This window comes from Nocardioides salsibiostraticola (genome assembly GCF_054783655.1).
This window is the reverse complement of record NZ_BAAGQD010000001.1, coordinates 459,193-501,465: the sequence shown is the minus strand read 5'-3', so window position 1 is coordinate 501,465 and position 42,273 is coordinate 459,193. Positions and strand designations below refer to the sequence as shown.

The 42,273-nt window shown below is 68.3% G+C and carries 41 protein-coding genes (1 of these 41 only partly in view); 29 read left to right on the top strand and 12 right to left on the bottom strand.

Annotated features, from left to right (window positions below; genetic code table 11):
• On the bottom strand, positions 1 to 971 hold a 971-nt coding region (locus ACYVLV_RS02350), incomplete at its 3' end, for a hypothetical protein (RefSeq protein ID WP_460807383.1).
• Between the two features lie 138 nt (positions 972 to 1,109).
• On the opposite strand from ACYVLV_RS02350, the gene ACYVLV_RS02345 reads away from it, so the two are divergent.
• On the top strand, positions 1,110 to 1,544 hold the full coding sequence (locus tag ACYVLV_RS02345; protein ID WP_460807381.1) for a sunset domain-containing protein: 435 nt from the start codon (positions 1,110 to 1,112) through the stop codon (positions 1,542 to 1,544).
• A gap of 47 nt (positions 1,545 to 1,591) precedes the next feature.
• Positions 1,592 to 3,253: a nuclease-related domain-containing DEAD/DEAH box helicase gene (locus ACYVLV_RS02340; protein WP_460807380.1), complete on the top strand. Its 1,662-nt coding sequence runs from the start codon at positions 1,592 to 1,594 to the stop codon at positions 3,251 to 3,253.
• Positions 3,254 to 3,258: 5 nt separating this feature from the next.
• Here ACYVLV_RS02340 and ACYVLV_RS02335 read toward each other — a convergent pair whose 3' ends face one another.
• Genes ACYVLV_RS02335 through ACYVLV_RS02325 form a run of 3 tightly spaced genes read right to left on the bottom strand, consistent with a single transcriptional unit; the run spans position 3,259 to position 7,432 of the window.
• Positions 3,259 to 3,612: a response regulator gene (locus ACYVLV_RS02335; RefSeq protein WP_460807377.1), complete on the bottom strand. Its 354-nt coding sequence runs from the start codon at positions 3,610 to 3,612 to the stop codon at positions 3,259 to 3,261.
• A gap of 4 nt (positions 3,613 to 3,616) precedes the next feature.
• A complete protein-coding gene (locus tag ACYVLV_RS02330) occupies positions 3,617 to 6,379 on the bottom strand; it encodes an ATP-binding protein (protein ID WP_460807376.1) in 2,763 nt (920 codons plus the stop codon).
• A gap of 51 nt (positions 6,380 to 6,430) precedes the next feature.
• Entirely contained in the window at positions 6,431 to 7,432 is a 1,002-nt protein-coding gene (locus tag ACYVLV_RS02325; RefSeq protein ID WP_460807375.1) for an endonuclease/exonuclease/phosphatase family protein, read from the bottom strand.
• 76 nt (positions 7,433 to 7,508) lie between these two features.
• Here ACYVLV_RS02325 and ACYVLV_RS02320 point away from each other — a divergent pair, with 76 nt between their 5' ends.
• The 4 genes from ACYVLV_RS02320 to ACYVLV_RS02305 all read left to right on the top strand — a co-directional run bounded on the left by ACYVLV_RS02320 (position 7,509) and on the right by ACYVLV_RS02305 (position 13,456).
• Complete coding sequence (locus ACYVLV_RS02320) at positions 7,509 to 7,925, top strand: HIT family protein (protein ID WP_460807396.1); 417 nt, start codon at positions 7,509 to 7,511, stop codon at positions 7,923 to 7,925.
• 50 nt (positions 7,926 to 7,975) lie between these two features.
• Positions 7,976 to 11,461: an ATP-binding cassette domain-containing protein gene (locus ACYVLV_RS02315; protein ID WP_460807373.1), complete on the top strand. Its 3,486-nt coding sequence runs from the start codon at positions 7,976 to 7,978 to the stop codon at positions 11,459 to 11,461.
• Positions 11,462 to 11,541: 80 nt separating this feature from the next.
• Positions 11,542 to 12,312, top strand: a complete 771-nt coding sequence (locus tag ACYVLV_RS02310) for an SDR family NAD(P)-dependent oxidoreductase (RefSeq protein ID WP_460807372.1) — start codon at positions 11,542 to 11,544, stop codon at positions 12,310 to 12,312.
• Positions 12,313 to 12,430: 118 nt separating this feature from the next.
• Complete coding sequence (locus ACYVLV_RS02305) at positions 12,431 to 13,456, top strand: DUF3048 domain-containing protein (RefSeq protein WP_460807370.1); 1,026 nt, start codon at positions 12,431 to 12,433, stop codon at positions 13,454 to 13,456.
• 21 nt (positions 13,457 to 13,477) lie between these two features.
• Here the strand turns inward: ACYVLV_RS02305 and ACYVLV_RS02300 are convergent, their stop codons facing one another.
• Positions 13,478 to 14,227 carry a TetR/AcrR family transcriptional regulator gene (locus tag ACYVLV_RS02300; protein WP_460807369.1) on the bottom strand — a complete coding sequence of 250 codons (750 nt, stop codon included), beginning with the start codon at positions 14,225 to 14,227 and terminating at the stop codon, positions 13,478 to 13,480.
• 176 nt (positions 14,228 to 14,403) lie between these two features.
• On the opposite strand from ACYVLV_RS02300, the gene ACYVLV_RS02295 reads away from it, so the two are divergent.
• The 7 genes from ACYVLV_RS02295 to ACYVLV_RS02265 all read left to right on the top strand — a co-directional run bounded on the left by ACYVLV_RS02295 (position 14,404) and on the right by ACYVLV_RS02265 (position 22,185).
• Positions 14,404 to 14,964: a hypothetical protein gene (locus ACYVLV_RS02295; RefSeq protein WP_460807367.1), complete on the top strand. Its 561-nt coding sequence runs from the start codon at positions 14,404 to 14,406 to the stop codon at positions 14,962 to 14,964.
• A gap of 18 nt (positions 14,965 to 14,982) precedes the next feature.
• Positions 14,983 to 15,570 (top strand): YqgE/AlgH family protein, encoded by a 588-nt coding sequence (locus tag ACYVLV_RS02290; RefSeq protein WP_460807365.1) that lies wholly within the window; start codon positions 14,983 to 14,985, stop codon positions 15,568 to 15,570.
• A gap of 67 nt (positions 15,571 to 15,637) precedes the next feature.
• Entirely contained in the window at positions 15,638 to 15,910 is a 273-nt protein-coding gene (locus ACYVLV_RS02285) for a DUF3039 domain-containing protein (protein ID WP_460807364.1), read from the top strand.
• The gene (locus tag ACYVLV_RS02280; protein ID WP_460807363.1) at positions 15,907 to 17,742 is read left to right on the top strand and encodes a DEAD/DEAH box helicase; all 1,836 of its coding nucleotides are present in this window, start codon (positions 15,907 to 15,909) and stop codon (positions 17,740 to 17,742) included. The genes ACYVLV_RS02285 and ACYVLV_RS02280 overlap by 4 nt, the downstream gene beginning before the upstream one ends.
• A 50-nt stretch (positions 17,743 to 17,792) precedes the next feature.
• Positions 17,793 to 18,431 (top strand): IclR family transcriptional regulator, encoded by a 639-nt coding sequence (locus ACYVLV_RS02275; RefSeq protein WP_460807362.1) that lies wholly within the window; start codon positions 17,793 to 17,795, stop codon positions 18,429 to 18,431.
• A gap of 314 nt (positions 18,432 to 18,745) precedes the next feature.
• A complete protein-coding gene (locus ACYVLV_RS02270) occupies positions 18,746 to 20,410 on the top strand; it encodes a putative glycoside hydrolase (RefSeq protein ID WP_460807361.1) in 1,665 nt (554 codons plus the stop codon).
• Between the two features lie 170 nt (positions 20,411 to 20,580).
• Positions 20,581 to 22,185 (top strand): putative glycoside hydrolase, encoded by a 1,605-nt coding sequence (locus ACYVLV_RS02265; protein ID WP_460807360.1) that lies wholly within the window; start codon positions 20,581 to 20,583, stop codon positions 22,183 to 22,185.
• Here the strand turns inward: ACYVLV_RS02265 and ACYVLV_RS02260 are convergent.
• Positions 22,166 to 22,651 carry an Lrp/AsnC family transcriptional regulator gene (locus ACYVLV_RS02260; protein ID WP_460807358.1) on the bottom strand — a complete coding sequence of 162 codons (486 nt, stop codon included), beginning with the start codon at positions 22,649 to 22,651 and terminating at the stop codon, positions 22,166 to 22,168. The genes ACYVLV_RS02265 and ACYVLV_RS02260 overlap by 20 nt on opposite strands.
• An 81-nt stretch (positions 22,652 to 22,732) precedes the next feature.
• Between ACYVLV_RS02260 and hppD the strand changes: the two genes are divergently transcribed.
• A complete protein-coding gene (gene hppD / locus ACYVLV_RS02255) occupies positions 22,733 to 23,929 on the top strand; it encodes a 4-hydroxyphenylpyruvate dioxygenase (protein WP_460807356.1) in 1,197 nt (398 codons plus the stop codon).
• A 125-nt stretch (positions 23,930 to 24,054) separates the two neighbouring features.
• On the top strand, positions 24,055 to 24,720 hold the full coding sequence (locus tag ACYVLV_RS02250; RefSeq protein ID WP_460807354.1) for a hypothetical protein: 666 nt from the start codon (positions 24,055 to 24,057) through the stop codon (positions 24,718 to 24,720).
• Positions 24,721 to 24,845: 125 nt separating this feature from the next.
• Here ACYVLV_RS02250 and ACYVLV_RS02245 read toward each other — a convergent pair whose 3' ends face one another.
• Positions 24,846 to 25,481, bottom strand: coding sequence for a TetR/AcrR family transcriptional regulator (locus tag ACYVLV_RS02245; RefSeq protein ID WP_460807353.1), 636 nt, complete (start codon positions 25,479 to 25,481; stop codon positions 24,846 to 24,848).
• Positions 25,482 to 25,570: 89 nt separating this feature from the next.
• Here ACYVLV_RS02245 and ACYVLV_RS02240 point away from each other — a divergent pair, with 89 nt between their 5' ends.
• Positions 25,571 to 26,887 (top strand): cytochrome P450, encoded by a 1,317-nt coding sequence (locus ACYVLV_RS02240; protein WP_460807352.1) that lies wholly within the window; start codon positions 25,571 to 25,573, stop codon positions 26,885 to 26,887.
• Positions 26,884 to 27,738 (top strand): SDR family oxidoreductase, encoded by an 855-nt coding sequence (locus ACYVLV_RS02235; protein WP_460807351.1) that lies wholly within the window; start codon positions 26,884 to 26,886, stop codon positions 27,736 to 27,738. The genes ACYVLV_RS02240 and ACYVLV_RS02235 overlap by 4 nt, the downstream gene beginning before the upstream one ends.
• On the opposite strand, the gene ACYVLV_RS02230 is transcribed toward ACYVLV_RS02235, so the two are convergent.
• A complete protein-coding gene (locus ACYVLV_RS02230) occupies positions 27,721 to 28,359 on the bottom strand; it encodes a TetR/AcrR family transcriptional regulator (protein WP_460807349.1) in 639 nt (212 codons plus the stop codon). The genes ACYVLV_RS02235 and ACYVLV_RS02230 overlap by 18 nt on opposite strands.
• 50 nt (positions 28,360 to 28,409) lie before the next feature.
• On the opposite strand from ACYVLV_RS02230, the gene ACYVLV_RS02225 reads away from it, so the two are divergent.
• Positions 28,410 to 28,946 (top strand): DUF1697 domain-containing protein, encoded by a 537-nt coding sequence (locus tag ACYVLV_RS02225; protein WP_460807347.1) that lies wholly within the window; start codon positions 28,410 to 28,412, stop codon positions 28,944 to 28,946.
• 79 nt (positions 28,947 to 29,025) lie between these two features.
• Here ACYVLV_RS02225 and ACYVLV_RS02220 read toward each other — a convergent pair whose 3' ends face one another.
• Complete coding sequence (locus ACYVLV_RS02220) at positions 29,026 to 29,835, bottom strand: enoyl-CoA hydratase (protein ID WP_460807345.1); 810 nt, start codon at positions 29,833 to 29,835, stop codon at positions 29,026 to 29,028.
• Between the two features lie 18 nt (positions 29,836 to 29,853).
• Here ACYVLV_RS02220 and clpS point away from each other — a divergent pair, with 18 nt between their 5' ends.
• From clpS to ACYVLV_RS02190, 6 genes are read left to right on the top strand one after another with little or no spacing between them, the layout of a single operon-like run.
• Positions 29,854 to 30,171, top strand: a complete 318-nt coding sequence (gene clpS, locus ACYVLV_RS02215; protein WP_460807344.1) for an ATP-dependent Clp protease adapter ClpS — start codon at positions 29,854 to 29,856, stop codon at positions 30,169 to 30,171.
• 7 nt (positions 30,172 to 30,178) lie between these two features.
• Complete coding sequence (locus ACYVLV_RS02210) at positions 30,179 to 30,763, top strand: DUF2017 domain-containing protein (protein WP_460807342.1); 585 nt, start codon at positions 30,179 to 30,181, stop codon at positions 30,761 to 30,763.
• A gap of 28 nt (positions 30,764 to 30,791) precedes the next feature.
• Positions 30,792 to 31,247, top strand: coding sequence for a M67 family metallopeptidase (locus tag ACYVLV_RS02205; protein WP_460807340.1), 456 nt, complete (start codon positions 30,792 to 30,794; stop codon positions 31,245 to 31,247).
• A gap of 14 nt (positions 31,248 to 31,261) precedes the next feature.
• The gene (locus tag ACYVLV_RS02200; RefSeq protein ID WP_460807338.1) at positions 31,262 to 31,546 is read left to right on the top strand and encodes a MoaD/ThiS family protein; all 285 of its coding nucleotides are present in this window, start codon (positions 31,262 to 31,264) and stop codon (positions 31,544 to 31,546) included.
• Positions 31,543 to 32,493 (top strand): PLP-dependent cysteine synthase family protein, encoded by a 951-nt coding sequence (locus ACYVLV_RS02195; protein ID WP_460807335.1) that lies wholly within the window; start codon positions 31,543 to 31,545, stop codon positions 32,491 to 32,493. The genes ACYVLV_RS02200 and ACYVLV_RS02195 overlap by 4 nt, the downstream gene beginning before the upstream one ends.
• Positions 32,494 to 32,523: 30 nt before the next feature.
• A complete protein-coding gene (locus tag ACYVLV_RS02190; protein ID WP_460807334.1) occupies positions 32,524 to 33,648 on the top strand; it encodes a DUF3152 domain-containing protein in 1,125 nt (374 codons plus the stop codon).
• Between the two features lie 15 nt (positions 33,649 to 33,663).
• Here the strand turns inward: ACYVLV_RS02190 and ACYVLV_RS02185 are convergent, their stop codons facing one another.
• The gene (locus tag ACYVLV_RS02185) at positions 33,664 to 34,572 is read right to left on the bottom strand and encodes an endonuclease/exonuclease/phosphatase family protein (protein WP_460807333.1); all 909 of its coding nucleotides are present in this window, start codon (positions 34,570 to 34,572) and stop codon (positions 33,664 to 33,666) included.
• Between the two features lie 83 nt (positions 34,573 to 34,655).
• Entirely contained in the window at positions 34,656 to 36,575 is a 1,920-nt protein-coding gene (locus tag ACYVLV_RS02180) for a SigE family RNA polymerase sigma factor (protein ID WP_460807332.1), read from the bottom strand.
• 130 nt (positions 36,576 to 36,705) lie between these two features.
• Here ACYVLV_RS02180 and ACYVLV_RS02175 point away from each other — a divergent pair, with 130 nt between their 5' ends.
• The 5 genes from ACYVLV_RS02175 to ACYVLV_RS02155 all read left to right on the top strand — a co-directional run bounded on the left by ACYVLV_RS02175 (position 36,706) and on the right by ACYVLV_RS02155 (position 41,621).
• A complete protein-coding gene (locus ACYVLV_RS02175; RefSeq protein ID WP_460807331.1) occupies positions 36,706 to 37,992 on the top strand; it encodes a cell division protein PerM in 1,287 nt (428 codons plus the stop codon).
• 9 nt (positions 37,993 to 38,001) lie between these two features.
• Positions 38,002 to 38,616 (top strand): phosphoribosylglycinamide formyltransferase, encoded by a 615-nt coding sequence (purN, locus tag ACYVLV_RS02170; RefSeq protein ID WP_460807330.1) that lies wholly within the window; start codon positions 38,002 to 38,004, stop codon positions 38,614 to 38,616.
• Positions 38,617 to 38,789: 173 nt separating this feature from the next.
• On the top strand, positions 38,790 to 40,361 hold the full coding sequence (purH, locus tag ACYVLV_RS02165; protein WP_460807329.1) for a bifunctional phosphoribosylaminoimidazolecarboxamide formyltransferase/IMP cyclohydrolase: 1,572 nt from the start codon (positions 38,790 to 38,792) through the stop codon (positions 40,359 to 40,361).
• Positions 40,362 to 40,374: 13 nt separating this feature from the next.
• Positions 40,375 to 41,232, top strand: a complete 858-nt coding sequence (locus ACYVLV_RS02160) for a bifunctional methylenetetrahydrofolate dehydrogenase/methenyltetrahydrofolate cyclohydrolase (protein WP_460807328.1) — start codon at positions 40,375 to 40,377, stop codon at positions 41,230 to 41,232.
• A complete protein-coding gene (locus ACYVLV_RS02155; RefSeq protein WP_460807327.1) occupies positions 41,229 to 41,621 on the top strand; it encodes a DUF3017 domain-containing protein in 393 nt (130 codons plus the stop codon). The genes ACYVLV_RS02160 and ACYVLV_RS02155 overlap by 4 nt, the downstream gene beginning before the upstream one ends.
• A 118-nt stretch (positions 41,622 to 41,739) precedes the next feature.
• Here ACYVLV_RS02155 and ACYVLV_RS02150 read toward each other — a convergent pair whose 3' ends face one another.
• Positions 41,740 to 42,273: the 3' portion of a malate dehydrogenase gene (locus ACYVLV_RS02150; RefSeq protein ID WP_460807325.1), read on the bottom strand. Its footprint extends 453 nt past the window's final position; only the last 534 of its 987 coding nucleotides appear in the window; its start codon lies beyond the right edge, outside the window; it ends in the stop codon at positions 41,740 to 41,742.

The window sequence follows — 42,273 nt, the reverse complement described above, 5'->3', positions numbered from 1 at the left end:
GTGATGGCGACGTCGCGGTGGCCGAGGAGTCGTCGGAGTTGGGCCAGGGTGTGGGGTCCGAGTTCTTCGACGCGGGCGATGCCGTGGTCGCCGCCTTCGAGGGCGGCTTGGTGGAGGTGGACGTAGACGATCGCGGGCTTCCGTTTCCGGCCCGGGGCGCGGCCTCCGGAGGTATCCGGTTCCTCTTCCGGTGGGGTGGGGTTGAGGAGTTGGAGGACGTCTTCGGGGCGGGCGAGCCAGGTGAGGGCCTCAGCGCGGAGTTCGTCGCGGCTGCAGCCCTCGTATTCGATGCGGGGGGCGAGGGCGTCGGCGACGTCGTTGATGATGGTGATGAGGTCGTCGGTGTCGCCGGTGGGGTTGCGGGCGATGAGGGATTGCATGCCGTAGCAGTTGGGTCGGGTGAGGCCGACGAACCGTTTTTTGAGTTGTTCTTCGATGCGGGCGGCGTGGGCTGCTTGGTCGGCTTCGATGATTTTCGCTTCGCAGACTTCGAAGACGCGGGCGGGGGAGTGTCCGATGAGGGCTTCGGCGACGGCGTGGTCGACGAGGCTGACGAGGTCTTGGTCGAGGTGGCGGGTCATCTTGGCGATCTTGCGGCCGACCCAGACTTCGGCGCGGAGGTCCTTCAATACGGAGAAGACGTGGGGGAGTCGGTGGCGCAGGTCCAGGGCGTCGGCGGTGATGGATCTGGCGGCGTGGGTGTGGCAGCTGCGGGCGATGCCGAGTTCACTCATGGCGAGGTCGGAGACGCCGGGGGCGCCGTCGCCGGCGCATTCGATCAGGCGTGCTTGGCCGCGTTGGCGGGGGCGGTGGAAGTCGGGTTCACCTGCGGAGTGGAGGTCGGCCCAGTGCAGGACGAGGTGGAGGTCGTCGACCTCGCACTGTCGGCGGGTGGTGACATTCTGCTCCAACGCGGCCAGGGTGGCGCAGGCGTCGCGCTCACTGGGTGGGACGTTGTTGGGTTGCAGCATGGTTCTATGGTATGCGAACTGGTGTTCGACCGTCAAGAGTCTTTTCACCGACTTCGCGCCGCACCGCGGACGATGATCGGGGGCGGCCGCTCTCGCCTCTACTGTCTCTTCCATGACCGACGGCCTGGCCCTCTGATGATGACCGAACGTCGGGTGGTGACCGTCCTGGCTCTCGCGACCATGGTCGTGGTCGGGTTCTTGTTGTTCTCCGGCGGCGAGGACACTGCGCCGGTCGACCAGTCTTCGCCCCGCGCTGACACCACGCCTGCGGCACCGCCTGCCTCGCCGACAGTCGAACCCACAGCGACGCTCACGCCGACCCCGACGCTCAGCCCGACCCCGACCCCGACCCCGGCGCCCACCCCCACGACAGCCGCCGAGCCTGCGGTGGCGCCCGTCGGTGCGGGTCGGTGTCCGAAGGGTGCGCGGGTGAAGGGCGAGACCGCCGACAGCGGGGATCGGATCTACTACCGTCCGGGGTTTGCGGAGTACGGAGACACCAGGGCACAGGAGTGCTTCGCCTCCGCAGCGGACGCGGAGGCGGCCGGTTACAGCCCCTCCGACTCGCAGTGAGGCGCTGAGCCACCGCACCGTCGGCGCCGGCCACTAGGGTCCCGGCCATGCCCGCCCGTTGCGTACCCGAAGAGCCCACCTTCGCCACGTCCTCAGAACGCGAGGTGTGGGAGCGACTCCGCGACTCTCTGCCGTCTGACTGCGTGTTGATGGCCAACCTCCGGCTCACCGACCAGACCAAGGACCACGAGGCCGACCTGGTCGTCCTGATCCCCGAGGCGGGGATCCTGATTCTCGAGGTGAAGGGCGGGGCGGTCTGGCACAACGAGTCGGGGTGGTGGATCCGGCGGGCCGAGGACCAGCGGTGCTACCCGGTGGATCAGGCCCGTGACGCCAAGTACGCCCTGCGCACCTACGTCGAGCACGACCCGAGATGGGGCGGGCGTGGTCACGTCGCCTGGTCCCACGGCGTCGTCCTGCCGCACTCCGTGCTGGGCAACGACTTCTCGGTCCCTGACCTTCCACGTTGGGCCCTCCACGATCGGCACGACCAGGAGAACCTCGCCGAGCGCGTCCGGGACAACGGGTGGGGGTTGGCTCACGACCATCCCACCCCCAACCACGCCGACATCGACCTCATCGTCGAGATTCTGGGTGGACGGCACCACACGTCCTACGACATCAACGCCGACGCCGAGGAGCGCGCCTCGTCGGCGGATCGGCTCACCCAGGAGCAGATGTTCATCCTCCAGGTGACCCGGTTGTTGCGCCGGGTGGAGGTGCGCGGTGGGGCCGGCAGCGGCAAGACCGTGCTGGCTCTGCAGAAGGCGAAGGACCTCACCTGTGGGCGGGGGGAGGGGCAGCGCTCGGAGCGGGTGGCGTTGCTGTGCTATTCGATCGGACTGGCGGAATTCCTCAAACGGGAGACCTCCAGCTGGCCCCGCAAGCAACGCCCCGCCTTCGTCGGCACCTACGAGGAGCTCGGCCGACAGTGGGGGATCGAGATGGGGACCCGTGATGACAGCGACTTCTGGGAGCGCCAGCTGCCGCGACTGATGGCGGAGAAGGCGCAGGAGCTGACGCCGGGTCATCGCTTCGACTCGGTGGTGGTCGATGAGGCGCAGGACTTCGCCGACTCCTGGTGGGAGTCGGTGCTCGGGGCCTTGCGCGATGAGGAGGAGGGCGGTGTGTTCGTCTTCTCTGACGAGAACCAGCGGCTCTTCGCGCGATTCGGGCGACCTCCGGTCGAGCTTTTACCGCTGGTGCTGGACCACAACCTGCGCAACACCAAGCAGATCTATGACTGCTTCGGGCCGCTGGCTCCCACCCGGATGCAGCCCCGCGGGGGCGAAGGAGCCGATGTCGGCTTCGTGGCGGCATCCAGCGATGAGGCCCTCGATGTCGCGGACGACCAGGTCGAACAGCTCCTCGACCAGGGTTGGGACCCCGCGAAGATCTGCCTGCTCACCACCGGTCACCGGCACCCCGAGCAGAAGGCCCAGGTCGACCGGCACGGACCGGTGGGGTACTGGCGTTCCTTCTGGGAGGGCGACGACGTCTTCTACGGCCACGTTCTGGGGTCCAAGGGCCTCGAACGAGCCGCTGTGGTGTTGTGCGTCAACGAGGCAGGGGTGCGGGACCGGGCCCGGGAGCGTCTCTACGTCGGCATGTCCCGGGCGACCGACGTGCTGATCGTGGTCGGAGATCCCCAGGTCGTACGCCGCGTCGGGGGCGACGTTGTCGCGAACCGCTTGCGCCTGCCCGCGTAGTTGGCTCAGCGAGCGGCCAGGCACTGGGCGACGACCTCGCCCAACTTCATGATGTCTGTCTTCTCGAGGACCGTCGCGTCTAGCCGCTCGGCGTCGAGGCGGGTCTCGGCGGTGACGAAACCACTGAAGAGGATCACCGGAGTCGTGTCGCCCATGGATCTGCGCGACTCGAGCACTTCGAGGCCGGAGCCCGGGGGCATATTGAGGTCCAAGATGAGCGCATCGAAGGTCGAGGTCGCCAGCAGTTCATTGGTCTCTCGGCCGCTGCATGTGGAGCTGACCTGCCAGCCTTCTTCGCGCAGGAGCATGGACACCATGAAGCGGACGTCCTCGTCGTCGTCGGCGATCAGGAGCTGCACGGCTTCACGCCTCGGATCTCAGGTGGAGGACGAACACGGAACCCGTGGTCTGGCTCAAGCCTAGGACCAGGTCCCCACCCTGGGCCCGAGCGGCCTCTCGGGAGACATGGAGACCCAGACCGTTTCCGCCTCCGTTGGCCGACGGGCCGAACGCCGAGAAGAGACGCGGAAGCACGGCGGGATCGACGCCGTGTCCGTCGTCATGCACCTCGATGTCGTAGCCCGCGTCCTGTGGCACCAGCCGCACCTCCACCCGGCTACGGGCAGCGCGCTGGGCGTTGATGATGAGGTTGTGCAGAATCTGCTCGGTCCGCCTCAGGTCGCACATCGTTGATGCGGCCTCGGGTGACGTGACTTCCACCGAGTCGTAGTGATCGGTCACTCGACCGACGAGTTGCACCAGATCGTGCTCGGCCACGTGGGGTAGCAGCGGACTCCCCGCCGAGAGCCGGGACCAGTCGAGGAACTGGCGAACCAGCCGATCGAGTTGGTCGGCCCGCAACCGGGCGCGGTACCCGATCTTCTCGCGCATCGGACCGGGGAGCTTGTCGGAGGAGAGCATCTCCAGCGACGAGGTGACAACCGATAGTGGCGTCTGCATGTCGTGGCTGACTCCGGCCAGCATGGTGTTGCGTGCCAGTGCCGCGGCCTGTGCTTGGCGAAGTGTCGAGAGTTCGAGGTTGGCGCGGGCCCGCGCGAGTAGTTCCGTCCGCGTGAAGGGCTTGACCACGTAGTCGTCGGCTCCGGCCTCGAGAGCCTCCGTTGCGGCCTCTGCGCCGGCTCGGGCCGACAGCAGCAGCACCGGTGTCGAGGCCAGGTCCTCGGAGGCCCGGATTGCCTTCAGCAGGCCCAGACCGTCCAGTCGGGGCATCATCACGTCGGTGATCACGAGGTCGACCGTCTCGCGACCCATGGTCTCCAACGCATCCTGCCCGTCGACGCACGTGATGACGCGTCCCATCGGGCTCAACACGCCGACCAGCCTGGCTCGCATGCCGACGTTGTCGTCCACGACCAGGATGCAGGGACCAGACCCCTCCGGATCGGAAGCGGGCGCCAGATCCGCGGGATCGGTCTCGGGCACGATCTCGCGGGCCAGGGCGTTTGCGACCGAGACGGAGCGGACGTGTGCCTCGGATGGAGAGGTGATCGGGGACGGGGCGATCTCGCTCTCACGGACCGGCAGCCGCACCTCGAAGGTGGTGCCCTCGCCCGGGCTCGACGACACCGACACCTCTCCGCCGAGTGAACCGACCGCGTCCTGGACCAGGGCCAACCCCAGACCTGTGCCCTCGATACTGCGGGCCTCGCGCCCCTGAACCCGGTGGAAGCGGTCGAAGACTTTGGGGAGATCCTCGGCGGGAATGCCGATCCCGGTGTCGACCACCCGGATCACCGTCGTCCGGTCCACACGAGCGACCGTCACCTGGACCGATCCGACCATCGTGTACTTCACCGCATTGGCGGTGAGGTTGAGCAGGATCGTCTCCCACAGCCGAGGATCGGTCTCGACGGAGCCGAGCTCCGGGTCGAGGTGCACCTCCAGCGTCAGGCCACTGCGGACCGCGGCCGCCTCGAAGGGCCTGAGTAGATCCTTACTCAGCTCCGCGACATCGACATGTTCGCGGTCGACCGCGCGGGTGCCGGCTTCCATCCGGGCCACATCGAGCAGGCCGTTCACCATGCGGAGCAACCGGTGGGCGCTCTGATGCATGGAGTCCAACTCGTCGGGTGCCACCACCCCGCGCTGCTCGTTGATGGCGTCTTCGAGGGGACCCAGGATGAGGGTTAGCGGCGTACGGAACTCGTGGCTGACATTCGACAGGAAGGCGGTTTTCGCGGCGTCGATCTCGGCCAGCGCCTTGAGCCGGGCCCGTTCTTTGGCGCGAGCGTCGGACAGGACCAGTGCCTGACGAACCTGCTCTCCGACGAGGTCGAGGAACCGCCGATGGCCTTCGTCCAGCGGCCGCAGCGGATGCGGGCCGAGCAACAGCAGGGCTGCGGTGTCGTCCCCGGTCATCAGGCGGATGGGAACCCGTGGGGTCGCGCCCTCCTCGACCACGGGGTCATCCGGATCCAACGTCGTGGGCCAGTCCGAGGGGATCTCGCCGAAGTCAGCGACCGACACCAGCGCCGAGTCCTCCAGCACGAACAGCGAACCATGGGTCAGATCCGCGGTCGCCTCGCCCAACTCGGCCATCGTCAACGTCACCGCCTGCTCGACGTCGTTCACGGAGGCGGCGTGGGCGGACAGGGCGTTGAGAAGGGAGAGCCGGCGTGCCGCCACCACCTTCCCGGTCGTCATAGCCAGCACGGCCAGTACGCCGCCCGATCCCTCCTCGCTCGGCACATGGGAGTAGGAGAAGGTGAAGAAGTTCTCCTCGGGCCCCGAGCCGCGCTCGATCACCAGGCCCAGATCCTCGTGGAACGTCGCGCCCTCGCCGTTGAGGACCGAGCGTTGCATGGGCCCGATCTCGTCCCAGATCTCGGCGAACTCGATCGCCAGCGTGCTCCCGAGGGCATCGGGATGCTTGGTGCCCAACACGGGGATGTAGGCATCGTTGTAAAGCATCACGAACTCCTCGCCCCACGACAGGATCATCGGGAAGCGGCTGCGCAGGAGGATGGCCACCGTGGTGCGCAGACTCTGCGGCCACTGATCGATCGGACCCAGCGGCGTGCCGGACCAATCCAGGGATGAGAGCCGTTCGCTCATCTCCCCCGGACAGTCGAACATGGGGTCCCGAGAGGGTCCATCAACAGCCATCGCTCGATCCAATCAGCGATCGGCGATCGCGATCGCGAAATAGGCGCAGGTCTAGCCCGGAATCATCAGTTCCATACGGCTTTTAATCGGACGCCCTTGTTGGCGTCGGGCACTGGTCTGCCGCACGTGATGGCGTCGAGACGGCGGGTCGACGAACTTGAGCCGCACGACCAGCGCACGGTGATCGGACCGCAGGCCCTCCACCACCCGTTGGCGCCCGAAGCGGATCTGGCCGCGGCGCCGGTCGGCGAGGAATACGTAGTCGATGAACCGGTCGGTGCCCACATGGGTGGGCTTCAGCCCCCGGGTCCCCAGGGCTTGGTACGACGACGTCGCCACCCCACGGAACTGACGGCGCATGAACCCCGTCGGTCGCTTCTGACGATCCCCGATATAGCTGAAGTTGAAGTCGCCCGTGCCCGCGACGAAGTACCCCGGAGAGTTCAGGAACATCCGGCGGAGCCCGGTGATGTAGCGGCGAGCGTGGCGAGCGTTGATGTTCGGCCGAGGGCGTCCGGGCCGGTTCAGCCTCTCGGCGTAGGGAGCCAGATGGGCGTTGATGATCGTGAACGTGCGGAAGGGGGTGCGTTTCATCTGCAGCACCACCCGGGTCGCCGCCTTCGCCCCGTAGGGCTGCGAGGTGTGTCTAGCGCTGGCGCCGGGATGCATGAAGACCGAGTCGGAGGAGATGAGCCGGAATCGGTCGGTGCGCCACGAGATGGGTTGCCCGCCGGCTCCGCGGCCCGGGAAGTACGCGGTATCCCACTTCCGACCGGAGAGCCGACGCAGCATCCGGGGCCAGTGGCGGGCGTCGGCCTCCTGCCAGCCGATGACGGAGATCTGCTTGTCACCCAGCAGTCGCCGGACGTCCTTGCGGGCCTGGTTCGGCTCCAGGGTGCGCAACACGTTGAAGGTGGCGATGCCGACCTTCGGTGGTTCCCGGTGGCCGGAGGAGCCGGGATATGACGCGGTGGCCGGAGTGGCTGGGAGAAGGAGCCCGAGCACAAGCAGCACGGGAACGAGCACCCGGGCGAGGGGTGGGGGGAACGTCAACGGGTGGTCCTCGAGAGCTGATCGTGTGACGGGGGAGCAGGTAGAACAGTACCTACGCTCTGTCAGCATGACGGCCATGACCGACTGCGTGTTCTGCTCCATCATCGCCGGCGAGACCGAGACTGAGTTGGTCCTCGACGAGCCGCAGGTGCTGGCCTTCCTCGACCAGCGCCCGGTGTTCAAGGGGCACGTGTTGCTGGTGCCCCGCGAACACCACGTGACCCTGCCCGACCTCCCAGCCGATGAGCGCGACGGATTTCTCGAAGCCGCCCAGCGACTGGCCGCGGCCGTGGTCGACCTCGGCGCCCAGGGGAGCTTCGTGGCGATCAACAACACCGTGAGCCAGTCGGTCCCGCACCTGCACCTGCACGTGGTGCCCCGGACCAAGGGCGACGGCCTGCGGGGCTTCTTCTGGCCCCGCACGAAGTACGCCGACGGCGAGCGGGCGCAGTACGCCGCCCGGTTGCGGGACGTGGTGCAGGCGCCCGGATAAGCAGGTGCAACCTGTCGGCGGCTCGTCGTACCTTTCTCCGTGTGGTGACGATGACGAAGACTCGGGTCGACGTGGCGGAACCCCAGCGAAGCGTGGACTGGCGCCGGCTGAGGGGTCGGGGCGCCTGCTGGGCCCTGGTGGCCTCGGCCCTGGCCGGAGTGGGCCAGGCGCTGGGAGCGGTGGCGGCCGGGCGGCTGGCCGCCGACCCCACCGGGATGCTGGTGCTGTTCCTGGCCGTGGCGCTGATCGGTGCCGCAGTCCTCGACGTCCTCGGCCGGACCCTGTGGACCGTCGGAGTGGACCGCGCCGAGGGTCGGCTGCGCGCCGACCTGCTCGACTCCGTGCTGCATCAGCCGCTGACCGGGCTCAGCGAACAAGCAGTGGGGGAGATCCTCGACCGGGTCGACGACGACACCCACGAGATCGGCACCCTGCTGCGCCAGAACGCCTGGATGGTCATTCGACTGGTCCTCGCTTCGGGGCCGCTGCTGATCGTCGCCGGTCTGACCTGGTGGCCGGCGTGGTTGCTCTTCCCGGTCGCGGTGGGTGCGGTAGTGGTGGCCATCCGCCCGCTGCTCGGTGTCCTGGCCGAACGGAAGGTGATCGAAGAGATGGCCTGGACCGATCACGCGGCAGCCATGGAGGAGGGTGTGGCCGCGCGGGACGACCTGCGCACGAGCCTGGGCCAGTCCTACCTCGTACGCCGCTGCGCCGAGTTGTCGGCCACGGTGCACGCCCGCTTCGCCGAGGTCGTCTCCCTCGAAGCACGCATCACCCGCCGGACCGGGCTGGTGCTCCACGGGGTCCTGGCCGTCGTGGCGATCGTCGGTGTCCTCCTGGTCAGCGAGGGGCGGCAGTCGGTCGCCTCGCTGGTCACCCTCTTCCTGGTCACCACGACCTTCGTGGGTCAGATCGACCGCGTCGCTCAACACATCCCCGATCTGCAGGCCGGTGTGGGTGCGCTCATCCGCCTTCGTGGGCTGTTCGCCGTCGACCCCGAACCCCTCGGTGGGGAGGACCTCCCTGGGCGAGCGCTCGACCTCGAGCTGCGTGATCTCCGCTTCGCCTACGACGAGGGGACCTTCGCGCTCCAGGACGTCAGCCTGTCGGTGCCCGCGGGGACGACCTGCGCCCTGGTGGGCCGCAGTGGGTCCGGCAAGTCGACCCTCGCCTCCCTGGTCTCCCGTGCGGTCGACCCCGAGGCGGGGACCGTGTTCCTCGGCGGGCGCGACGTCCTGGACCTGGACCTGCATGCACTCCGCTCGGCCGTGGGGGTGGTCACCCAACGCACCGAGATCCTGGCCGGCACCCTCGCCGAGAACATCGCGCTCTTCGCCGACCTGCCCCGACAACGCCTGCAGCACGCGATCGACGAGCTCGGTATCACCGACTGGGTGGCTGGGTTGCCCGACGGGCTCGACACCCTGCTGGGTCCCAGCGGCACCAGCCTGTCGGCGGGGGAGGAGCAACTGGTCGCCTTCGCCCGCCTGCTCGTGCGAGAGGTGCGCGTGGTGGTGCTCGACGAGGCCACCGCGCGGATGGACCCGGTCACCGAGAGTCGCGTGGTCGCCGCCTCCCAGCGGCTGCTGGCCGGGCGGACCGGACTCCTGATCGCGCACCGGCTCACCACGACCGCTCGCGCCGATCAGGTCGCCGTCCTGGAGGCGGGTCGCATCGTGCAGCAGGGCCCCCGCCTGGAGTTGGCCACGACGCCCGGTCCGTTCCTGGATCTGCTGCGCGCCTCCGATCACGTCGATCCCGAGGTGTCCGCCTGGCAGGGGGACTCTGCGGTCGAGACCAGGGTCGGTGCGGTGCGCCGCGTCAGCACCCCACCACCTCCGATCGAGGTGGGCTCCGGTCCCCGGTTGTCGCGGGGGATCTGGCACGCGCTGCGGATCCACCCCGCCTGGGGACTGGGGAGCGTGGCTCTCTTCCTCGGGGTCTCGCTCGCCGGGTCGTACGGCGCCATCACCGGCTGGATGTGGGGACACCTCATCGTCGACCTTCAGCAGGGGGGTCGACCGCTGCTGCTGCTCGCCGGAGTCATCGCCTCGCTCATGGCCGCACCGCTCCTGTTGGCCTGGGCCATCGCGCTCTACCCGCGATGGTGGATCGCGGTGATGCTGCGGGTCCGGGCCAGCGTGTTGCTCGGCCAGACCGCCCAACACCGGCTGCCGCCGACGCCGCCCGGCGAGGTGGTGGCCCGGGCCATGGACGCCGACCGCTACGCCCGCTACGCCGACCGCTGGGTCGATGTCGTGAACGGACTCGCCGTCGTGGTCATCACCACGTTGATCAGCGGCAGTGCCATCGCTGGGTTGCTCCTCTTCTCGGTCATGGCCGTCACGGCCCTGGCCTCGGCCTTCGGCTCACCGGTGGCGGGTCGCTCCGCGGCCGCCGCCTCCACAGCCCGCGCAACCTTCGGACGGTCCCTGGTCTCCGCCCTGGACTCGGTGCGCACGGTGAAGTTGGCGGCCGCGACCGATGACGTGCACGCCCACCTACGCCGGGTCGACGACGGCCGCGTCGACGCCGCGGTCCGCGAACACCGGGTGCAGGCCCTGCTCGACGGGGTCCCGGTCGTCCTGGTGCAGACCGCGGTGGTGCTGGCCTGGACGGTCTACCTCGTCGACGGGTGGGGGCTGGCCACCGCCCTGCTGGTCTCTGGAGCGGTGGCCGGGTTCGACTGGTTCGGCCGGGTGGCCGGGTCGGTCATCACTGAGGCCCCCGGCACCCGGGCCTGGGCGCAGGCGACCAGCCAGTTCGCAGGGGGAGCGGACCTGATGGAGTTGCCCGAGGGGCTCGACCTCGTCACCGGGCAGGCGCCCCCCTCGATCGTTCCCGCCCACGATCCGCTGCGGGCGGTGGAGTTGACGGGCTTCAGCGCCGTGCACGACGACGGGACCATCGGGGTCAGCAACATCGACCTCGTCGTCCATCGGGGCGAGCTGGTGCTGCTGCTGGGTCAGATCGGATCGGGCAAGTCCAGCCTGCTCCGGGCTCTGTCGGGACTGGTGACCTACACCGGCCACCTGCGCTGGAACGCCCACGAGGTCGAGGACCCGCAGAGCTTCCTGCGTCCCGGACGGGTCGCCTACGTCGCCCAGGTCCCCCGGGTGCTCTCCGGACGATTCGTGGACAACATCCGGCTCGACCACGACCGGGACGTCGAGCAGGCTGTGGCCCATGCCCGACTGGGCCGCGACGTCGCCGACGCCGGTGGGGTCGACTCCCTGGTGGGTCACCGCGGCGTACGACTCTCGGGTGGTCAGGTCCAGCGACTGGCCCTGGCTCGTGCGCTGGCCGCGAACGCCGAACTCCTGGTGGCCGACGACGTCTCCTCCGCGCTCGACGCGACCACCGAGGTCGAGCTGTGGGAGTCCCTGCGGGCCCGCGGCTCGACGGTCATCGGGTCCACCACGAAGCGTTCTGCGTTGGCCCGGGCCGACCGGGTGGTGGTCCTGATCGAAGGCAGGGTCGCGGCCACCGGGCCCTGGGCCGAGCTCGAGTCCGAGTGGGCTCATCTGGCCGGATGACCCCTCGATAGGCTCTCCCTCGGACCATCGAGACAGCAACACAGACAGACACACGAGCAGACACACGACAGGGAGACACCATGGGTCGGTACGACGGACGGGTTGCGGTCATCACCGGAGCCGCACAGGGCATCGGTTTCGGAACGGCGACGAGGTTCGCCGAGGAGGGCGCCTCCGTCGCCATCCTCGACCTCGACGAGGCCAAGGCCGCCGAGGCCGCAGCGAAGCTTCCGGTCGCCGGTGACGGTGCGAAGCACGTCGGCATCGCCTGCGACGTGTCCGACTCCGAAGCCGCCAACGCCGCCGTCGAGCGCGTCGTCAGCGAGCTCGGTGGGATCCACGTGCTGATCAACAACGCGGGCATCACCCGCGACAACCTGTTGTTCAAGATGACCGTGGAGGACTGGGACCTGGTCATGAACGTGCACCTGCGGGGCGCCTTCAACATGACCAAGGCCGCTCAGAAGCACTTCGTGGACCAGAAGTACGGCAAGATCCTGAACCTCTCCAGCGTCTCCTCGCTGGGCAACCGCGGCCAGGCCAACTACTCCGCGGCCAAGATGGGCGTGCAGGGCCTGACCCGCACCCTGGGCATCGAGCTCGGCCCGTTCGGGATCAACGCCAACGCCATCGCGCCCGGCTTCATCGCCACCGAGATGACCGACGCGACGGCCGCGCGCCTGAAGATGGACGTGGACGAGTTCCGGGCTCTCAACGCCGAGGCCAACCCCGTCAAGCGGGTGGGCTTTCCCGAGGACATCGCAGCCGCGGCTGCGTTCCTGTGCAGCGACGAGGCGTCCTACATCACCGGACAGACGCTGTACGTCGACGGTGGCGCCAAGCTCGGCTGATCACCTGACCGACCCAGCATCACCACGGGCCGACACGCGGAACCGTCCGAACTGACGGCTCCGCGTGTCGGCTCGCGTCACACTGGAGACTCCCGCCCGTCCGATCGGAGCCCACCCGGTGTCGCAGTCACGCAGGTTCCCGGTCGTCCTGGTGGCGTGCGCCACGCTGTTGAGCGGTCTGGCCGCCTGCGGGACGGGCGATGACGCAGCGGTCTCAGCGAGACCGACCACCGACGCCACCCGCCCCGACGGCACCCCGGCCGATGCCCTGGCCTGGCCCCTGACCGGGCTCCCGGTCCGCAACGGACGCTCCTCCGCGCTGCGGCATCCGGTGGTGGTCACCAAGATCGACAACACCGAGGGCAGTGCTCCCCAGGCCGGACTGCGTGCGGCCGACCTGGTCGTGGAGGAACTCGTCGAGGGTGGGGTGACCCGACTGGCGGTCTTTTACTACTCCCAGATCCCCGACGAGGTCGGTCCGGTGCGATCGATGCGCGCCAGCGACATCGGCATCGTCGCCCCGGCAGCGGCCGACGTGGTCACCAGCGGAGCCGCTGCCATCACCAAGACGCGCATCACCGACGCCGGGATCGACTTTCTGACCGAGGGATCCACCGGGTTCTTCCGAGACCCGGCCCGGCGAGCGCCGTACAACCTCATGGCGAGGCTCGACGAGGTCGTCGCCGAGCGTCTGGCAAAGCGTGAACGACCTGACGACTACCTCCCGTGGGGCCCCAGGAAGGCGAAGCTCCCAGCGGGGAAGCCCGCATCCTCGATCGCGGTGACCTTCTCCGGTGCCCGCACGAGTCGGTGGTCCTACGCAGACGGTGGCTACGTCAACACCAACTCCTTCGCCGCCGAGGGTGACGCCTTCCGCGCCGACAGTGTCCTGGTCCTTCGGGTCGAGGTCGGCGACGCCGGCTACCTGGACCCGGCCGGGAACAAGGTGCCCGAGACGAGGTTCGTGGGTCGCGGCGAGGCGACCCTGTTCCACGACGGCAAGGCGGTGGAGGCGACCTGGCGCAAGGACGGGCTCGACTCCACGATCTGGTTGGGCACCGATGCGGCCGACCTGGCGATCCCGGCCGGGCGAGTCTGGATCGAGTTGATCCCCCAGGAACTTGGCTCGGTCACCTACGAGTGAGCCTCCGGGCCCGGCGAGAACTCAGCTCTCGTCGTCGTCGAGCGAGGGTGACCCGAGGTGGGGGCCGGCCCTGTCCATGACGGTGAGCAACGCAGGGAGTTCGGCTCCACTCTCGACCAGCGACTGGACGCCGGAGATGAGGAAACCGATCGCGGTCTCGACCCGCTGAGCGGCCATCTCCGGATCCTCGGCGGTGGCCACCACCTCACCGGCTGAGGAGAGGGTGCCGAAGAAGATCCGGGCGAAGGTGTGGAGCATCTCCTCCTCCAACTCCCAGGTACCGGCGGACAGGATGCTTCGTACGATCTCGACGACCAGGGCGTAGGTCGAGCGCTCCTCCTGCTCACGGAAGCGTTCGTACCCCAGGACGGCCGGACCCTCCTGGATGACGATCCGCCGGTAACGAGGCTGTTGGACGATCGCGAGGAACGCCCCCAGCCCGGCCTGGGCCTTGAGCCAGGGGTCCTTCTTGTTCTTGATGGACTTCTGGATCGTCTTGGCCGCCTGGGCCTCGATGCGTTCGAAGACCGACTCGAAGAGCGCCTGTTTTCCGGAGAAGTGGTGATAGAGCGCGCCCTTGGTGACCTGGGCGCCCGCGACGATGTTGTCCAAGGACGTGTTGGCGTAGCCGTTGTCGGTGAACAGAACCTCGGCGACCTCGACGAGGGCCCGCTTGGTGGAGGCGGAGTACGCCGCACGCCGACTGGCGCCGGGGACGGAGGGGACCTTCGGCACTTTGGGCACGAGTTTGCTGACCGAAGACTTCGCCATGGCCCCGATCTTAAGCGGCCCCCACGTGGCCTGCGACACACCGTGTCCCAGGTGGTCAGGATCACCAGGTCGATAGTTGAATATCCGATGGTCGGTTCCATACCCTTAGTACGTACTCAAGGTATGTAACCAACTTCGGTTACGTCGTGCGAGTTCGACCAAGCAAGGAGCTGACCATGACCTGGAAGTCCTTCCACAACCGCGGCGAGATTCTGCGCACGGTGATCACCACCTCCAACGTGCGCCGGGACGGGATCCTTCCCATGGACGTCGAGGGGGTTGCCGAGACCTTCGGCGACGAAATGTCGTTGCTCGCGGCCCTGCAACTGAAGTGGCACACCCGTCTGTCGGGGAACATCGAGCGTGAGTTGATGGACCAGCCGTTGGATCTGGGTGCCGCCGTCACCCAAGCCTGGGGCGAGGCCGTGGACGAGATGCCCGGGGTGCGCATCCTGCTGGACCGGTACCGCGCAGAGCCGCTGGACGAGGCCATGGGCGCCGCCATGACCAAGGCCACCGCCAAGGAGCACATCCTGCTCGCGGTGATGGCAGGCCGGGCCAGCGCCCACGACGCCACCGCCGTACCCGTCGGCGCTCGGATCGAGGCCGCAGCCCGCGCACGGCACCGTTCTGCCCCCGTCGAGTCGCCCGTCGAGTCGCCCGTCGAGTCGCCCGTCGAGCTGCCCGTCAGCCAGCCCTCCCTGATCGAGCGGCTCCGGGCGGTGCTCGCGGCCTGATCCGTCATGATGGGGAGCATGGACGAGAGCGAGCGGTCAACGGCAGCGATCGCCCCCGGGTCGCTGCTGTTGGCCACCCCTGAGTTGCTCGACCCCAACTTCAGTGCAGCGGTCGTCCTCCTACTGGACGTCAACGACGAGGGAGCCCTCGGCGTCGTGGTCAACCGCCCCACCGTGGTGCCGGTGGCCGACGTGCTGGGGGACTGGGCCGAGATCGTCGCGGAGCCCGAGGTGCTCTTCCAAGGCGGGCCGGTCGAGACCGACGGCGCCCTGGCCGTGGCCCTGCTGGACCCGGAGATGGCGGCGAGCCTGGACGGCACCGGCTTCCGTCAGGTCATCGGCGGGCTCGGACTGCTCGACCTCGAGACCCCGGTGGCGCAGATCGCCGAAGCCGTCCAGGGTCTGCGGATCTTCGCCGGGTACGCCGGCTGGGGAGAGGGGCAGTTGCAGGACGAGATCGCCCAGGGGCACTGGTACGTCGCCCCGGCGGCCGCGACCGACGTCTTCCTCGAGGACGTGCGTGATCTGTGGCGTGAGGTCCTGCGCCGTCAACCCGGGGAGTTGGCCGAGCATTCGACCCGTCCGATGGATCCCGACCTGAATTAGCGTCGCATCACGGTGGCCGGAGGAGCGCTGGTTCGCGTCAGCGGCGTTTTTCCGTAAACTCGTCCTCGTGACTCAGATCGGTTTTGCTCCCACCTCCACCGAGACCGGTGTCATCGAGAAGGAACGCACCGTTCCCACCGATGAGGGCGATCACGAGCGGTTCTCGCACTACGTCGACAAGGACAAGCTCACCGAGGCGATGGTGATGGGCACCCCCGTGGTGGCGCTGTGCGGCAAGGTCTGGGTGCCGAGCCGCTCGCCGGAGAAGTTCCCGGTCTGTCCGGACTGCAAGGCCGCCTGGGAAGAGATCAACGACAACTCCGCTGGCGACGGCGAGTGAGCGGCGGCACCGACCCCGCCCTTTCCGCCCCCGCAGCAGAACCCGAGCTCACCCCCGCACTCAGCCCCGCGTGGCCCGAGCGAGCGGCCTGGGGAACCGCGCCCTCCCTGCGCGCTTGGCAGACAGCGGCGATGCGGGACTACTTCGAACGTTCCCCTCGTGACTTCCTCGCGGTCGCGACCCCCGGTGCGGGGAAGACGACCTTCGCGCTGTCCCTGGCCGCCGAACTGCTCGGCCGCCGCGTCGTGGACCGCATCATCGTGGTGGCCCCGACCGAGCACCTGAAACTGCAGTGGGCCGAGGCCGCCGCGCGGGCCGGGATCCCGATCGATCCGACGTACTCCGCGGGCAAGGGCAAGATCTCCAGCGACTTCGTGGGGGTGGCGGTCACCTACGCCGGGGTCGCGGTCAATCCGTTGGCCATGCGGATCCGCACCGAACGCTTCAAGACCCTCGTCATCCTCGACGAGGTGCACCACGCCGGCGATGCGCTGAGCTGGGGCGAGGGGGTGCGCGAGGCCTTCGACCCCGCGACCCGCCGGATCGCCCTGACCGGGACGCCGTTCCGCTCCGATGTGAACCCCATCCCGTTTGTCACCTACGCGCCCGCCTCCGAGATGGGGGCCGGGGTGCGCGTCAGTGTTCCCGACTTCACCTACGGCTACGCCCAGGCGCTGGCCGATCACGTGGTCCGGCCGGTGTTGTTCCTGGCCTACTCCGGTGAGATGACGTGGCGGACCCGCGCCGGTGACGAGATCGCCGCCCGGCTGGGTGAGCCGCTGACCAAGGACCTCACCAACCAGGCGCTGCGCACCGCCCTGGACCCGTCGGGGTCCTGGATCCCCTCGGTTCTCTCCGCTGCGGACAAGCGCCTCTCCGAAGTACGCCGCCACATCCCCGACGCCGGCGGCATGGTGATCGCCACCGACCAGGAGTCGGCGCGTGCCTACGCCAAGGTGCTGCGCTCGATCACCGGTGAGCCGCCGGTCGTGGTGCTCTCGGACGAGAAGGCTGCCTCGAAGAAGATCACCGAGTTCACCACCAGCGACAAACGCTGGATGGTGGCGGTGCGCATGGTCTCCGAAGGTGTCGACGTCCCGCGCCTGGCGGTGGGCGTCTACGCGACGACCACGTCCACCCCGTTGTTCTTCGCCCAGGCCATCGGCCGGTTCGTCCGGGCCCGGAACCGCGGCGAGTCCGCGTCGATCTTCGTGCCTTCCGTGCCGCGACTGCTCGGATTCGCCTCGGAACTCGAGGTCGAACGCGACCACGTCCTGGGCCGCACGATCACCGACGAGGACGACATCTTCGCGGCCGAGAAGGACCTGATGGCCCAGGCTGAGGCCGCCAACGACGGACCCGGGGAGGACGAGGGACTGCCCTTCGAAGCGCTGGGCTCCGAGGCGCGGTTCGACCGGGTCCTCTACGACGGCGGCGAGTTCGGGCACGAGGGCGAGGTCCAGGTGGGCTCGGAGGAGGAGATGGACTTCCTCGGGATCCCCGGACTCCTCGAGCCCGGCCAGATGCGCGAGTTGCTCCAGAACCGGCAGAGCGAACGGGCCCGGACCCAGCGGCGTACACGCGCCGAGGCGTCGACCCATGAGCCCGACACCGTGGCCGAGGTGAGCACCCACGAGCAGCTGGCCGTGCTGCGGCGCGAACTCAACGGGCTCGTCGGGGCCTGGTTCCACCGCACCGGACAGCCCCATGGCATCACCCACTCGGCTCTGCGTAAGGAGTGCGGTGGCCCGGCCGCTGCTGTGGCCAACGCCGACCAGTTGCACGCGCGGATCGCCGCCGTGCGGGCTTGGGCGGCTCGCAAGACCTCATGACCACCCGCTCCTGACCGGCAACAGGCGCCGTGCAGGACTACGGTGAGCCCATGGCCGTGGAGACCTCGCAGACCCTGCACCGTGGACTCCTGGCGCTCGAGCAACTGACCAGCCACCCCGGCGGGTTGTCAGTGACCGAGTTGGCCGCCCGGTTGGAGGTCAATCGGACCATCGCCTACCGACTGGTCGCCACGCTCGAACAGCATGCGCTGGTCCGCAAGGACGCCCAGGGACGTTTGTACGTCGGCCTGGGAGTGCTGCACCTCGCCTCCGCGGTCCATCCCGTTCTGCGCGACCTGGCGGTGCCCATCCTGCGCGCCCTCGCCGACCAACTCGGCTGCACCGCGCACCTGACGGTGGCCGAGGGCGAGGAGGGGCTGGCCGTAGCCGTCGTCGAGCCGTCCTGGACCGACTTCCACGTCAGCTACCGGATCGGATCGCGCCACCGGTTGGCCCAGGGCGCGGCAGGCAAGGCGATCCTGCTCGGCCGTGACGGTGGCTCCGGGCCGACGTACGTCACGACGGTGGGGGAGTTGCAGTCGGGAGCCCGGGGTCTCGCGGCGCCGGTCCTCGGGGTTCCAGGGATCGAGGCCAGCATCGGAATCGTGACGATGGGCGACCTGGATCCCGCGGTTGCGGTCGATCCGGTGGTGGCGGCGGCGGCGCGAATGGCCGACGGGCTGCGCTGAAGAATCGGGGCGCGCATGGGGCCGGTCGGTGTCCGTATCCGGACAGGACGTCGTCTAGTCAAATGTGACTAGACCGGTCAGGGCCTCGCGACCGTAGCCACGTCCGGCGCATGCTCTGTAGGTTTCTGGGTACACGAACAACAGCGGTCCCCCCGGCCGTGCGATCCCCCCGGATCGTTGCACCACCGTTTCACCGTGCGATCCACCCAGATCGCTGCACCACCGTTTCACCGTGCGATCCACCCAGATCGCTGCACCACCGCTATCCCCCCGCCCCCCACGCTTTCCCCCCGGAGCTACCTGTGCGACCTACTTTGCTATCCCCCCGAGCCCTTCTCTCCTCACGATTCTCCCGCCCCGAGTCCGCCAACGGCCATCGCCGTGCGGTCGGTGCCCTGGTCAGCGCCACGATGGCGTTGTCCATGACCGCCGGAATCGGAGCCACCGCCCCCGCCTCGGCCGCTGCGGCCGAGCCCGTTCCGGGCCGGCCTTCCGGCAACGTCGCCCTGGCCTGGGCGCCGTTGTACATGGCCAACGACCACGAGTACACCGCCGCCGAGGCGCGTCGTCTGGCCAACCGGTTCGACCTCGTCGCGGCCGTGCCGTACGGCCTGAAGGACCACAGCGCCGCCATGCGCCGCGAGAACAACAAGTTGAGTCTGCTGGCCTACTCCAACGCCACCTTGGCCCCGCAGAACATCGCCGGCGCGCTGCCGGAAGAGGCCTTCGCTCACGACTCCAACGGCAACCGCATCAAGGCCATCGGGTGGAACACCTTCCAGATGGAGCCCGACCACCCCGCCTGGCGCGAGGCCGCCGACAACATGTGCGTCACCCGCAACGCGGTCGGCAACTTCGACGGCTGCCTGGTGGACATGCTCACCCTGGGAATCTTCGCCAAGGGCTACTTCACCGGCAACCCGGTCAACCCGAAGACCGGAGTCGAATACACCCAGACGGAGTACCGCTCCGCGCTGACCGCCCTCTCGGCTGACCTGCGTCGCCGCAGCCCGGGTCTGATCCAGATCGGCAACATCGTCGAGAACGCCTACCGCTACTGGGAGAACAGCGTCAGCTCACGCCCCCTGGCGATGAGCACCCCGGGTGCCCAGATGGAGGACTTCCTCCGCGGAGCGCAGGACGGAAGCAAGGACTGGCCCTCCGCAGCCGAGTGGAAAAGCAACGTCGACATCATCACCGACTTCGAGAACGCCGGTGTCACGGGCCTGTTCACCACCAAGGCCTGGTCCGGCGTCAGCAACGCCCTGTCGAACCAATGGCACGGCTACTCGATGGCCTCGTTCCTCATGGGCGCCAACGGTGAGAGCTTCTTCGCCTACACCCGGTCCCGCGACAAGGCCGGCGCCTCGCAGACCAACGTCAGCTACACGATGCCCGACAACCTCGGGATGCCCCGCGGTGCGATGAGCCAGACCAACGGCGCCTGGAGCCGCACCTTCGCGAACGGCCAATCCCTCGTGAACCCCGGTAACTCCTCGGTCCGCGTCCCGATCTCTGGAGTCAAGACCAAGCTCGACGGCTCGAAGGTCAGCGGCAGCGTTCTCCTGCCTCCCCACACCGGTGAGGTCCTGGTCAACAGCTCGGGCTCGGTGACCACCCCCGCCAGCACGACGCCGACCCCGACCGCGACCCCGGCCCCGACCGCCGCTCCCTTCAAGTTGCGAATCAAGCACCTCGGCAACAGGACACGCCAGCTGAAGCCGAACCGCTGGAGGAAGATGAAGGTCGTGGTGTCCAACGTCGGTGGCCAGACCTCACCGCGCGGCAAGATCAAGGTCAAGGGCCGCGGCCTGAAGAGCAGGCCCGTGCGGATCCGCTCCCTCAAGCCCGGAGCGCGGACCAAGGTCCGGGTCAAGGTGAAGCTGGTTCGCCGCATGGGAGTGCGTCCCGCGAAGATGGTCTACCGGGCCGGCGGCAAGCGTGCGATCACCAAGGTCCGGGTGCGCGCGCGTCGATGACCCGCCTGTGACACGACTGTGAATCGACTATGAACGTCCGAATCGGGCTCGACCAGACCGGTCGAGCCCGATTCGTGATGGGTCCCTGATTTCGTTACTGTGCTGTTACCAGGGTCGTCCCCCCACCTTCGACGGCACCCCGCCTTTCTCGAGAGACGACGTGAGCTTCGATGCCCCGACTGACTGCCCTGCGCGCTGCGCGACCTGCCGGTAAGTTCCGCCTACTCAGCGGCGCGGTCGCAGCGACCCTCGTCCTGGGTTCGCTGTCCCTGACGGCGCCAACCGTCGAGTCGCCCGTTCTGTCCGACAGCGTCACGGTGACCTCGCCCAGCGTCAAGCGGCCCGGCGGCGCCGTGCCGCGGGACTGGGCGCCGCTGTTCATGAGTGCCAACCACTCCTACTCGCGAGCCGAAGCGGTGACCCTGGCGAAGAAGTACGACCTCATCGTCGCCATCCCCAGCGGAATCCGAAAGCACACGGCCGCCATGCGGGCAGCCAACGGCAACCTGAACATCCTGGCCTACTCCAACGCCGTCCTGGCCTCGTCCTCCCAGATCAAGGGCCTGCCGGAAACGGCGTTCTCCCACGACACCTCGGGTGGCCGGGTCATCGCCCCGGGATTCGGGACCTACATGATGAATCCGGCCAACGTGCAGTGGCGTGTCCGCGCCAACCAACTGTGCCGGGACCGGGTCAACTCCGGGAAGTTCGACGGCTGCCTGGTCGACGTCCTCACTTTGGGGATCTTCGCCAAGAACTTCGTTTCCTCCGTTCCGGTCAACCCCAACACGGGCCGGAAGTTCACCGAGGGGGAGTACCGCGGTGAGGTCATCGCCCTGGCCCGTGACCTGCGTGAGCGGTCCGGTGACCTGGTGCAGATCGGCAACATGGTCGAGAACAGCTACCGCTACTGGAAGGCCGATGTCACCTCGCGGCCCATCGTGTCCAGTGCGCCCGGAGCCCAGATGGAGGACTTCTTGCGGGGGTCGTTCAACGCGAGCGACAAGTTCCCCTCGTTGGGCACCTGGCGCGACGAGGTCCGGGTCATCACCGACATGGAGTCCCAGGGCAAGACCGGGCTGTTCACCACCAAGTTGTGGTCGGGGGCCTCGCAGGCTCGGATCAAGCAGTGGCACGGTTATGCGATGGCGACCTTCCTGATGGGTGCCAACGGCAACAGCTTCTTCGCCTTCACCAGCTCCCGCGACCGCGCCGGGGCCTCCGGCATGAACCATCGCTACCGGTTGCCCAACCTCGGGACGGCGTACGGCGCGATGTATCGCCAGTCCGCTGGCGCCTACGTGCGGAGCTACGCCAACGGCATGGCGGCGGTCAACCCGACCCAGCGAGCCGTACGGGTCCAGATCAAGGGCGTGATGCGCCGGCTCGACGGAAGTGTCGTCAGCGGCAGCTTCACTCTGCCCGCCCGCAGTGGCGAGGCCCTGCGGGAGGCCGGCAACGTGCCTTTGAAGCTCAAGGTCGCCAAGGTCAAGCGTCAGCTCACTCTCCGGGCAGGCAAGACCCGTCACATCCCGGTCCGCGTCACCAACGTCGGGGGACAGGCGGCCCCGAAGGGGGTCGTGAAGCTGTCGGGCACGGCCATCAAGTCCAGCGCCAAGGGCGTACGCAAACTGCGCCCAGGTCAGTCGGTCAAGATGCGGGTCCTGGTGCGGGCCCGTTCGGCGCGCTCGGCTCGCTCGAAGGTCCGTTTCCACTACCGGGCCGGTGGCAAACGTGACATCGGATCGATGAAGGTCAAGGTCGTTCGCCGCTAGTCGTGTGCTCGCGGGCGGCGCGAGCGAGTGGTCGCACCCGGTAGTCGACCTGGGTGGCCAACGCCATCACGGTGGAGGCCCGCATGACACCGGCGAAGCCCACTACCCGATCGATGACCTGTTGGAGCTCGGCGTTGGAGCGGGAGACCACCCGGCACCACAGGTCGCCGCTGCCGGTGATGGTGTAGGCCTCCAGAACCTCGGGGATCTCCGCGAGGTGCGCCGCGACGACGTCGTGTCCCTGGCCCTGGGTGATCTCCAGGGTGAGGAAGGCGGTGACGGGGTAGCCCAACGCCTCCGGAGAAAGACGTGGCCCCCATCCGGTGATCACCCCCGCGGCCTCCATCTTCTCCAACCGTGACTGCACCGTGCCCCGCGCAACCCCGAGTCGTCGGGACGCTTCCAGGACCCCGATTCGTGGTTCGTCGGTGAAGAGATCGATCAGAATGCGGTCAAGGTCGTCCATGAATACCCTTCTTACTATGCAACTTGTTCAGTGAATCGTCCCACTGTTGCACATGCTGTCCGATCACGACACGCTGCGGGCATGACGATGCTGACCCCGGACGAACTCAGAGCCGACCTCACCCTGGAGCAACTGCGAGAACTCGTGGGGCTGGTGGAGTACGACGCCAGCACCGACCCGTTCCCCGTCACCGCCATGGATGCGATCGGGTTCGTGGTCGGCAACGCCACCCAGACCGCGGCGTTCTACCAACTGGCCCTGGGGATGGAGCTCGAGGCCTACCGAGGTCCGGAGAGCGGGCACCGGGACTCCAAGTCCTACGTCCTGCGCAGCGGCAGCGCCCGCTTCGTGTTCACCGGAGCAGTCGTCGCGAGCGGGCCGCTCGCCGAACACCATGCCCGGCACGGTGACGGCGTGGTCGATCTGGCGCTGGAGGTTCCTGACGTCGATGCCTGTGTCACCCACGCCCGCTCGGCGGGCGCCACCATCCTGGTCGAGCCCCACGACGAGAGCGACGAGCACGGGACCGTGCGGATCGCCGCGATCGCGACGTACGGCGAGACCCGGCACACCCTGATCGACCGCAGCGGCTATGACGGCCCCTACTTGCCCGGCTACGTGGCTCGCACCTCGACGGTGACGCGGCGTGACGGGGCGCCGCGCCGCCTCTTCCAGGCGGTCGACCACTGTGTCGGCAACGTCGAGATCGGTCGGATGGACGAATGGGTGTCCTTCTACAACCGGGTGATGGGCTTCGCCAACATGGCCGAGTTCATCGGGGACGACATCGCCACGGACTACTCCGCGTTGATGAGCAAGGTCGTGGCCAGCGGCAACCATCGGGTGAAGTTCCCCCTCAACGAGCCGGCCGTGGCCAAGAAGAAGTCCCAGATCGACGAGTACCTCGAGTTCTACGGCGGTGCCGGCTGTCAGCACATTGCCCTGGCCACCGGAGACATCCTGGCGTCGGTCGATGCCCTGCGGGCCAACGGCATCGAATTCCTCGACACCCCGGACTCCTACTACGACGACCCCGAGCTGCGGGCCCGGATCGGCGAGGTCCGAGTCCCGATCGAGGAGCTGAAGCAACGCGGGATCCTCGTCGACCGTGACGAGGACGGCTACCTGCTGCAGATCTTCACCAAGCCCATGGGGGACCGGCCCACCGTGTTCTACGAGTTCATCGAGCGGCACGGGTCGCTGGGCTTCGGCAAGGGGAACTTCAAGGCGCTGTTCGAGGCCATCGAGCGCGAACAGGACCGTCGCGGCAACCTCTGAGGCTGAGCTCTGAGCTCGGGCTGTGACGGGGGACACTCGGGCGATTTTCGGGCTCGACCAATCCATGCGCAAGGCTGTGTCGAACTCCCCGCAAGTCTCGACCACAGCAACGTAAGGAAACCCCAATGAAGAAGTTCTCCGCCCGCCGCAAGTCGATCGCCGGCGTCGCCGCGATGATGATGCTCGCCTTCCCCCTCGCCGCCTGCGGCTCCGACGACGACGGCGGCAGCAGCAGCAGCAGCGCCCCGACCCCGGTTGCCGAGCTGACCGCCCTGACCGGCGACACCACCGCGGTCACCCTCGACCAGGGCTTCGTCGACGCCCTCGGCAGCCTCGGCGTCACCCCTGGTGTCGTCGGCACCGGTGAGCTCAAGGACGGCGCCCTGATCTTCCCGATCACCGGCGGCAACGTCACGATCTTCACCCCCGGTGAGGTCTCGCCGTACGTCATCGGCCAGGTCCAGCACGAGGGCTCGGGCTTCTCGCTGTCTGCGGGCGGCACCAAGGTCGACATCGGCAACTTCAACGTCGACCCCGGCGCCTCGATCGTCTACGGTGACGTCAACGTCAACGCCAAGCCCGCCGCGGTGAGCGTCCCGATCTTCGACCTCAACGGCAACACGCTGAACCCGCTGGACACCTCCTCCGAGAGCGGCAAGGCCATTCTCGAGGGCACCGAGGTCAAGCTCTCCGCCACGGCCGCCGGCCTGCTGCGCGACACGTTCGGTACCGAGGACATCCCCGACAAGCTCCTGATCGGCGTCGCCAAGATCACCGTCGCCCTCCCCTGATCGGATTCGCCTGAACGAATTGCCCTGATCTCGGGGCGCGATCGGGTCTAACCTGATCACGCACACCTTGCTCGGCGATAACCCCACCAGTTCCCTCCGGGTGAACTGGTGGGGTTGACGCCTTTCTAGGGGCGTTTGAGCAGCCCCTCGAAGAGTTCGACCCCTAGGTCGGTCAGCGCCCGCGGGGTCAGATCGTGCTCGCCGAGAAGCCAGAAGCCGATGAGTTCGGCGTACCCCGCCACGAAGACCATCCCCTGCAACCGGGCTCGGGGCGCCGGCCAGGTGGCGCCTGGGAGGATCTTGTCGGCCTCGTTGGCCACCAGATCGGCGAACCAGCTCATGAGTTCGTGGCGTCGGACCCGCAACGCAGCGTTGCCCGCGGACTCCAGCAGCACCATGCGCACCGGGGTCGGGTCGGCGACGGCGAGGTCGATCACCGCAGCGATTCCGGCCCGCACCCGCTGTCCCCCGTTGTTTGCGTCGCCGTCGGTCCGAGAGATGGCGAACAGCGCGGCGTCGGCGATCTCGGTGGCGGCCAGGTTCAGCGCGGCCACCAGCACCTCGTCGCGCTTGGCGAAGCTCTCGTAGTAGTACCGCTCGGTCAGGCCCGCCTCGGCGCAGATCTTGGTCATCGTGGCTGCGGACTCCCCGTGAGCGGCCACCAGCGTCAGGGTGGCGCGCACCAGGCGCTCGCGCCGTTCGCTGACGCGTTCGGTGGGGCTCTGGCCGGCGTACTGGCGGGGTTTGGGGGAGGTCGTCACGCCACCATTCTTGACAGAACGCACCCCACCCCACAAACTGACAGGACTGTCTGTCAGATAGGCGGACGGTCGAATCGAGGGAGCAGCACATGTACATACCTCTGGTGGGTTGCCTTCTCGACTACTCGCGCGACCCCTTAACCTTCATGCGCGATCTCCACCAGAGCGACGGGCCGGTGAGCGAGCGGAAGATGCTGGGCCGCACATGGACCATGCTGACCGGCCCGGACGCGTGCGAGGCGGCGCTGAAGAACAAGGACAAGGCCTTCGCCAACGGGCCCGGGTGGGGGTTCATCGTCGGCCCGTTCTTCGACCGCGGCCTGATGCTGCTGGACTTCGCCGAGCATCACCAACACCGCCGGCTGATGCAGGAGGCGTTCACCCGGCCGCGCATCGAGGGGTACGTCGCCGCCATGGCTCCCGCGGTCAGCGCTGGTCTGGATGATTGGAGCCCCGGCACCGACTTCCGCGTCTACCCCGCCACCAAGGAGCTGACCCTCGACCTGGCGACCCAGATCTTCATGGGTGGTGCTGAGTTCGCGGATCCCGACGAGCTCGATCGCCTCAACGACGCCTTCATCGCCTGCGTGCAGGCCGCCACCGGAGTCGTGCGGGCCGATCTGCCGTTCACCCGCTGGCGTCGAGCGCTGCGAGGACGAGTGGTGCTCGAGAATTTTCTGCGCCGCCAACTACCGGCCAAGCGGGCCCAGACACCGGGGGAGCGCACCGACCTCTTCTCGATCCTGACGCACCTGCGGTCCGAGGAGGGCGAGAGCTTCAGCGACGACGACATCGTGAACCACATGATCTTCCTGCTGATGGCCGCCCACGACACCTCCACGATCACCGTGGCCATCGTGATGCAGTACCTCGGCCAGCACCCGCACTGGCAGGAGCGTTGTCGAGCGGAGTCGATGGCGCTGGGGGACCATCCGGACCTGACCGAGTTGGAGTCCCTGACCTCGCTGGATCTGGTGATCAAGGAGTCGCTGAGGCTCGTCCCGCCGGTTCCCCTGCTCGCCCGGAGGACGGTGAAGGACACCGAGGTGCTCGGCGTACCGATCCCGGCGGGCCGGCTCACGGCGGTGATGGTCCACCTCTCGCACCACCTCGAGGAGTTGTGGACCGACCCCGCCCGCTTCGACCCGGACCGTTTCGGTGCCGACCGACGCGAGGACAAGTCCCACCGAATGGCGTGGGAGCCCTTCGGCGGCGGCGTCCACAAGTGTTTGGGGATGGCCTTCGCAGGAGCCGAGGTCACCACGATCCTGCACCAGATCCTGAGACGCTTCGAATGGTCGGTGGACGCCGACTACGAGGCCCCGCTGGACTACCGCTCACTCCCGTTCCCCACCGACGGGCTTCCGCTCGACCTCCGCCCCCTACGCACAAGGATCCCCTCATGAGTCGCAAGAACCGTTCCTCGCAGCACGACCCCTCGACCCTGACCTTCGTCATCACCGGAGGCGCTCGCGGCATCGGGGAGGCCACCGTGGACCGGCTGGCCCGTCAAGGGGCCCGGATCGCCATCGGGGACCGCGACCTCGATCTGGCCCGACAGGTGGCGGCGAAGTACGACGACCGGGTGATCGCGGCCGCACTGGACGTCACCCAGCCGGAGTCGTGGCGCTCCTTCCTGGCCGCTGCCGCGTCGTTGGGCCCGGTGGATGTGCTGGTCAACAACGCCGGCATCATGCCGTTGGGGTCGATCCTGGACGAGCCGGACTCGGTCACACAGAGCATCCTGGACGTGAACCTCTTCGGAGTCATCCACGGCACCAAGGCGGTCGCCCCCGGAATGGTCGATCGCGGACGTGGCCACATCGTCAACGTCGCCTCGGCGGTGGGACGCCTGGCCCTGGCTGGCGGGGCGACGTACTCCGCCTCGAAGTTCGCGGTGGTGGGTTTCAGCGAAGCGGTCCGCGCCGAACTCGAGCCGCACGGGGTCGACGTCAGCATGGTGCTGCCCACCGTGGTCAAGACCGAACTGTCCGTAGGGGTGGAGGCCACCCGCGGAGTGAAGCCGGTGACCGCGGAGCAGGTCGCCGAGGTCATCGAGGCCGCCGTGCGCCAGCCGACGCCGGAGCTGTGGGTGCCGCGCTGGTCCCAGGGGCTGGCGCGCAGCAGTCAGCTGATGCCGCGAGGCCTGCAGGTTGCGATGGCGAAGCTGCTCAAGGCCGACTCAGCACTGGTCGGAGCGGATTCAGCCGCCCGCGAAGCCTACGAGGCCCGGGCCCGCTCACGCGTCGAGAACTGAGAGGTCGGCGCCCCGCTCGCGCACCAGACCCCCGAAGGCGTGCCAGATGAAGTCGGCCAGCTGATCGCGGACCTCGGTGCGGGACAGGGTGCCGGTCTCCAACCACCACTCACCGGTGGTCAACGCCAGGCCCACCATCCCCTGGGACCACGCCTCGATGCCGTCGGCGTCGACCTCCAGCCGGTGGAGGCTGCCGCTGAGGATCTGGTTGATCGCCTCGACGATCCTGGCCTTACCGTCGGCCAGGGGGTCGTGCCCGCCGCGCTGGCGGACCAGCAGGTTGAAGACCTGGGGGTGTTCCTCGATCACGCCGAGGTAGGCACCCACGGCACCCCGGATTCGCTCGCGCACCGTGGTGTCGATCAGGAAGGCGGGCACCATGCCGTCGACGACCTCGGCGGCACCCCACCGCCCCACGGCAGCGTGCAACTCGTCCTTGTCGGCGAAGTAGCGGTAGAGCACCGGCTTGCTGACCCCCGCCTCGGCGGCGATGGTCGCGATCGCGACGTCGGGGCCGTGTTGGTCGATGGCACGCACGGAGGCCGCCACCAGGGCGGCGTACCGCTCCTCGCGATGGCGGTCCCAGCGGGAGGATCGGCCGTCGATATCTGCCTGGGTCACGCTCTGAGAGTAGTCCTGCCCGTCGCGTGGGGCTTCTGGGAGGATGAGGAATGGCTACCCACGTGGCGTTCCTGCGCGCGATCAATCTGGCTTCCAAGCGCCGTTTCGGCAAGGACGACTTGTTCGCGGTGACGTCGGCGGCCGGTGGTGGCGTGTTCACCGAGGTGGCGACGTACCTCAACACCGGCAATGTGCGGATCTCGACGTCGATGCGGTCCCCGGCCCGGATCGAGCAGACGTTGGAGCAGGCGTACGCCGACTTCACCGGCTTCGACGTGCCCACGATCGTGCTGAGCGCCGCGGATCTGCGCGAGGTGGTCACGGTCGCCGACGAGTTGGGGGAGGGCCATCAGGGCAAGCAGTTCGTGTCGTTCCTCAAGTCCACCCCGACCGCCGAGGCGGTCTCGGGTCTCGAAGCTCGCTCCACGGACCTCGAAAAGGTCCGAGTGGTCGGCCGCGGGGCGCACCTGCTGCTCGGGGAGAACTACCACACCTCGGGGATGGGCGTGGCGGTCGAGAAGCACCTCGGCCCGGCCACCAACCGGACCCTCGGCGTCGTCCGCACCCTCGTCCAGAAGTGGTGCTGACGCCGAGTCGGCGCTTCTTCGAAAACTAACGCCGGCTCGGCGGGAAACGAGCGTCAATAAGCGCCGACTCGGCGGGAGATCATCGGCCGCGGAAGACCGGCTTGCGTCGCTCGGAGAAAGCGGCCATGCCCTCGGCGACGTCGGCGGTGCGCAGCAGGAGGCTCTGCCCGGTCCGCTCGCGTTCGAGGGCCGCATCGAGCCCGTCCTGCTGGGTCAGGCAAGCGGCGTTGATCGCTCGTTTGGTCGCGGCAAGGCCCAGGGGTGCGCTGGCGGCCAGGCGCCGCACGATCGTGGCCACGAGGTCGTCGTACTCATCATCGGGGGCCAGATGGGTGATCAGTCCCGCGTCGTAGGCCTCGCGGGCGCTGAGCGCTTCGGCCAGCAGGCCCATCCGCATCGCCCGGGGCCGACCGATGGCCGCAGCCACCGTCGCCGACGCGCCGCCGTCGGGCATCAGGCCGATCCGGCCGAAGGCGAGCAGGAACGAGGCGGACTCCTTGGCGATGATGATGTCCGCGGCGAGAGCGGTCGAGCACCCGACCCCGGCGGCGATGCCGTTCACCGCCGCGACCACGGGCTTGTCCAGGCCGACCAGGGCCCGGATGATCCGATTCGCCCGATCCAGGGCGGTCACGTCGAAGTTCTCGTGGGCATTCTCACCCGAGATGTCGGCGCCGGTGGAGAAGGCGGTCCCGGTGCCGGTGATGACCACGACCCGGACGTCCTCACGGGCCACGGCCTCCTCGGTCACCTGCGCCACGCGGTCCGACATCTCCGCGGTCAGGGCGTTGAAGACCTCGGGTCGGTTGAGAGTGATCCACAAGGCCCCGTCGGTCACGCGCAGGGACAGGTGATCGTCGACGGTGGGGGACTGGTCTGGCTGGTTCATGGCCCGGAGTGTGCCACCATGTGGGACGTGTCTGCCGCGATGCCCACTGAGGTCGAACCCGACCTCGAGAGCGATATCTCCCCCGAGGAAGTCACCCAACAGGCGACCCCCTGGGTGACCATCGTCTGGAACGACCCCGTCAACCTGATGTCGTACGTCGCCTACGTCTTCTCGAAGTACTTCGGCTACGACAAGAAGAAGTCCGACCGGTTGATGATGGAGGTGCATCAGGACGGCAAGTCCGTGGTCTCCACCGGCAGTCGCGAGGAGATGGAGCGCGACGTCCAGGCGATGCACGAATACGGCCTGTGGGCCACGATCTCCAAGGCGGACTGAACCGTTCATGAGTGCTTTCAAACGACACCGCCGCAGCAAGTTGATCATCGCCAACTTCACCGGCTTCGAGGCCGATCTGCTGCGCTCCCTGGCCGCCCAACTGGTCGAGTTGCTGCGCAACGAGGCGGCCGTTCCGAACGCTGACGTGGACCCGTTCGAGGCGATGATGGACTTCAGCGGACCCACCGAGGCTCCCGAGGACCCGGTGCTGGCCCGACTCTTCCCCACGGCGTACGCCGAGGACGACGAGGCCGCCGCAGAGTTCCGTCGCTTCACCGAGGGGTCCCTGAGGGACGGCAAGGCGCAGGCCGCCAGCACCATCATCGACACCCTCGAAGAGGGCGGGCTGCCCGCCATCCTCGAGGAGGACGGTCTGATGATCGACGTCGAACTCGACGAGCCGACCGCCGAGACCTGGATGCGGTCGTTCACCGACCTACGGCTCGCTCTGGCCACCCGACTCGGGGTGGAGGAGGGCGATGAGGAGTATTGGCACTCCCTGCCCGACGAGGATCCCCGGGCTCAGGCGCACGACATCTACGACTGGGTGGGCTACCTCCAAGAGACCCTCGTCGGTGCCCTGAGTAAGTGACCTGAACCGCCCCACTAGGCTGGGAGGTGTGTTGACCATCGACCAGCAGACCCACGACGCGATCATCGCGCACGCCAAACGCGACCATCCCGACGAAGCGTGCGGAATCGTGGCTGGCCCCGAGGGCAGCGACCGAGCCCAACGGCTCGTGGAGATGATCAACGCGGCCAGCAGTCCCACGTTCTACGAGTTCGACTCGACCGATCTCTTGCGCCTCTATCGCGAGATGGACGACAACGACGAAGAGCCCGTGGTGATCTACCACTCACACACCGCCACCGAGGGCTACCCCAGCGTCACCGACATCGGCCTGGCGAGTGAGCCGAACGCGCACTACGTGCTCGTGAGTACCCGCGAGCACGGGAATAACGACGGGCCTGTGGAGTTCAGGTCATACAGGATCATCGAGGGCGAAGTGACCGAAGAAGAGGTCCGCGTCGTCCCTGAACTTCCCGCATCTGCACCCGTCACCACCGACAGCTGAGGAGCATCACCCACATGGCCATCGAGGTCCGGATCCCCACCATCCTGCGCACCTACACGGGCGGCGAGAAGGCCGTCCACGCCGACGGCGCCACGCTGACCGCCCTGATCGACGACCTGGAGGCCAAGCACCCCGGCATCAAGGAGCGTCTGGTCGAGGACAAGAACGGTTCCATGGAGCTGCGTCGCTTCGTCAACGTCTACATCAACGACGAGGACGTGCGGTTCATCGGCAGTCTCGAGGCCACGCTGTCCGACGGCGACCAGGTCGTGGTTCTCCCCGCCGTCGCGGGCGGATGACGCGCTACGCCGATCTCCTCGCCTCGGTCGGCAACACGCCGCTGATCGGGCTGCCCCGGCTGTCCCCGAGCCCCGACGTACGCCTGTGGGCCAAGCTCGAGGATCGGAATCCGACCGGTTCGATCAAGGACCGACCGGCCCTGAAGATGATCGAGGAGGCCGAGAAGAGCGGCGTCCTGCGGCCGGGGTGCACGATCCTGGAGCCCACCTCGGGCAACACCGGGATCTCCCTGGCCATGGCGGCGAAGCTCAAGGGCTACCGCATCGTGTGTGTGATGCCGGAGAACACCTCGGTCGAGCGTCGCCAACTGCTGCGCATGTGGGGTGCGGAGATCATCTCCTCACCCGCCGCCGGCGGATCCAACGAGGCGGTCCGGGTCGCCAAGCAGGTCGCCGCGGACCACCCCGACTGGGTGATGCTCTACCAGTACGGCAACGCCGCGAACGCCCTGGCCCACCAGGAGGGGACCGGCCCCGAGTTGCTCGCCGATCTGCCCTCGATCACGCACTTCGTGGCAGGACTGGGCACCACCGGCACCCTGATGGGGACCTCGCGCTACTTCCGTGAGGCCAAGCCCGACGTCAAGATCGTCGCGGCCGAGCCCCGGTACGGCGAACTCGTCTATGGGCTGCGGAACCTCGATGAGGGCTTCGTTCCCGAGTTGTACGACGCCTCCCTGATCGACTCCCGCTTCTCGGTCGGCCCGCGCGACGCCGTACGCCGCACCCGCGAACTGCTCGAGCTGGAAGGGATCTTCGCCGGCATCTCCACCGGGGCGATCCTGCACGCGGCTCTGGGCCAGGCGGCCAAGGCCGTCAAGGCGGGGGAGACCGCGGACATTGCATTCATCGTGTGCGACGGAGGCTGGAAGTACCTCTCCACCGGCGCTTACGAAGGAACGGTCGACGAGGCCGAGGACAAGCTCGAAGGGCAACTCTGGGCCTGAGCCGGTCAGATGCGGGACTAGTCTGCTGCGATGGCCCGATTCGTCCGTGTTCTCGTGTCCCTGCTGGTCACCCTCCTGGCGACCTCCCTGACCGCCCTGGCGCTGTCCACCGCACCTGCTGGGGCCGCACCCACGGTCGAGAACCGTGAACCGCCGACCATCTCCGGCAAGGCGCAGTTCGACCAGCGGCTCACCGCGTCCGTGGGGCGGTGGGATCCCGAGCCGGTCGCCGCCACCTACCAGTGGTTGCGTGCGGGCCGTGCGATCACCGGGGCCAACTCGAAGGACTACCGACCGGTCCTGAAGGACCTCGGCAAACGGTTGTCGGTCCGGGTCGAGGTCGCCGACGCCGAGGGCGACACCGGTGCGGCGACCTCGGCGCAGACCACACCCGTCAAACGTGCCAAGTTGAAGAACAAGACGCGCCCGAGTGTGTCGGGCGAACAGCGGTTCACCCGGACCGTGCGAGCCACTCCGGGACGGTGGTCACCCCGGCCGACCCGCACGTCGTACCAGTGGCTGCGCTCCGGCAAACCGATCAAGGGCGCCACCAAGGAGCGCTACACCTTCGCCCCGCGCGACGTGAACAAGCGGATCCGGGTCAGGGTCACCGTCAAGGCGCCCGGCTACCGCCACATGAGTCGGTCGTCGGCCAGGACCGACCGCGTCGCCCACCGGGTCCCGCAGCGCCGGGTCGCCACCTACAGCATCGCCACGCGCGGACGGATCACCACGAGCGTGAAGAAGTTCGCCCGACAGGCGGCCCAGACCTTCGCCGACGCCCGCGGCTGGCGCGGAGGCGGTACGACGTTCCGCCGGGTGAAGTCCGGCGGCGGATTCACCCTGGTGCTCAGCGAGGCCGGACAGGTGCCGAGCTTCTCTTCGCAGTGCAGCAGTTACTACAGCTGCCGGGTGGGCCGCTTCGTGATCATCAACCAGGACCGCTGGAAGTTCGCGTCCCCACCGTGGAACGCAGCCGGGCGCTCGCTGCGCGACTACCGTCACCTCGTGGTCAACCACGAGGTCGGCCACTGGCTCGGCAACGGACACGCCGGATGCCGGGGCAGCGGACAACTCGCCCCCGTGATGGGGCAGCAGTCCAAGGGCACCGGTGGGTGCCGGTTCAACCCGTGGCCCCGCCCCTACGAGTACTGACCTACGAGTACTGACCTACGGCTTCGTCGGCGGGACCTTCGCCACGGCGGAAACGAAGTAGTGGTCGCTGGCGAAGCGCACGCGCTTGCTGTCCGAGCGGCGGTACCGCTTGAACTCGACGTAGCGGCTACCCATCACCTTGTCGAAGATGGGGCGGCGCGGCGACGTGCAGCGCGGGTGCAGTCTGCCCCCTGCGGCGGACACGGTGCGGGTGGAACGCCCGACGCGGCAGTTGAACTCGGTGAACTCGTTGGCGTCGGCACCCAGAAAGACCGGATCTCCGGACTTGCGCAGCGCGTTGATCAGGTTGATCTGGCGACGCGTAGCCGAGTCGCGCTCGCCCTCGGCGCCCTTCGGCGAGTTGTGGATCGACATGTAGAAGAAGGTGCGACCGGTCTCGCGCTCGCGCAGCTTCACCCACGGGATGGGACGACGCTGACCGTGGAAGGCGGTGATGATCTTGCCCTGGTTGACGCGCTTGTACTTCGAGTTCTTGTAGGCGATCTGCAGCCGCAGTCCCTGGCTCTTCCCGAACTTCTTGTACGGGAAGATGCGGTACTTGTTCAGGCGTTTGCCCAGCACGTTCAGTTGGTCCATCTGGACCTCCTGCATCGCGATCACGTCGATCTTGTTCTGCTTGATGATGCGCGCCGTGGCGCGGACCCGCTTCACGCCAGAGGCGCGACGGCTGCCGGCGGTGTGCTGGCTACCCAGGACGTTGAAGGTGGCAACCTTCATCCGGAAGCCGGGTTCGCGCACGAACTTGCCCTTCTTCGCCGCGAGTTGCGCGGTGAGAGGGGCAGAGGAGGTCTGGGCCGAGGCGCCGGGGGTCGTGGTGACCGAGACGAGCGCGAAGGCGCCCATCATCAGGAAGGCAACCACTGCGGCGAACGGCGTACGGAGGGAGTGTCGTCGTCGGAGCATCCGAGGACGGTAATCAATCCGTTACCTTCCCGGCCAATCCTCGAGGTCGCTTGTGACTCAGATCACGAGCCCCAAAGGTTCGGTCACCCCTGTTGGTTCTGGGCCTCATTCTTCTGGGCCTGTTTCTTTTGGGCGACCTTCAACTGCGGCAGACGGTCCTGCGCACGTTGGGCGAGAGCCAGGAAGTCCTGATTGCTCATCGCTGCTGACCCGTCCGGGATGAAGCCGATCTGCGTGATGACCCCGCCGTGTCGGATGATGGCCATCGAGTAGTCGAGCGACCGGTTGTCGGACAACTCGGTGGTCAGTGTCCACACGGTCAGGCTCTCCTTGTCGCTCTCGCGTTGGACCAGGCGGGTGACCCTCGTGCCGAGGTCCTTGTCCTGGCATCCGGCGAGGCGTTGGCGCACACCCTCCACGAAGGCCTTGGCCTTTTGCTTCGGTAGCGACCCGACCGTCTGGGTCAGCCCGAAGGTCTTGGCCAGTTTCGCCTGCGGGATGAGGAAGGACCGCGTCATGTTGTTGCGGATCCGGGTCTGGTTGAAGCGACCCTTGAACTGCGTCTCGTCGCAACGCGTGGAGGCGAGGTTGTTCTCGGCCCTGCTGGGTTCTGTCCCCACCCAGGGTTTAGCGACCCCCGAGATCGGGGGGAGATCGATCTCCGACAGCAGTGCCGGATCGCTTCCCACCGGGAGGGGCGCGGTCTGCTGCAGTTTCGTCGTGGTTGCGCATTCACCGGCCTCGGGCAGCGCACACAGATTGCCCACGGCCCCGCCGATGGTCCGGGCCGAGGCCCGGGTGTTGGCCCGTTCGGCGTTCGCGACCGTGGTCATCACCGTGGTGGTGAAGACACCGGTGCGGGCGACGGTGACCGCCATCGTCCGATCCGGTTTGCCCCACACCCGTACGACGATCAGCGTCGCCTCGTCGCCGACGCCTGGCAGGCGCTGCGTGCTCAGCACCTGGGCCCGCTCGATGCGGCATCCGGCATACCAGTCCAGGGTGCGGGTGAGGGTCCGCTGGGCGGCACGCACGTTGCGCGACTCCTCGACGGACTGGAATGCGGTGGCCTCCGCCGTTCGCGCACGGTTCTTGGCCTCGAAGGTGCGCAGCAGCGCCGCCGAGCCCCGGGGGTCGGCGTACCGCTCCTCCTGGCACGGGATCGCCAGTCCGTTGCCCTCGGAGTTGTCGGAGGTGCCGGTGAGCTTCCAGCCCTTGCGCCCCGTCAACCGGGACAGATCGCCGGTGCCGATCAGGGCGGCGTCGGTGAGCGGTTCGGGCTCCGGTTCGGGGCTGGCGGAGGCCGACGGGCTCGGGGTCGCCGGCTGCGCCTGGGCCTGACCGGCCGCCACGACGGGCCGGTCCAGCGAGGGGCGCACCCCGGTGGTGTCGGTGACGACGGAACCGCTGATCACCAGGGCGGCGACGGCGGTGGCCGCGCCGACCAGGGTGTGGGTGCGTCGCCGGGCTCCGCCGGCGCGGCGCAGGATGGTGGCGCGGGGCCAGCGCACGTCACTGATCTGCCTACGCAGGTTCGCCAGTTGATAGTGGATCTGCGAGGTGTGGATCCCGCGGGCCTGCGCGAACGCCGTCGCGGCACCTTGGAGCTCGCGCTCGGCGTCCTCGATGGGTCGGCCGATCTCGCGGGCCATCTGGCTCATCGTGACGGCGCCGAGTTGGGTCAGGAGCAGGGCCTTGCGTTGGATCGCCGAGAGTTCGCTGAGCGCCTCGAAGGTCTTGGTGATCTCCGGGTCGATCGAACGGTCGCGGTGCCAGAGTCGAGCCGTGTGCCGCCGCTGGGCGTGCCGCCAGGCGTGCGGTCGCACGCTCTCCTCGGGATCCTCGAGGCGACCGATCTTGCGCCAGTGGTGCCAGGCGACGATGAAGGCGTCCCGCACCGCGGCTCGAGCCGCGGGAAGGTCCCCGGTCAGGGCATAGGTCTGCAGCAGCAGTCTCTCTCGCGCGTCGATGTAGAACGCGTCGAAGTCCTCCGGATCCCTCATGACCTCACTACGGTACGCGACCGGTCCAGACAGCCGTGCCGGGATCCCACAGGAAGATTCCCATCGACCTCGCTGCCAGCGGCGTGGGAGAGGCACGCGGACGCCTGGGGCGGGTGATGATGGTGGGGCTATGACCTCGCTCCTGCCCTCCGCGGTGAAGACCGCCGACCGTGCTCGTCGCGGTGGGTCGACCCCACCTGCGCCGGGAGGGTCCACCGACTCCAGGCCACGGCCCCTGACGGTGGTGGCCACCCTCGGTGGGCTGCGCGCCGCGATGATCCCGTTGGTGATCTGCCTGGTGATCGGGCTCATCGGCTGGTTCAGCATCGACGCGGGGGCCCACGGCACCCCCCGGGACGGTCTGCGGACCGGCGCCCTGGGCTGGTTGATGGGGCACGGATCCGGCGTGCGGATCGACGGCGTCGAGGTCACCATGGTGCCCCTGGGGGTCACCGCCCTGGCCGCCTTCTTCATCTGGCGGGTCGCACTTCGCGTGGGACAGCAGCTAGCGGCGTACGGTCCCGACGCGGGACGCATCGACGACGGCGAGCGGGACTGGACCGTTCCGGCCGCCACCCTGCTCTTCGCCATCGGGTACGCCGTGACCGCGGTCCTGGTGGCCACCGTTGCGGCCACCCCCGCCACCGACCCGTCGGCCGAACGGGTGCTCGTGTGGTCGATCCTGATGGCCGCGCTGCTCGGCGGCTGTGCGATCGCGGTCGGGTCGGGTCGCGCCGCGATCTGGACCGCCTCGCTGCCCGAGACCCTGGGCGGCGCCCTGCGCGCCTGCCGCCACATGCTCGTGGTGTGGATCTGGTTGTCCCTGGCGACCTTCTTGATCGCCCTGCTGATGGACCTGAGCACGGCGGCGAATGTGATGTCCCAACTCGGCGTCAACGCCGGGGACGCGATCGTGCTCAGCGCGCTCAGCCTGACCGTCCTCCCGAACGCCGTGGCCTTCTCGGGCGCGTTCCTTCTGGGCCCCGGCTTCACGGTCGGCGCCGCCACGATCGTCTCCCCGTCCCTGGTGGTGCTGGGGCCGCTGCCGATGCTGCCGATCTTCGCTGCCCTCCCGCAGGCGGGGACGCCCTCGGGTTGGCTCGCAGTGCTGCTGGTCACCCCGGTGGTGGTCGGCGCCGCCGGAGCGGTCCGCGCCCAACGACGCTCACCCACCCTGAACTGGACCGAGGGCGCCGTACGCGGCGGGACCGGCGGCGTACTGACCGGTCTGGCCTTCGCATTCTTCGCCTCCCTGGCGGGGGGAGCGATCGGACCCGGCCGGATGCGGGACGTGGCTCCGCTGGTCGGGGAGGTCTTGGTGCACGCGATCACCACCTTCGGGCTCGGCGGACTCATCGGCGGGCTCCTGGTGACCTGGTGGCAACGCCGGGCAGCGACGGAAATCGACGCCCACTAGGCTCCACGGGTGACTGATACTGCCCGCCTCCTTGTCCTCGTCTCGGGAGCAGGAACCAACCTCCAGGCACTGCTCGATGCCTGTGCCGACCCCGCGTACGGCGCGAAGGTCGTGGCGGTGGGTGCTGATCGGTCCGATATCGAGGGGCTGGCCCGGGCGGAGCGGGCCGGGATCCCGACGTTCGTGCACCGCGTCAAGGACTACCCCGACCGCGACTCATGGGACCGCGCGGTGACCGCGTCGTGCGCCGAGTTCGAACCGGACCTCCTCGTGTCCGCAGGCTTCATGAAACTGGCCGGGCAGGCCTTCCTCGAGGAGTTCGGGGGCTGCTACATCAACACCCACCCGGCTCTGCTGCCGTCCTTCCCCGGCATGTACGGAGCCGCCGACGCGCTTGCCTACGGGGTGAAGATCGCCGGTGCGACGCTCTTCGTCGTCGATGCCGGGGTCGACACCGGACCGATCGTCGCCCAGACCGCCGTGCCCGTCGAGGACGACGACACCCCCGAGTCCCTGCACGAGCGGATCAAGATCGGGGAACGAGCCATGCTCGTCGACACCGTGGGGCGGATCGCCCGCGAGGGTTTCGTGATCAGGAACCGCCGGGTGCGCTTCGGGCGTTAGCCCTGCTGATTTCTCTCGGGCTATGCTCGCGCCACACGACTGGCGCAGGTGGGGGACCACCGGGGAGTGCCCCTCCGGGGGATCAGCGTGGCCATCGAACGCCTGGGTGGTCCTCACGTAGACCTTGATCTCTATGACGTCCTCCCAGGACGTGTCAACCGAGGAGCACCCCCATGAGCAACCAGATGCCGATCCGCCGCGCGCTGGTGTCCGTGTACGACAAATCCGGCCTCGACGTACTGGTCCGAGGACTCCATGACGCAGGGGTGGAGCTGGTCTCCACCGGTGGCTCGGCCCGCCTCATCGAGGAGTCGGGTCTGCCGGTGACCAAGGTCGAGGACCTCACCGGTTTCCCGGAGTGCCTCGACGGTCGGGTCAAGACCCTCCACCCCCGCGTGCACGCCGGCATCCTGGCCGACCGTCGGCTCGAGAGCCACGTGGCCCAGCTGGCCGACCTGGAGGTCGAGCCCTTCGACCTGGTCGTCTCGAACCTCTATCCCTTCACCGAGACCGTCGCGTCCGGGGCAACCCCGGACGAGTGCGTCGAGCAGATCGACATCGGTGGCCCGTCCATGGTCCGCGCCGCGGCCAAGAACCACCCATCGGTCGCGATCGTCACCTCTCCGGCGCGGTACGACGACGTCCTGGCCGCCGTCGCCGCCGGGGGATTCACTCTCGAGGAGCGCAAGACGCTGGCCGCCGAGGCGTTCGTCCACACGGCCTCCTACGACGTGGCCGTCGCCTCCTGGATGGGCAACGTCCTGACCGACTCCAGTGAGGGCACCGGTTTCCCGGCCTGGATCGGCGCGACGTGGGAGAAGCAGTCCGTGCTGCGGTACGGCGAGAACCCGCACCAGCCCGCCGCGATCTACTCCAACGGCTCCGGCACCGGGCTGGCGGCCGCTGTGCAGCTGCACGGCAAGGAGATGTCCTACAACAACTACGTCGACACCGACGCCGCTCGTCGAGCGGCCAACGACTTCTCCGACCCCGCGGTCGCGATCATCAAGCACGCGAACCCGTGCGGCATCGCGGTCGGCGCGGACGTGGCGGAGGCTCACACCAAGGCCCACGAGTGCGACCCCGTCTCCGCCTTCGGCGGCGTGATCGCGGTGAACCGTCCGGTCTCGGTCGAGATGGCCCAGCAGGTCGCCGAGGTGTTCACCGAGGTGATCGTCGCCCCGGCGTACGACGAGGGTGCGGTCGAGATCCTCCAGGGCAAGAAGAACATCCGGATCCTCGTCGCCCCGCTGGACGCGACGCCCGCCGCGGTGGAGACCCGTCCGGTGAGCGGCGGACTGCTGGTCCAGCACGTCGACCACGTCGACGCCGTGCTCGAGGACGGTGGAGACGACCCCGCGTCGTGGACGCTCGCCACCGGAGAGGCCGCCTCGCCCGAGGTGCTGGCCGACCTGGACTTCGCTTGGAAGGCGTGCCGGGCCGCGAAGTCCAACGCCATCCTGCTGGCCAAGAACGGTGGGTCCGTCGGGGTCGGGATGGGTCAGGTCAACCGGGTCGACTCCTGCAAGCTCGCCGTCGAACGGGCCGGTGAACGTGCCGCTGGCTCCGTGGCCGCCTCCGACGCCTTCTTCCCCTTCGAGGACGGTCCGCAGATCCTCCTCGACGCCGGCGTGGTGGCCATCGTCCAGCCCGGTGGTTCGGTCCGCGACGAGCTGACGATCGCTGCGGCCAAGGCCGCGGGCGTCACGATGTACTTCACCGGCACCCGGCACTTCTTCCACTGACAGGATGAACCCCATGACCGCACAGAAACTCGACGGCACCGCCACCGCCAAGGCGATCAAGGCCGAGCTGAAGGTCCGGGTCGACGTCCTGGCCGAGCGGGGCATCGTCCCCGGGCTGGGGACCGTCCTGGTCGGCGACGACCCGGGCTCGCGGTGGTACGTCAACGGCAAGCACAAGGACTGCGCCGAGGTCGGCATCTCCTCGATCCGGGTGGATCTGCCGGAGACCGCCAGCCAGGAGGAGATCGAGGAGGCGGTCCGCACCCTGAACGAGGACCCCGCCTGCACCGGGTACATCGTCCAGCTGCCGCTGCCTCGGGGACGCGACGAGAACCGGGTTCTCGGCCTGATCGACCCCGCCAAGGACGCTGACGGACTGCACCCGACGAACCTCGGTTGGCTGGTCCTCGGCAACGAAGCACCCCTGCCGTGTACGCCGTTCGGCATCGTCGAACTGCTCCGCCGCCACGAGGTCCCGATCGCCGGCGCCGACGTCGTGGTCGTCGGTCGCGGGGTCACCGTGGGTCGCCCTCTCGGGCTCCTGCTCACCCGCCGTTCGGAGAACGCCACGGTCACCCTGTGCCACACCGGCACCGTCGACCTGGCCGCGCACGTTCGCCAGGCCGACATCGTGGTCGCGGCGGCCGGGGTGCCCGGCATCATCACCCGCGACATGGTCAAGCCGGGTGCTGCCGTCCTCGACGTCGGGGTCTCGCGGGTCGACGGCAAGATCGCCGGTGACGTCGCCGACGACGTGTGGGACACCGCCGGGTGGATCTCACCGAACCCCGGCGGAGTGGGCCCGATGACCCGCGCCATGTTGCTGTCGAACCTCGTCGCCATGGCAGAACTCGCAGCCGGGCCTGCGTGAGTCGACCCATGGTGGCGGATGAGACCGAACCCGACGGCGGTAGCGATGAGGTGCGCCGGGAGGTGCCTGACACGCCGGCCGATGAGGTCGTCGTACCCGAGCCCAGCCGGAGGCTCTACCCCCGCACCATCGGTGGCGGGTTCTATCTCGTCATCCTGACCCTCGCCACGCTGGCGATCGTCGTATCCGCCCGCGACGACTGGCGAATCGGAATGCGCATCCTTGCGCTCACCCTGGCTGGCGCCGGCACCCTGCGTCTGGTGCTACGCACCCACGACGCGGGCATGCTCGCCGTACGCCACCGGGCTCTGGACGTGCTCCTGCTCGGCTCGGTCGCCGTCGCCCTGTGGGTGCTCGCCGGATCGATCCCGGAGCAGCCCCGGCTCTAGCCCGCCGGACTCTGGCCGGGCGCCAGTTTCACCGGCCGGCCGGTGAAACTCATGCTTGGACGATAAAACTTCATCGGCCAAGCATGAGTTTCCTCGTCCAAGGTGACGCTCAGTGAGCTCAGATCAGGCCGAGCTCGGTGACAGCGGAGCGCTCTTCGTCCAACTCGGCGGTGGAGGCGTCGATCCGGGCGCGCGAGAACTCGTCGATCTCGAGACCCTGAACGATCTTCCAGTCGCCGTTCTTCGTGGTGACCGGGAAGGAGGAGATCAGGCCCTCCGGTACGCCGTAGGAACCGTCCGAGACGACGGCCATCGAGACCCAGTCGTCGGCGGCGGACTCGGTCAGCCAGTCGCGGGCGGCGTCGACGGTCGCCGAGGCGGCCGAAGCGGCCGACGAGGAACCGCGGGCGTCGATGATCGCGGCGCCGCGCTTGGCGACGGTGGGGATGAAGGTGTTCTCGAGCCAGTCCTGGTCGCCGACGGCCTCGGCGGCGTTGCGTCCGCCGACCTCGGCGTGGAAGAGGTCGGGGTACTGCGTGGCGGAGTGGTTGCCCCAGATCGTCATCTTCTTGATGTCGGTGACCGGGGCGCCGGTCTTCGCGGCCAACTGCGAGATCGCCCGGTTGTGGTCCAGACGGGTCAGCGCGGAGAA

Coding starts and splice junctions, on each gene's coding strand:
- ACYVLV_RS02235 (WP_460807351.1), top strand. CDS start 26,884: ATGAGTCGCAAGAACCGTTCCTCGCAGCACGACCCCTCGACCCTGACC.
- clpS (WP_460807344.1), top strand. CDS start 29,854: ATGTGGGACGTGTCTGCCGCGATGCCCACTGAGGTCGAACCCGACCTC.
- ACYVLV_RS02175 (WP_460807331.1), top strand. CDS start 36,706: ATGACCTCGCTCCTGCCCTCCGCGGTGAAGACCGCCGACCGTGCTCGT.
- ACYVLV_RS02260 (WP_460807358.1), bottom strand. CDS start 22,651: ATGGACGACCTTGACCGCATTCTGATCGATCTCTTCACCGACGAACCA.
- ACYVLV_RS02225 (WP_460807347.1), top strand. CDS start 28,410: ATGGCTACCCACGTGGCGTTCCTGCGCGCGATCAATCTGGCTTCCAAG.
- ACYVLV_RS02310 (WP_460807372.1), top strand. CDS start 11,542: ATGGGTCGGTACGACGGACGGGTTGCGGTCATCACCGGAGCCGCACAG.
- ACYVLV_RS02340 (WP_460807380.1), top strand. CDS start 1,592: ATGCCCGCCCGTTGCGTACCCGAAGAGCCCACCTTCGCCACGTCCTCA.
- ACYVLV_RS02315 (WP_460807373.1), top strand. CDS start 7,976: ATGACGAAGACTCGGGTCGACGTGGCGGAACCCCAGCGAAGCGTGGAC.
- ACYVLV_RS02190 (WP_460807334.1), top strand. CDS start 32,524: ATGGCCCGATTCGTCCGTGTTCTCGTGTCCCTGCTGGTCACCCTCCTG.
- ACYVLV_RS02250 (WP_460807354.1), top strand. CDS start 24,055: ATGAAGAAGTTCTCCGCCCGCCGCAAGTCGATCGCCGGCGTCGCCGCG.
- ACYVLV_RS02200 (WP_460807338.1), top strand. CDS start 31,262: ATGGCCATCGAGGTCCGGATCCCCACCATCCTGCGCACCTACACGGGC.
- ACYVLV_RS02320 (WP_460807396.1), top strand. CDS start 7,509: ATGACCGACTGCGTGTTCTGCTCCATCATCGCCGGCGAGACCGAGACT.
- hppD (WP_460807356.1), top strand. CDS start 22,733: ATGACGATGCTGACCCCGGACGAACTCAGAGCCGACCTCACCCTGGAG.
- ACYVLV_RS02330 (WP_460807376.1), bottom strand. CDS start 6,379: ATGGCTGTTGATGGACCCTCTCGGGACCCCATGTTCGACTGTCCGGGG.
- ACYVLV_RS02300 (WP_460807369.1), bottom strand. CDS start 14,227: ATGGCGAAGTCTTCGGTCAGCAAACTCGTGCCCAAAGTGCCGAAGGTC.
- ACYVLV_RS02210 (WP_460807342.1), top strand. CDS start 30,179: ATGAGTGCTTTCAAACGACACCGCCGCAGCAAGTTGATCATCGCCAAC.
- ACYVLV_RS02265 (WP_460807360.1), top strand. CDS start 20,581: ATGCCCCGACTGACTGCCCTGCGCGCTGCGCGACCTGCCGGTAAGTTC.
- ACYVLV_RS02160 (WP_460807328.1), top strand. CDS start 40,375: ATGACCGCACAGAAACTCGACGGCACCGCCACCGCCAAGGCGATCAAG.
- ACYVLV_RS02185 (WP_460807333.1), bottom strand. CDS start 34,572: ATGCTCCGACGACGACACTCCCTCCGTACGCCGTTCGCCGCAGTGGTT.
- ACYVLV_RS02275 (WP_460807362.1), top strand. CDS start 17,793: ATGGCCGTGGAGACCTCGCAGACCCTGCACCGTGGACTCCTGGCGCTC.
- ACYVLV_RS02240 (WP_460807352.1), top strand. CDS start 25,571: ATGTACATACCTCTGGTGGGTTGCCTTCTCGACTACTCGCGCGACCCC.
- ACYVLV_RS02220 (WP_460807345.1), bottom strand. CDS start 29,835: ATGAACCAGCCAGACCAGTCCCCCACCGTCGACGATCACCTGTCCCTG.
- ACYVLV_RS02345 (WP_460807381.1), top strand. CDS start 1,110: ATGACCGAACGTCGGGTGGTGACCGTCCTGGCTCTCGCGACCATGGTC.
- ACYVLV_RS02180 (WP_460807332.1), bottom strand. CDS start 36,575: ATGAGGGATCCGGAGGACTTCGACGCGTTCTACATCGACGCGCGAGAG.
- ACYVLV_RS02290 (WP_460807365.1), top strand. CDS start 14,983: ATGGACGAGAGCGAGCGGTCAACGGCAGCGATCGCCCCCGGGTCGCTG.
- purH (WP_460807329.1), top strand. CDS start 38,790: ATGAGCAACCAGATGCCGATCCGCCGCGCGCTGGTGTCCGTGTACGAC.
- ACYVLV_RS02295 (WP_460807367.1), top strand. CDS start 14,404: ATGACCTGGAAGTCCTTCCACAACCGCGGCGAGATTCTGCGCACGGTG.
- ACYVLV_RS02195 (WP_460807335.1), top strand. CDS start 31,543: ATGACGCGCTACGCCGATCTCCTCGCCTCGGTCGGCAACACGCCGCTG.